This window comes from Dyella sp. M7H15-1, assembly GCF_004114615.1.
Taxonomy (GTDB): domain Bacteria; phylum Pseudomonadota; class Gammaproteobacteria; order Xanthomonadales; family Rhodanobacteraceae; genus Dyella_B.
Genome location: NZ_CP035300.1, coordinates 3,340,526 through 3,398,073 on the forward strand (window position 1 = coordinate 3,340,526; position 57,548 = coordinate 3,398,073).

A 57,548-nucleotide genomic window follows, 5' to 3' on the forward strand; every position below is an offset into this window, starting at 1 on the left:
TCAAGAAGCAAAAGGGCGGTGGTGCCCGTCATGGCGACTACCGTGCCCCGATTTTTGTGGGTGGCGGTGTGACGTTTGCAGCCAAGCCCCGCAGCTATGCGCAAAAAGTCAATCGTAAGGCTTATCGCGTGGCGATCCGCTCCATTCTTTCGGAGCTGAACCGCCAGGGTCGCCTGAAGGTGGTCGAGAGTTTCGACATCGACACCCCGAAGACGAAGTCGATGGTTGCCAAACTAGCTGAGTTGCAGGTTTCCGGTCGCGTGCTGCTTGTGTCAGAAGATGCCAGCGAAGCGCTGTTTCTGGCTTCGCGTAACATCCCGTATCTCCATGTAGTGGACGTGATGGCGCTGAATCCGGTTAGTCTGGTCGGCTCCGACTACGTAGTGATGACCGTCGAGGCAGTCAAGAAGATAGAGGAGTGGCTGGCATGAGCAACGAACGCATTCTGAATACGCTGCGCGCGCCACACATCTCAGAAAAGGCAGCTCGTCTTGCCGAGAGCAACCAGTACGTTTTCGTGGTGGCCCCTGAGGCAACCAAGGCCGATGTCCGTCAAGCAGTCGAGAAGATGTTCGACGTCAAGGTCGAACAGGTGAATCTCGTCAACGCCAAGGGCAAGGTCAAGTCCTTCCGTTTCCGCGCGGGCAACCGCCAGGGCAAACGCAAGGCTTACGTCCGTCTCGCCGAAGGTCAGACGATTGACGCATCGGCCAAGGCCTGAGCCAGGAGTTCTGACAGATGGCATTAATCAATCACAAGCCAACCTCGCCGGGTCGCCGCGACGCTGTTAGCGTCCGCACCGAGGGGCTGCACAAGGGTGTTCCTTACGCGCCGCTGACCGAAAGCCAGTCGAAGACGGGTGGTCGCAACCATTTTGGTCGCATCACTACACGTCATCGCGGCGGCGGTCACAAGCAGGCTTACCGCATCATTGATTTCAAGCGCGACAAAGAAGGCATCGCTGCCAAGGTTGAGCGTCTGGAATACGACCCGAACCGCACCGCACATATCGCGTTGCTGTGCTACGCCGACGGTGAGCGTCGCTACATCATCGCGCCGGCCGGCGTGGCGGTGGGAGACCGCGTGGTCTCGGGTCACGATGCGCCGATCAAGGTGGGCAACAGCCTGCCGTTGCGCAATATCCCGGTCGGTTCGACGGTGCATTGCGTGGAAATGAAGCCCGGCAAGGGTGCGCAGATCGCACGTTCGGCCGGCGCTTCGGTGCAGCTGATTGCTCGCGAATCCGGCTACGCCACGTTGCGTCTGCGCTCGGGCGAAATGCGCCGCGTGCCGGTCGATTGCCGCGCCACCATCGGTGAAGTGGGCAATTCCGAGCACAGTCTGCGCAAGCTCGGCAAGGCAGGGGCTACCCGCTGGAAGGGCATTCGCCCGACCGTTCGCGGTGTGGTGATGAACCCGGTTGATCACCCGCACGGTGGTGGTGAAGGCAAGACCTCCGGTGGCCGTCATCCGGTTAGCCCGTGGGGTACGCCGACCAAGGGCTACAAGACCCGTAACAACAAACGCACGCAGCAGTTCATTGTGCGTCGTCGCAAGTAATTAGGAAACCGTCATGCCGCGTTCATTGAAGAAAGGTCCGTTCGTAGACCTTCACCTCGTGAAGAAGGTGGAAGCTGCGGTTTCCACCAACTCCAAGCGCCCGATCAAGACCTGGTCGCGTCGCTCCATGATCCTGCCGGAAATGGTGGGATTGACCATCGCCATCCACAACGGTCGCCAGCACGTGCCGGTGCTCGTCAACGAAAACATGGTCGGGCACAAGCTCGGCGAGTTTGCCGTGACGCGCACTTTCAAGGGCCATGGCGGCGATAAGAAGGGCAAGTGATGAGCACCGAAGCCAAAGCGATCCTGCGTAGCGCTCGCATTTCCGCGCAGAAGGCACGCCTGGTAGCTGACCTGGTCCGTGGGATGCCCGTGGGCCGTGCCAGTGACGTGCTCCAATTCACCAACAAGAAGGCCGCGCACCTTGTTCGCAAAGTGCTGCTGTCAGCCGTGGCCAACGCCGAAAACAACCTCGGCGCTGATGTCGACGAGCTGAAGGTCTCGCGCATCTTCGTGGATGAAGGTCCGGCGATGAAGCGTATGTATGCCCGCGCCAAAGGCCGTGGTTCCCGCATCCTGAAGCGTACGAGCCATATTACTGTGGTCGTTGGTAACTAAGAGGACGAAAGACGATGGGTCATAAAGTTCATCCCACCGGTATCCGCCTCGGCATTGCCAAGGACTGGAACTCGAAGTGGTACGCCAATAAGGGCGAATACGCCCAGTACCTCGCTGCTGACCTGAAGGTCCGCGAGATGCTGCGCAAGAAATTGGCCGCCGCAGGAATCTCGAAGATTCAGATTGAACGCCCAGCCAAGACCGCTCGCGTGACGATCCACACTGCTCGTCCGGGCGTAGTGATCGGCAAGAAGGGTGAGGACATCGAAAAGCTGCGTAAGGAAGTTAGTGATATGATGGGCGTTCCCGCGCACATCAACGTTAACGAAGTGCGCAAGCCCGAGATTGATGCCCAGTTGGTGGCCGAATCGATCGCGCAGCAGCTCGAGCGTCGCATCATGTTCCGTCGAGCGATGAAGCGTGCCGTGGGCAATGCAATGCGGTTGGGAGCCCTGGGCATCAAGATCAACGTGTCTGGTCGTTTGAACGGCGCCGAGATCGCTCGCTCCGAGTGGAGCCGCGAAGGTCGCGTGCCGCTGCACACTCTGCGTGCGGACATCGACTACGGCACCGCCGAAGCGAAGACCACCTACGGCATCATCGGCATCAAGGTTTGGATCTACAAGGGCGAAATCTTCGACTTGTCCCAGGCTGGCCAGGAGCCGAAGGAAGAGCAGTCCGCGCAGCCGCGCCGTGAGCGTGAGGGTGGCGAGGGCCGTCGTGAAGGTCGTCGCGAGGGCGGTGAAGGCCGTCGCGAGCGGACGAAGTAAGGGAGAGTTGCCATGTTGCAACCCAAGCGAACCAAATACCGCAAGCAGTTCAAGGGCCGTAACGACGGCCTGGCGTTCAGCGCCAACCTCGTCAGCTTTGGCGAGTACGGCCTTAAGGCCACCACGCATGGTGCTCTCACCGCGCGTCAGATCGAAGCGGCTCGTCGTTGCATCACGCGTTTCGTGAAGCGCGGTGGCAAGCTGTGGATCCGCGTGTTCCCGGACAAGCCGATCACCAAGAAGCCGATCGAAGTCCGAATGGGCGCCGGTAAGGGTGGCGTGGAGTACTGGGTCGCACCGATCCAGCCGGGCCGCATGCTTTATGAAATCGAGGGTGTCGACGAGGCAACCGCGCGCGAGGCATTCCGCCTGGCCGCTGCCAAGTTGTCGGTGCAGACCCAGTTTGTATCCAGGGCGGTGATGTGATGGCCATCAAAGACCTAACAACCAAGTCGGCCGAAGAGTTGAAGCAGCACCTGCTGGACCTTCGCAAGGAGCAGTTCAACCTGCGCATGCAAAAGGGTACCGGCCAGCTCAACCAGCCGCACCAGCTGCGCCGCGTCCGGCGCGATATCGCCCGCACGAAGTTCGTGCTTGGCGGCAAGAAGTAAGAGGCGGCCGAGATGAGCGACAACAATAAACAGGTGCGTACCCTCGAGGGTCGCGTTATCAGTAACAAGATGGAAAAGACGGTTACCGTGTTGGTCGAACGCCAGGTGCAGCATCCGCTGCTGGGCAAGATCGTGCGCCGTTCCACCAAGCTCCACGCGCAGAATGATCTGGGCGCGAACGAGGGCGATGTGGTGCGCATCGCGGAATGCCGTCCGCTTTCCAAAACCAAACATCACCGCGTGGTCGAAATCGTCACGCGCGCCGAAGTCTAAGGGGAGGGTGCAGACATGATTCAGATGCAAAGCACGCTTTCTGCCGCGGACAACAGCGGCGCGAAGGAACTAATGTGCATCAAGGTGCTCGGCGGTTCCAAACGCCGTTACGCCGCGATCGGTGACGTCATCAAGGTCACCGTGAAAGATGCCATCCCGCGTGGCAAGGTGAAGAAGGGCGAGGTTTACAACGCCGTGGTGGTTCGTACCGCCAAGGGTGTGCGCCGCGCCGACGGTTCGCTGATCCGTTTCGACGGTAACGCGGCCGTACTCCTTAACAACAAGCTCGAGCCGATCGGCACCCGTATCTTCGGGCCCGTGACTCGTGAGCTGCGCGGCGAGAAGTTCATGAAGATCGTCTCGCTTGCACCCGAAGTGCTCTGAGGCGGAGAAGAACCATGAACCGTATCCGCAAGGGTGATCAGGTCATCGTGATCACCGGTAAAAACAAAGGTCAGCGCGGCGACGTGCTGCGCGTTGAGGGCGATCGCGTATTCGTCTCCAACGTCAACTTGGTCAAGCGCCACACCAAGCCGAATCCGCAGGCCAACCAGGCCGGTGGCATCGTCGAGCGTGAAGCTTCGATCCATATCTCCAATGTGCAGCTGTTCAACCCCGCCACGAACAAGGGTGAACGCGTTGGTGCCAAGACGCTCAATGATGGGCGCAAGGTCCGCGTGTACCGTTCGTCCGGCGAGGTCGTGGACGCGTAAGGAACACGATCATGACGCGCCTTGAAACCTTTTATAAAGACCAGGTCATCCAGAAGCTCACTGAGCGTTTCGGATACCAAAATGTGATGCAGGTTCCCCGCATCACCAAGATCACGCTGAACATGGGCGTGGGCGAAGCGGCGGGCAATAAGAAAGTGCTCGAAAATGCTGTGGCCGACATGACCAAGATCGCAGGTCAGAAGCCGATCACGACCAAAGCGCGCGTGTCCGTTGCCTCGTTCAAGATTCGTGACGGCTGGCCGATCGGCTGCAAGGTGACCTTGCGCCGTGCTCAGATGTGGGAATTTCTGGATCGTCTGATCAACATTTCGCTGCCTCGCGTCCGCGACTTCCGCGGCGCGTCAGGTCGCGCCTTCGATGGCCGTGGTAACTACAACTTCGGCATCAAGGAACAGATTATCTTCCCGGAAATCGACTTCGACGCCATTGACGCCATGCGTGGTATGGATATTTCCATCACCACTACCGCCAAGACCGACGAAGAAGCCAAGGCATTGCTGGAAGCCTTCAGCTTCCCGTTTCGTAATTAAGACGATCTTCCCTGATCGAGGAAAAGCCGGCCATTTGTGGCCGGACTCTTCAAAAAGAGACTAGAACCACTATGGCAAAGACCTCAATGGTTAACCGCGATATCAAGCGGACCAAGCTCGTCAAGAAGTACGCTGCTAAGCGTGCAGAACTTAAGGCTATTGTGTTGAATCCAAGATCCTCCTACGAGGAAAAGATGGACGCACAGGCCAAACTGCAGAAGCTGCCGCGTGATGCGAGCCCGAGCCGTCAGCGTAACCGTTGCGCACTGTCTGGCCGTGCTCGCGGCGTGTATCGCAAGTTCGGCCTAGGTCGCAACAAGCTCCGCGAAGCCACCATGCGTGGTGACGTGCCGGGCTTGCGCAAGGCTAGCTGGTAAATGGATTCAGCTCCCTCTCCCTATTGGGGCGAGGGAGCGACTAGGTGAACGCCACCGGTTCCTCGTTTAATTCTGACGGGTGGGGAAACTAGCAAATTTCACTCGCTATTCGCAAAAGCTGGAAAAGCCTGTTATAATTGGAGGTCTGCATTCCGCAGACCGGCGATTGGCCGGCTCACAATCTAGAATTGATTTCCGGTTTTATCGGATATCGGTGCACTCAGAAGGAAGTTTTCATGAGCATGACTGATCCCATCGCCGATCTGTTTACGCGCATTCGCAACGCCCAGGCTACGGGCAAGCAGGCTGTCAGCGTTCCATCGTCGAAGCTGAAGGTGGCGCTGGCCAACCTTCTCAAGAACGAGGGCTACATCCTCGACGCCAAGACCTCCAGTGTGGAGGGCAAGCCGGTGCTCGAGATTAGGCTCAAGTATTTCGAAGGCCGTCCGGCTATCGAGCGCATCGAGCGCGTTAGTCGCTCAGGTCTGCGTGTGTACCGTGGCAAGGGTGACCTGCCGAAGGTGCTCGGCGGTCTGGGTGTTTCGATCATCTCGACTTCCGCCGGTCTGCTGACCGACGCACAGGCCCGTGCCAAGGGCATGGGCGGCGAAGTCATCGGCCTGGTCGCGTAAGGAGTTTCCGATGTCCCGTGTAGCCAAGAAACCCATTTCCCTGCCCAAGGGCGTCGAGCTTAAGGTTGCAGATGACAACATCGCTGTGAAAGGCCCGAAGGGTAGCCTGTCCACCCATGCCCTGCCGGGTATTTTGGTGGCTAACGAGAACGGCGTGATCAATATCCAGGTCGCCGAAGGCGCGGATCACAAGTTCGGCGGCACGGCGCGTGCGCTGCTGGCGAACATGATCAAAGGCGTCTCCGATGGCTATGAGCGCAAGCTTGAGCTGGTTGGCGTGGGCTACCGTGCCTCCATGACTGGTAAGGCGCTGAATCTCAGCCTCGGCTTCTCGCATCCTGTCGTCTTCAACGCCCCGGAAGGCATCACCCTCGAAACCCCGACTCAGACCGAAATCCTTATCAAGGGTTCGGACAAACAGTTGGTAGGCGAGATCGCTGCTAAGATTCGCGGTTATCGTCCGCCTGAGCCCTACAAGGGCAAGGGCGTGCGCTATGCCGGTGAGAAGATCACCCTGAAGGAAGCCAAGAAGGCATAGGCGGGTCCCTCGCGAAGAGCCCGGCCATCCATGGCCGGACTTTTTAAAAGAGCCCCTGCTAAATCGCCGATCCGCTTGTTGGAGATACATGATGAACAAGAAAGAAGCCCGCCTGCGTCGCGCCAAGTCGACCCGTTCGCATATCCGCAAGCTCGCGGTGGCCCGACTGTCGGTGCACCGCACCGGCCAGCATCTTTATGCGCAGGTGTTCGACGCCTCCGGCGAAAAGGTGGTTGCCGCAGCCTCGACCGTGCAAAAGTCGGTGGCTGATGGCCTGAAAGGCACCAAGAACCTGACCGCTGCTGCGACGGTGGGTAAGGCGATTGCCGAGCGAGCGAGGGCGGCAGGTATCGAAGTCGTTGCGTTCGATCGCTCCGGTTTCCGCTATCACGGTCGTATCAAAGTCCTGGCTGACGCTGCTCGCGAAGCCGGCCTGAAGTTCTAAGTAGCAAACACAACAACTCCAAGCGGCTCCGCCGCAAGTAAAAGTCCCGGATGGTCTGGGCATACGGAAAAAGATATGTCTTCTACCGATCGTGAAAATTCAGACGGCCTGCTTGAGAAATTGATTGCTGTCAACCGCGTGGCCAAGACCGTCAAGGGGGGCCGTCAGATGAGCTTCACCGCGTTGACTGTCGTCGGTGATGGAGAGGGTAAGGTTGGCTTCGGTTATGGTAAGGCGCGCGAAGTGCCGGTAGCCATCTCCAAGGCGATGGACCGCGCTCGCCGCAACATGGTGAGCATCGATCTGAACAACGGCACTTTGTGGTATGCCATCAAAGCCAATCACGGTGCGGCTCGCGTATTCATGCAGCCGGCTTCTGAAGGTACTGGCGTGATCGCTGGCGGCGCTATGCGCGCTGTGCTGGAGGTGGTAGGTGTAAAGAACGTGCTTGCCAAGGCCGTTGGTTCGCGTAACCCGATCAATCTGGTTCGCGCCACCATCAAGGGTCTGCAGGCCGTTGCCTCGCCGAAGCAGATCGCGGCCAAGCGTGGTAAGACCGTGGAAGAGGTGCTGGGCAATGGCTAACAATGAAAAGATCGTCCGTGTTCGTCTAGTCAAGGGCCTGCGCGGTGTACAGAGCCGTCATCGCCTAAGCGTCAAGGCGCTCGGCCTGAACAAACTCAACGACATCCGTGAATTGAAAGACAGCCCGCAGGTGCGTGGACTGATCAACACGGTCTACTACTTGGTGCGGGTCGAGGAGTAAGCATCATGCGTCTGAATGACATCAAGCCGGCGGCTGGTTCGCGTAAGACGCGCCTGCGTGTCGGTCGCGGTATCGGCTCGGGCCTGGGCAAGACCGCTGGCCGTGGCCACAAGGGTCAGCATGCTCGTGCCGGCGGCACTCATAAGTTCGGTTTTGAAGGCGGTCAGATGCCACTGCAACGCCGTCTGCCGAAGGTTGGCTTTCGCTCCAAAAAGAAAGCCGAGAGCCAGGAAGTGTTCTTGTACCAACTCGCAACTATCAAGGCGGATGTGATCGATGCTGTCATGCTGCACCAAGCAGGCCTCATCGACAGTCGCGCCAAGAAGGTTAAGGTTGTTGCCAAAGGTGAAATTGGCCGCGCGGTGAAGTTGTCGGGTCTGCTGGCTACGGTTGGCGCTAAGGCTGCCATCGAGGCTGCCGGCGGCAGCGTGGAGTAATTACACGTGGCCGCAGCCAAAGGCACATCGGTCGGATCTCTCGGTAAATTAACCGAGTTGCGTCAACGCATCTTCTTCGTGATCGGTGCGCTGATTGTGTATCGCCTCGGCTCGTTTATTCCGGTACCGGGTGTGAATCCGGACGCGATGGCCAATCTGATTGGCCAGAGCGGCGGCCTACTGGACATGTTCAACATGTTCTCGGGTGGTTCGTTGGGGCGTTTCTCGGTGTTTGCGTTGGGTGTGGTGCCTTACATCTCCGCCTCAATCGTGGTGCAGATGATGGGCTCTGTCATTCCCAGTCTGCAGGCGCTACGCAAGGAAGGCCAGTCTGGTCAGCGTCAGTTGACGATGTATACCCGTTTCGGCACGGTTGGTCTCTCGGCTTTCCAGGCTTTCGGTATCGCCGTGGCCTTGATGAAACAGTCCAGTGACGGCATGCCCGTGGTTTACATGCCGGGCTTTGGTTTCATTCTGTCTTCGGTGGTGGGTTTGACCGCCGGCTCCATGTTCCTTATGTGGCTAGGTGAGCAGATGACCGAGCGCGGCATCGGCAACGGCATTTCGTTATTGATCTTCGCAGGTATCGTGGCGGGTCTTCCGGGTGCGGTGGCACATACGCTATCGATGTCCGGCAATGGCGAGTTGAGCACGATCAAGCTGATCATGGTCGTGGCACTGGTATTGGCGGTAACGGCGTTCGTAGTATTCATGGAGCGTGCACAGCGACGCATTACCGTGAACTACGCGCGGAGGTCTGGCGGTCAGCGTTCGTACATGAACCAGACTTCGCATTTGCCGCTCAAAATTAATATGGCGGGTGTGATTCCACCTATCTTTGCGAACAGTATTTTGATGTTCCCGGCGATGGCAGCGACGTGGGGCAACGCGAGTCATCAGTCTCGTTGGCTGCAGGACGTGGTTCAGGTGCTGACCCCGGGTGAGCCGCTGTACGACATTATCTATGCAGTATTAGTGATCACTTTTGCCTTCTTTTATACGGCGATCGTGTTCAACTCGCAGGACACCGCCGACAATCTCAAGCGGTCTGGTGCGCTGATTCCGGGTATTCGCCCGGGTCGCTCGACGGCTGAGTACATCGATTCCGTGATGACGCGTCTGACCGGTGTGGGTGCCCTCTACCTCGTGCTGGTCTGTTTGGTGCCAACATTCATGCAGAACGCCTGGCATGTCCCGTTTTACTTCGGCGGTACGTCGCTGTTGATTGTGGTGGTGGTAGTGATGGATTTTACGGCGCAAGTGCAGGCACATCTGGTCAGCCATCAGTACGAAGGGTTGCTCAAAAAGGCCAATCTGCGCCGCGGCTGAGGCAGCAGATAGGTTCCGGGTGGAAAGACGCGGTGGATGCCGCAGGACTTTCCTGACAGTTTGATTAGGGTTAGAATTGCGCGTTTACCGCGCGAGAAAGCATCGGAGAAAGTACATCATGGCGCGCATTGCGGGTGTCAATTTGCCGGTCCAGAAACACGTCTGGATTGGTCTGCAGAGCATCTATGGTATCGGCCGCAGCCGGGCCAAGAAGGTCTGTGAAATGGCGGGCGTGAACCCGAACACGCAGATCAAGTCGCTCAGCGAAGGTGAGGTGGAAAAGATCCGCCACGAAATCGCCAAATACGTCGTGGAAGGCGATCTGCGCCGTGAAGTCGGTATGGCCATCAAGCGTTTGATGGATTTGGGTTGCTACCGCGGTCTACGCCATCGCCGTGGTCTGCCGGTGCGCGGCCAGCGCACGCGTACCAACGCACGCACCCGCAAGGGCCCGCGTCGCGCGATCAAGAAGTAATTGATCGCTTACTGAGAGATTTGGATTCCGAACATGGCAAAGCCAGTTAAGACCAAGAAGAAAGTCAAACGTGTTGTTACCGATGCGGTGGCTCACGTACAGGCCTCCTTCAACAACACCATCGTCACCATCACCGATCGTCAGGGTAACGCGCTATCGTGGGCGACAGCCGGCGGCGCAGGTTTCCGTGGTTCACGCAAGTCCACGCCGTTTGCTGCTCAAGTCGCTGCCGAAAAGGCTGGCCGCGCTGCTGGCGACTACGGTGTGAAGACAGTGGAAGTGCGGATCAAGGGCCCGGGCCCGGGCCGCGAGTCGGCGGTGCGTTCGCTGAACGCCCTCGGCTACAAAGTTCTCAACATCATCGATGTCACGCCGATTCCACATAACGGCTGCCGTCCCCCCAAGAAGCGTCGCGTCTAAGACTTTATTTTTGCGATCATCCGTGACCGCAAAGATCAAAAACCGGCCGTCCATGGCCGGACATTTAAAGAGAGATATTCCATGGCACGTTATCGTGGAGCTACCTGCAAACTTGCGCGTCGTGAAGGTTCGGACCTGAGCCTGAAGAGCCCGGCGCGCGCTATCGACTCCAAATGCAAGCTGGAGAACAAGCCCGGTCAACACGGCGCCAACAAGCGTATGCGCATGTCCGACTATGCCGTCCAGTTGCGCGAGAAGCAGAAGGTCAAGCGCATCTACGGTGTGCTTGAGCGTCAGTTTAGTAACTACTACACCAAGGCGTCGACCCTCAAGGGCAACACCGGCGAGAATCTGCTGCGCCTGCTCGAAAGCCGTCTGGACAACGTTGTGTACCGTATGGGTTTTGCGGTTACCCGGGCCCAGGCACGTCAGCTTGTCTCGCACAAGGCCATCTTGGTCAACGGTAAGAAGGTTAACATCCCGTCCTACCAGGTTCGCCCGGGTGACGAGATCGCTGTTGCCGAGCGCGCGCGCAATCAGTTGCGCGTGCAGGAAGCCGGCACTGTATTCGACACCATGGATCTGCGCCCGCAGTGGGTGGAAGTGGATAGCAAGAAGTTCGCCGGCACGTTCAAGTCGGTGCCGGATCGTGCGGACCTGCCGACCGACATCAACGAAGCGCTGATCGTCGAGCTTTATTCGAAGTAATCAACCGGAGCCCTGCATGGCAGTTTCGTCAACTAGCGTGCTGCGACCTCGCGGCCTCAGCGTAGAGCAGCTCGGACCGAATCGCGCCAAGGTCGTGGTGGAGCCGCTCGAGCGTGGTTTTGGTCACACCTTAGGTAATGCGCTGCGTCGCGTCCTACTTTCTTCGATTCCTGGCAGTGCCATCGTCGAGGTGGAAATGGATGGCGTGCTGCACGAGTACACCACTCTGGAAGGTTTGCAGGAGGACGTGATCGAAGTCCTGTTGAACCTCAAGGAAGTGGCAATCCGTCAACACACGGGTGACGAAGTCACTCTGACCCTGGCCAAGAAGGGCAAGGGAGCGGTCACGGCTGGTGACATCGCTGTCGATCACTCGGTGGAGATCATCAATCCGGAACACGTGATCTGCCACCTGACGAAGGATATTGCGCTGAACATGCGCCTGAAGGTGCGGCGTGGCGTTGGCTATCAGCCGGCTAGCTTGCGCCAGCATCCGGATGACGAGGCGCGTCCGATCGGTCGTTTGCAGCTCGACGCTTCGTTTGCGCCAGTGCTGCGTGTGGCTTATGAGGTCGATGCGGCTCGCGTAGAGCAGCGCACGAATCTTGATAAGCTGGTCCTCGATATCGAGACGAATGGAACCATCGGTGCGGAGGACGCGGTACGCAAGGCCGCCGAGATCCTCAATGACCAACTCTCGGTATTCGGTGATTTCTCACGTCGCGAGAGCGCTACGGACAAGGCGGAGAAGAGTGGTTTCGATCCGCTGCTGCTTCGCCCGATCGACGATCTGGAACTCACCGTACGTTCGGCGAACTGCCTGAAGGCCGAGAGCATCTACTACATCGGCGATCTCGTGCAGAAGACCGAAGTGGAGTTGCTGAAGACGCCGAACCTTGGCAAGAAGTCGCTCACGGAAATCAAAGATGTCCTCGGCGTGCGTGGTCTCGCCTTGGGCATGAAGCTGGAAAACTGGCCGCCACCGGGCCTTTCGCACGGCATGCAGCTGGGGTGAGAAGAAGATGATGTTGGCGATCGTGATCGCCAACATTATTAAAATGGGCGGTGGGATTGTGCTTAGAGCTTCCGCTGTTATCTAGCACGATTGAAAGATCGTTGAAGATGAAAAGACGGCCTTCATGGCTGCAAATAAGATGATTTGGCGGTCCGTTTGATCGCTGTAATGATGGTGTTGGCGCTGTTCTTCGAGTCGTCAAACACTGGAAGCGGTCCTTCCTGACCGCACTCTTAAAGGCCCGTTTCATCAAGGGCCCAACAGCGGGTAACCGCGGAAAGTCGAATCAATGACCGGCTTTTCATAACAATAGACAAAGAGAGTCTCATCATGCGTCATATGAAATCCGGGCGTAAGCTCAATCGCACCAGCAGCCATCGCGAAGCGATGTTCAAGAACATGGCTTCGTCGTTGATCAAGCACGAGCTGATCCGCACCACGTTGCCGAAAGCCAAGGAACTGCGCCGTATCGCCGAGCCGCTGATCACCTTAGCCAAGGTTGATGGCGTAGCTAACCGCCGCCTTGCGTTTGCCAGGCTGCGCGACAAGCAGGCCGTGGGCAAGCTGTTCGTGGAACTAGGTCCGCGGTACCGCGAGCGTCCTGGCGGCTACCTGCGCATCCTCAAGTGTGGCTTCCGTCCTGGCGACAATGCACCGATGGCGTATGTCGAACTGGTGGATCGTCCGCGCACCGAGGCGGTCGACGCTGAGTAATTCGTTCAGCCGCATCTGGACGTCCAAACGCAAAACCCTGGCAGGGTAGCTTGCCGGGGTTTGTGCATCCTTAAGGCACGGCAAGCACCTGCTGACAGCGCTGCAGTGAACGGGTAATGTCAGCATCCCGACCCCAAGCCCTGTCTTGCTATGAATCTTCTCCGTTGGTCCTACCGCGTCAGCTTTCTTGTTGGCTTCCTGATCTGTATCGCCTTGCTTGGGTTCGCCCTGTATGCCGAATATCAATGGGGCTTGGAGCCGTGCCCACTGTGCATCTTCCAGCGTATCGGCTTCATGGTCATGGCAGTGTTTTTCCTAGTGGGGGCTATTCATGGCCCCAAGGCCGGCGGCCGCTGGTTTTATACTGGTTTGGTACTTGCTGGAGCGCTATTCGGTCTCGTCACGGCAGGGCGTCACCTATGGATCCAGTCGCTGCCACCGGATGAAATTCCGGCCTGTGGCCCCAACCTGGCCTATATGTTCGACGCCTTCCCGATAGCCAAGGTGCTGAAAATGGTGTTCACCGGGTCCGGCGAATGCGCCAAGATCCAACCGATCCTGGGCTTGCCGATACCGCTGTGGAGCTCGATCTGGTACATCCTGTTGTCGATTTTGGCTGTTCGCGCCGCCCTGCAACGCACTGCTCCGAGGTTACGTTTATGAGTCAGGCCATCAGTGCCATCCGACACCAGGGCTGGACGCCCATGTCCTGGCAGCAGTGCGTGGCGTTGCAGCAGCCCAAGTATGAAGACCCTGCAGAATTGTCCCGTGCCATTGCCGAACTGACGCAATTGCCGCCGCTTGTCACCTCTTGGGAGGTGCTGGCGTTGAAACAGGCGCTGGCGGAAGCGCAGGAGGGTAAGCGTTTCCTGCTTCAGGGTGGTGATTGCGCGGAAAGCTTTGCCGACTGCACAAGTCCAATCATTTCCAATCGTCTTAAAGTGTTGTTGCAGATGAGCTTGGTGCTGGTACACGGTCTCAAGCAGCCGGTGCTGCGCGTCGGGCGCTTTGCTGGGCAGTATGCCAAGCCGCGCTCGGCCGATACCGAAACGCGCGACGGAGTAACTTTGCCGAGTTTTCGCGGCGACGTGATCAACGCACCGGAATTTATGCCCGAGGCACGCCGTCCTGATCCGCAACGACTGATTCGCGCGCATGCGCACTCCGCATTGACGATGAACTTCGTGCGCGCATTGATTGACGGTGGTTTCGCCGACCTGCATCACCCCGAGTACTGGGATCTCGCATGGGTCGAGCATTCACCGCTGGCAGCCGAGTATCGCCGCATGGTGAAGGGTATCGGTGATTCATTGCGTTTCATGGAAACGCTGGCAGGTCCCATTGCTAGCTTCACGCGTGTGGATTTCTTCACGTCGCATGAAGCGCTGTTGCTGCATTACGAACAGGCGCTAACGCGCCAGGTACCGCGCCATCGAGGCTGGTTCAACCTGTCCACACATTTTCCGTGGATCGGCATGCGCACGGCAGCGCTGGACGGCGCGCACATTGAATATTTCCGTGGTATCCGCAATCCCATTGCGGTGAAGGTCGGGCCCTCGGTGACGCCGGAGCAATTGCTGCCTTTGATCGAAACACTGAACCCCGAAGACGAGTCGGGTCGCCTGACCTTGATTCATCGCATGGGCCATACACAAGTCGCCACGGCCTTGCCGCCGCTGCTTGATGCGGTAAAGCGTGAAGGCAGACGCGTACTGTGGGTGGCCGACCCCATGCACGGCAATACGGAAAGCACATCGATGGGTTACAAGACCCGCCGCTTCGACAACATTCGCAGCGAGCTCGACCAGGCGCTGGACATTCACGCCGCCGCCGGCACGCGCCTGGGCGGTGTGCATCTGGAACTCACCGGTGAGGATGTCACCGAGTGTACGGGCGGCGCGCGAGACCTCAGCGAAGCCGATCTGCAGCGGGCCTACAAATCCATCGTGGATCCGCGTCTGAATTACGAGCAATCACTGGAGCTGGCGATGTTGATCGTACGCAAGTCGGGCAGCATGGCGTGATGCAAAAAACTTGCTTCACCGAGCAGGGCCGTTTCCTGCGTCGAGTGTGATCATTCACGGGCAAGTTGCTGACGTGACGCGCATCCGCGGCGGCATGCCTAATGTGCATTCCCTTCAAGGTGTACTCGCCATCGGCGGTTTTCCTTCCACCGTGTTCAGAAACTTCGGTGTCTGCCATGCATGGGCATACGCCAGTCGATTGAGTTCACTTCGCTGCAGGCTGCGATATGTTGTTCTTGGTAATGTTGACTTGTTGTCCCTCGTAGATTGAATCGGATGGATTTAACACAACGTGATCCTGTTCGCTCAATCCGGCAGTCACTTCCACCGTGCTGCCAAAGTCGCGCCCTAGTGTTATCGGTTGCAGATGAATATGTTGGGTGTTATCTACCACGGCGACGCTCAGACCTTCACTGCGGAACAACAAGGTATTGGTTGGCACGATCAAATCGCGCGACGCGGTCGATACCGCCAGTTTCACATTGGCGTACACGCCCGGCATCAGTTCCTGTGCACCGTTGTCGACATCGATTTCCGTGCGTAGCGTACGTGTGTTCGGAGCGAGCGCATCCGCCGTGCGTGCCACCTCCCCGGCAATCGGTTTCGCGCCATAGGTGTTCAGGCTGACCTGCGCCGACATGCCAATTTTTACGCTCGCGGCGTAGATTTCCGGCACGTCGGTATACACGCGCAACTTGCTCGTGTCGGCAATCACAAACAGGTTGGCGCCGGTGGAGCCGGCATCGACCAGTGCCCCCACATCTAGGTTGCGCTGCGTGATCACGCCATCAAATGGTGCGGTGATGTATTTGAAGTCTTCGAGATTCTGCAGGTGTGCAACATTGGCTTTATCAGCCTCGACTGTGGCGACATCCGCTTTGTACTGCGCCTGATACTGATCGCCGGTTTGTGTCGCCACCAGACCTTGCGTGACCAGTTTCTGGTAGCGGTCGGCGGTGACTTTCGCGAAGTTCATGTTGGCAATATCGGTGCGCATCTGCGCCTTGCCTTGCAGCAACTGATTGTCGACGTCGGGTGTATCCAGGTCGGCCAGACGCTGGCCTTTCTTCACCTTGGCGCCGATATCCACGTACCATTTGGCGACGTAGCCTGTCGTGCGCGCGTAGATCTGTGCGTCCTGCCAGGAAGCCACGGTGCCGGGTAGCGTCAAAGCCTGATCCATGGGTGCGCTCTTGGGTGTCATGATGGCGACAGTGGCAATGGCATTGCGATCGGTTTCGTTGGTCAACGCGCGCCGCGCGTGCACACGCTTGACGATGCCGAATACGGCCAATCCGGCGAGTACGACACCCAGGCCGACAAGAACGAGTCGCGCGCCTTGCGAACGTTTGGCGGGTTGGCGTTGAACATTTGCGCTGGACATGCTTGTGATCTCACGCTGTTGCTGCATCGCCATCTGTCTTGTGGCTGCGATGCATCAGACTGAAAAAGGTTGGTACGAAGAACAAGGTGGCCGCGGTCGCCAGCAGCAGGCCACCGATCACGGCGCGGCCCAGCGGCGCGTTCTGTTCGCCGCCTTCACCCAGGCCAAGCGCCATCGGCACCATGCCGATGATCATGGCAAAGGCCGTCATCAACACCGGGCGGAAACGCTGGAAGCCCGCTTCGATCGCTGCCCTGACTGGATCGTCATGATGAGCCAGCCGTTCGCGAGCGAAACTGATCACCAGGATCGAGTTGGCCGTCGCCACGCCCATGCACATGATGGCGCCCATCAAGGCTGGCACGGACAAGGGCGTGCCGGTGAGGAACAGCATCCATACCAGCCCTGCCAGTGCCGCCGGCAGGGCTGCGATGATGATCAGCGGATCCAGCCAGCTCTGGAAGTTCACCACAATCAATAGATATACCAGCACGATGGCGAACAGCAGGCCGCCCAACAATCCTTTGTACGACGTCTGCATGGTTTGCACTTGGCCGCGAATATCGATGCTCACATCGCGCGGCAAGTGCTTGGAGTGTTCTTGCACGATCGTCTGTACATCACGCGCCACACTTCCCAGATCGATCTTGTCGATCGAGCCAAACAGATCCATGGTCGGACGGGTGCTGTAGTGGGTGACTACCGCGGGCCCACTGCTGCGCGAGAAGCTCGCAAGGTTTGCCAGGATCTGGCTTGCCGCACCGCCGCTTGAGCTGCTGCTGGCTGGCTGGGTGGCGCTGGTGCTGTTGATGGGCAGATTCTTCAGCTCCTGCAACGTATCGATGCGGTACTGCGGTGCCTGGGTGGCAATGCTATAGCTGATGCCTGTTCTGGGATCGACCCAAAATGTGGGATTGACCTGTGACGAGCCTGCCAGTGCGGTGAGCAGGTTGCTGGCCACATCATAGGTGGTCAGGCCGACCAGACTGGCGCGGGTACGATCCACATTCACATTGATCTGCGGTAGGTTGAGTGCTTGCTGGATGCGCAGGTCAACCAACCCCGGCACTTTCAGCAAGTCACCGTAAAGTTCCTTGGCGACTTTGGCGGAAGCGTTGGCATCATGACTGGACACCTGCACATCAATAGGTGCCGGTGCACCGAAATTGAGGATTTGGCCCACGATGTCCGCAGGCAAGAAGGAAAACACCACGCTAGGGTATTTCTGCCGTAGCTGTTCGCGGAGGCTTCGCACGTACTCGATAGTGGGGTGGTGATCCTCATCGAGCGTGACGAAGATATCACCATCCGACGTACCGACCACGCCGGTATTACTGTAGGACAGGTTGATGCCACTATAGGGCAGGCCCAGTGTGTCGACAATGCTGGCCAATTCCTGTTTGGGAATGGTTTGCCGGATCACCCCCTCTATACCATCGGCGAGTCGTGCCGTTTCCTCAATGCGCAAACCTGTCGGCGCGCGGAAATGGAGCTTGACCTGGCCACCATCGACATAGGGGAAGAAGTCGCGCCCAAGCCATGGAACCAGCAGGCTTACCGACAAGGCGCAGCTTGCGAAAAACAGGATCGCAAACAGGCCGCGATGCCGCTCCGTGGTTTCCAGTGCACCGCGGTAACCTTCGCGAACGCGCTCAAATCCGCGCTCGAAGACACGCTGGAAACGGCCCAGCGGTCCGTTTGGCTGAGCATGATGATCGTGCTTCTTCAGCCAGAACAGGGACAGCGTCGGCACCAATGTCCGGGATAGCACGTAGGATGCAAGCATCGCGAACACCACAGCTTCGGCCAATGGTGCAAACAGATACTTGGCGACACCGCCCAATGAAGAAGATCGGCACGAACACAATGCAGATCGACAAGGTTGAAACGAAGGCCGGTACGGCAATCTGGTGCGCACCCTCCATGATCGCGTCGTAAACTTCCTTGCCTTCTTCCAAGTGCGAATTGATGTTCTCGATGGTTACCGTGGCGTCGTCGACCAGAATGCCGACCGCCAGCGCCAGACCACCTAGTGTCATGATGTTGATCGTCTCACCTAGCGAAGACAGGGCGATGATCGAGGCAAGAATGGAAAGTGGAATCGAGATCGCAATGATCAGCGTCGAACGCCATGAACCCAGGAACAAAAGGATCATCAGGCCGGTCAGGCCGGCCGCGATCACGCCTTCGCGGATCACCCCGGAAATGGCTGCGCGTACGAACAATGACTGATCGGACAGCGAGTTGATCTGCAGGTTCGGCGGAATTGCCGCACGAATGGCCGGCAGCATGCCTTGCAGGCTGTCCACGATATCCAGCGTCGACGCGTCACTGATTTTGAGGATCGACATCAGCACTGCGCGCTGTCCGTTTACGCGCACCACGTTGGTCTGCGGCGGCGAGCCGTCGTGCACATGGGCCACATCGCGGATGTAGGTGGTAATCCCGTTGACGGTGCGCAGCGGGGCGTTGTTCAGTTCGTCGATCTGCTGCGGGCTGCCGTTCAATCGGACGCTATATTTCGGTGTCACCGATCTTCTCGGTGCCGGCTGGCAGGATCAGGTTTTGGTTAGCGATCGCCGTAACCACATCGTTCGGCGAAAGGCCGTGTGCCAGCAAGGCCTGTGGATTCAGGTCCACTTGCACCTGCCGCTGCTTGCCGCCGTAGGGGTAAGGTGTTGCCGCGCCACGTACCGAGGTGATGAACGTGCGCACGATCTGGTTGGCGTTGTCGAAGATGGTGGTTTCCGACAATTCCTTGGACGACATTGCGAATTGCAGGACGGGCACGGTCGATGCGTTGTAGACCAAAATCAGCGGCGGCGTGGTGCCCTGTGGCATCGAGCGCAGCACCGTCTGCGAGATCGCTGTGACCTGTGCCATCGCCATGTCGATCTTCACGTTCGGCTGGAAGAACACTTTCACCACGCCCACGCCGTTGAGCGATTGCGTTTCAGTGTGCTCGACGTTATTGACGGTAGTGGTAAGTGCACGCTCGAAGCCGCTGACGATGCGGTTATTCATGTCCTCGGCAGGCAGTCCGGTGTAGTTCCATACGACGGAGACCACCGGGATATCGATGTTCGGAAAAATATCGGTTGGCGTGCGAAGAATCGTCAGCGGCCCCAGGATCAATAGCAGCAGCGCCAGAACGATAAACGTGAGCGGACGCTCAAGCGCAATTTTGACGATCCACATAACCGATGTTTTCCATCAGCCGACGGACGAGCGGGCGTCACGGAAGGCTGACATAGAGGTTGCCAAGAAGATAGTAGCCTAGACAATTTTCGCGAAGACAACCATAGGCCAGAGGCACTGTGCTTTTTCACAGATCATTGCGGATGATGCCTAATCACAGCAGGAGCTGTGCGTTGCGCATCGACAGCTCTTGCGCGCAGCCGCTATAAAGAACGGCATTGGGGTACCTTGGCTGACGGCAGGGCACCCCCCAGAACTTCGGGGAAGTCAGTGAGCGAAGAAATCTTGATCAATATGACCCCGCGCGAGACTCGGGTCGGCGTGGTGGAGAACGGCATGCTGCAGGAATTGCATGTCGAGCGGACATCCCGCCAGGGCTACGTGGGCAATGTCTACAAGGGCCGGGTGCAGCGGGTCATGCCCGGCATGCAGGCCGTTTTCGTGGATATCGGCCTGGAGCGGGCGGCCTTCTTGCATGCTTCGGACATCATCCGGCCACCGCTACCGGAAGCTGCCGAAGAGCCTTCCGCGGGTGGCGGCAATGGTAATGGCAGTCACATGCTCTCGATCAGCGAGCTGGTGCATGAAGGTCAGGAAATCGTGGTGCAGGTGATGAAGGATCCGATCGGTACCAAGGGTGCGCGGCTCTCGACCCATCTTTCGATTCCTTCGCGCTACCTGGTGCTGCTGCCACATGCCCGTACGCTGGGTATTTCCACCCGTATCGAGGACGAGTCCGAGCGGCAGCGCCTGAAAGGCGTGCTGACCCTGCTGATCGGTGAAAACCCTCTCGGTTACATCGTGCGCACCAATGCTGAAGGGCAGTCGGCGGAATCGTTGGCCTTCGACGTCACCTATCTGGGCAAGGTGTGGCGCGTAGTACAGGAAAACATCGCCAAGGCGAAGGTCGGCGAACGTGTCTATGAGGAACTTTCCCTGCCTCTGCGCGCACTACGCGATCTGCTCAACGACGATATCGAGAAAGTGCGTGTCGACTCCCGCGAAACCTTCGAAAAGGTTACCAAATTCGTGCACAAGTTCATGCCGAATCTGGACGATCGCGTGGAACATTACGTCGGTGAACGTCCAATCTTCGACCTATACGGCGTGGAAGACGAAATCCAGCGCGCATTGCGTAAGGAAGTGCCGTTGAAATCGGGGGGCTACCTGATCGTCGACCAGACCGAAGCGATGACCACCATCGATGTCAACACCGGTGGCTACCTCGGCACACGCAATCTGGAGGAAACCGTTTATCGAACCAACCTGGAAGCGGCGCAGGCGGCCACTCGCCAACTGCGGCTGCGCAACCTGGGTGGCATCATCATCATCGACTTCATCGACATGACCGACGAGGAGCACAAACGCCAAGTCATCCGCATGCTGGAAAAGGGCCTAGCTCGTGACCACGCCAAGACTACCGTCTACCCGATGTCGCAGCTGGGCTTGGTGGAAATGACGCGCAAACGCACCACCGAGAGCCTGGAGCGGCAACTATGCGAACCGTGCCCGGCCTGCATGGGGCGCGGTACGGTGAAGACTGCCGAAACGGTTACCTACGAGATCTTCCGCGAGATCACCCGCGCCGTGCGTCAGTTCAATGCGCAGAAGCTGCTGGTGATGGCTAGCCCCAATGTGGTGGGTCGCATTCTCGAAGAAGAGTCTACCGCTGTGGCTGAATTGGAAGAGTTCATCTCCAAAAGTATACGCTTCCAAGCTGAGGAGCATTATTCGCAGGAGCAATTCGATGTTGTACTGCTTTAATACGAGAACGAGCGCTTGGTAAAGGTTCGTTGGAAATCATGGGCGCATCGCATCGCACGTGGGCTGGGTTGGGCTGCGGGCGTGTTGGTTATTATGCTTGCACTCAGTGCTGCCCTGGCACAGGTGCTGTTGCCGTTATTGGCGAATCATCCGCAATGGGTCGCCGCTGAGCTCAGCAACAGGTTCCATCGGCAGGTCAGCTTTGCTTCGCTAGAAGGTGGCTGGGAGCCGTCCGGCCCACGATTCATCATGCATGACTTCGTGGTAGCACAGGAAGAAGGCGTCGCTGGCAGCCCGTTGCATGTGCCAGAGGTCGACCTGAAGCTGGATTTCGGCGGCTGGCTGTTTCCCTCCAGGCACCTGCTGAATCTCCAGGCGCGTGGACTGGAACTGGACCTGAGCCGTGATCTTGAAGGCGGCTGGCATATCAACGGCCTTGGTGTGGCAGGCGGCTCACAGCGTCAGACTATTTCGTTCGGCCGTCTTTCCGTCGAACTGTGGTTGGATAATTTGCGTGTCAATATCAACGATGCGCGCTTCAACCAGCCATATACCTTGCTCGCCGATCCGTTGCGAATCACCCATCAGGGCAACCACATTCGCGTGGGCGCGCGCCTACATCGCGTGGGAGCCCATGGTGATCTGCAGGCGGCAGGGCGATTCCGCGATGACGGCGCCAGCGGCCAATTCTGGTTCGCTACGCAGAACGCCGATCTGCACGGCATGCTCGCCGGCGTCGATTTGGGTGGTTATACGGTCGACAGCGGCAACGGCAATCTTGCCGTGTGGATGGACTGGCGGCAGGGCAAGATCGTGCGCGACCTGTTGCAGTTCAACTTGCGCGATCTGGCTGTTACCTATTCCTCCGGCGTGAAAGTAAGCGTACCGGCATGGAGCGGCCTTGCCGAATTAGCGGGTCATGACAACAGCTACACCGTTCACTGGGCGGGTGCTGATGGAAGTGTCTTGCTGGCTGAAGCGGACGCCTTCGGCACGCCTCAGGCCAAACTCGATGTGATGGCGAGCAATCTGCAACTTGCGCCCATAGTGCCGTGGTTGGGATTGAAACCCGGACTGTCGCCGGGTATTGCTCAATGGCTTGCTTCCGGCCAGCCGCATGGCCATGTGCAACATGCGGTCGTGCATTGGGATGCGGTGGATGGCTTGCAACGGTTGGACGGCACGTTCGACAACCTCGGCATCACCTCCGTTGGCAAACTGCCGGGTGTGGATCAACTGCATGGCGAAGTACGCGGGGATGCGGAAGCCATTTCGCTGGAGTTGCCCGAGCAACCCGTGTCGATCACCATGCCGCATACCTTCCGCCAGCCATTCGTGATGAGTCACCTTGCAGGTGACTTCGCGTTTTGGCGTGACGACGACGCCACCCATATCGGCATCGCCCATCTCGATTTTGAAGGTCATGACTACAGTGGCAATGCACAGGGTGAGATCCAGTTGCCACATGATGGCGGACGTCCGTTTCTGGATATCTATGCCAGCATGCCGCACGCAAATGTCACCGCGGCCAAATGGTTCTGGCCGATCGACTCGATGCATCCGTCGGCCATTGCATGGCTGGATCAGGCGTTCGTCAGCGGTTCGATGGATAACGTCGCGATCCTGATTCGAGGCAGCCTTGCCAATTGGCCGTTCCATCACAACGAAGGTCGTTTCGAAGCACGTGCCGAGCTGAACGATCTCACCCTCAGTTATGGCAAGAATTGGCCGGTGGCCGAGCATATCCAGGCTGTTGCCAACTTTATCGACGCCGGCATGCTGGTACAGGCCAGCAGTGGTGATTCACTGGGTGTGAAAGTAAGCAATGCCATCGCGGTGATACCCGAGCTTGCGCATACCACGTTGGATCTCAATTTAAGCGGTAATGGCAATGCATCGGATCTGCTCAACTTCGTCAGCAAGAGTCCGATTGCGAGCAAGCAGGCGGATATACTCGCCAATCTTCAACTTGGCGGTACCGGCAGTTTCGATTTCCATCTTTCGCTGCCCACGCACGACACGAACGATTTCCTGCTAGATGGCACGGTGCAATTCAAAGACGTCGATCTCGCTGCGCCGCAGTGGAATCTGCAGTTGAGCAAGCTCAATGGCCCGGCGACGTTCGACGGACATGGCTTCCGCGCTGCGCCCCTGACGGGTGGATTCCGTGGTGAGCCGTCCCAGCTCGATCTTGCCATTGCACAGGCCACGGGTGATCCCAATACCGTTTTTTCAGCAACGCTTTCCGGCAACTACACCGTGCCGGAATTGCTGCAGGGTTACCCGGAACTGAAATGGCTTGGCAATATCGCCAGCGGTCGCAGTCTGTTCACCATCGGCTATCAGATTGCGCATGCTTCGGACGTTGGTGCCGATGTGCAGACACTCAGCATCGATTCGCCCCTGTCGGGTGTGGGTCTGAATTTTCCCGTGCCGCTCAACAAACCGGCGGACACCACCATGCCCTTGCATGCCACGATGGGTTTGCCGACCACTGGCAACACCTTGCAAGTGGCACTGGGATCGGTTGTGCGCGGGCGTTTGCGCCTGCCGGCGGGAGATCAGTCGCCTCTTGCGGCGACCTTCGCCTTTGGCGATCAGATGCCTGACACCTTGCCGGTGCAAGGTATACGCATTCGCGGTGACGCATCAGAACTTGATGTCACCGGCTGGGTCAAGCAATCCATCGGCGGCAGTACCGCGAACAATGGGTTGAGTCTGGAAACCATCGACGTCAGTACCGAGCACGCGGAAATGTTCGGTCGTGACTTCGATCACATGCACATCACCGCGGCGCCCAAGGTCGACACGCTCGAACTGGATGTGGATAGCAAATCCGTCGCAGGCCATTTCAGCGTGCCAACCAAGGGGCTGGGCAAGCAAGGTATCACCGCACGTCTGCAGCGCATGTATTGGCCCAAGGAACCGACCTCGCCGCCGAAGAAGCCGGGCGTTGCACCAGCGCGGGTGGCCGATCCGGCGAATACCGGCATGGATCCTGCTGGCATGCCACCTTTGCATATCTGGATACACGACCTGCGCCTGGATGAGGCAAAACTTGGGGAAGCGCGTCTTGAAACCTGGCCGACAGCGACCGGTATGCATCTTGATGAGCTGTCGACGCATTCCAAGAGCGTGCAGATCAACGCAAGCGGCGACTGGAACGGCACGCCAACCAAGAGCAGCACGCATCTGCGCGTGGATTTCAGTGCGGACAATATGGGCGACATGCTCAAGACTTTCGGTTACGAAGATCTATTCGAAGGCGGCAAGACGAATGCCGAGCTCAACGCCACGTGGCCAGGTGGTCCCTGGGCTTTTGAGCTAGGCAACATGGATGGCAATCTGAAAGTGGATGTCACCCACGGCCGCATTCCCAAAGCATCGCCGGGCATGACAGGACGCCTGTTCGGTTTGGCTTCCATCGTGGAATTTCCGCGTCGCCTGTCGCTGGACTTCGGCGACGTGTTCGGCAAGGGTTTCGGCTTCGATTCGATCACCGGCGATTTCGGGTTAAAGGATGGCAACGCGATCACCCACAACCTGAAAATCCAGGGGCCAGCGGCGGAGATCCGTATTACCGGGCGCACCGGTTTGCGCGCCAAGGACTACGATCAGGAGGTTGTCGTATTGCCTCACGTAGGCAGCGGCTTGCCAGTGGTGGGCGCGGTGATCGCAGGTCCCATCGGCGTGGCGGCAGGTCTGGCGGTGCAGGGCGTGTTGGGCAAAGGGCTCAGTCACGTTGCCACGCAGCGCTATCACGTGGGCGGCACCTGGGATAAGCCGGTGATGACATCGGGTGGTGCATCCGCCGAAGCGGCACCGACTTCCGCCGCATCGTCGGAAAAGCCGGCTGCCGCTGCTTCCGCACCTGCACCGGCTGGGTTGTGACTTGCATCCGGCGTAACCGGATACGCGCCTGCCATCGACGTCACACCTAGCCCGGTTTTAAACTGATTAAATAACCCCCAAATCCGGGGCGTGTTCCCTGATCAAATTGGCTACATCCCATGAATTCCCTTATTGCCCAGGCGCAAAGCCGCTTACTCACCCCTGGCGGTCTGGCGACCAGTGACCTTGAACGCGTGTTTTCGCAGTTAATGGGGCCGTCCATCGATGCTGCCGATCTTTATTTTCAGCATTCGCGCAGCGAGGCTTGGGTGCTGGAGGAGGGCATCGTCAAGGACGGCAGTCATTCCATCGAACAGGGCGTGGGTGTGCGGGCGATCAGTGGGGAGAAAACCGGCTTCGCCTATTCCGACGAAATCGTCTTGCCGCAGTTGCTGGAAGCCTCCAAGGCTGCGCGCGCGATTGCACAAGGCGGCAACGGTGCTGGCAAGCCGCTGGCGCTGCATGGTGCCAAGTCGCTCTATCCGGCCATTGATCCGGTCGACAGCCTGCCCAACCCCGACAAGATTGCCGTATTGCGCGAGGTGGATGCCTATGCGCGTGCACGCGATCCGCGCGTCAAGCAGGTGATCGTCAGTCTGAACGCCACTCTCGATATCGTGCTGGTGGCCGCTTCCGATGGCACGCTCGCCGCCGACGTGCGCCCGCTGGTGCGCCTGAGCGTGCAGGTGATTGCCGAGCAGAACGGTCGCCGCGAACAGGGCTATGCCGGTGGCGGCGGTCGCTATGGGTATCGCGAGCTGCTGGAAAACGGTCGCGCCATGGCTTTCGCGGATGAGGCTGTGCGTCAGGCTTTGGTGAACCTCGATGCGGTGGATGCCCCAGCGGGGACCATGACCGTGGTGCTTGGCCCGGGTTGGCCGGGTGTGCTGCTGCATGAGGCCATCGGTCATGGCTTGGAAGGGGATTTCAATCGCAAGGGCAGTTCCGCGTTTGCCGGCCGCATCGGCCAGCGGGTTGCCGCGCCGGGCGTCACGGTCGTGGATGACGGCACCTTGCCGGGACGCCGCGGATCGCTCAGCGTGGACGACGAGGGCACGCTCACCGAATGCACCACACTCATTGAGAACGGCATTCTAAAGGGCTACATGCAGGACAAGCTCAACGCACGGCTGATGGGCATGGCGCCGACCGGCAACGGCCGCCGTGAGTCCTTCGCACAATTGCCGATGCCGCGCATGACCAATACCTACATGCTGGCCGGTCAGCATGATCCGCAGGACATCATCCGTTCGGTCAAGAAGGGCCTGTATGCGGTGAACTTTGGTGGCGGTCAGGTCGACATCACCAACGGCAAGTTCGTGTTCTCCGCCAGCGAGGCGTATCTGATCGAAGACGGCAAGATCACCGCTCCGGTGAAGGGCGCCACGCTGGTTGGCAGTGGCCCGGATGTACTCACACGCGTGTCGATGATCGGCAACGATCTGGCGCTTGATGAAGGTATTGGCGTGTGCGGCAAGGATGGCCAGAGCGTGCCGGTGGGCGTGGGTCAACCCACGCTCCGCGTGGAGAGCATGACAGTAGGTGGTACTGCGTCCTGAATACCCGGTTTGAGTGAGTCTTCGACCCTTGCTGGGTGCGCCGACCTGTATCAATGGGCCTGCGTGTCGTCTTCGGCCAAGCTTTTCAACAACTGAAAAACTTCCCGATACGCACGTGGCGGTTTGTTCGCTTCACGTTCGGTACGCGCCTGGCGAATCAGCGAACGCAGATGCTGGCGATCGATAGTGGGATGTTGATCGATCAATTCCTGCAGTGCGTCCTCGCTTTCCAGCAATTTTTCGCGCAACGCTTCCAGCCGATGCATGGCTGCGGTTTCCTTGCGTTGCTGGTCGCGGTTTTCACCGAGCAGCGCTTTGGCTGCTTCGAAGGCTTCGTCGTCGTGCCGACGCATCACCTTCGCCAGAAAGCCTAACTGGCGTTTGCGCGCGATGTGCGAGGTGATCCGGCGCAGGTTGTCGATTTCGCGCAGTACATCTTCCGGCAGATCGATGCGGGCGAGTTTGCTCGGCGGCAATTCCGACAGTTGCGTGGCGAGCGCCAGTACCGCCAGTGCATCGCGCCGCTGCTGGGTACGGGTCGGGCCGTAGTCGTTGTCGAGGTCGTTGGTGTAAGTGGTGCGATTCACAATCATGACTCGGGACGGATGGCGCCAGGTTGAGCTTCAATCAGGGCAAAACGGGGGATGGGCTCGCCATCCAGTTCCACGCTTTCGGTAAACATGCTGGCGGGCCTTACCCATAGTCCAAAATCGCCGTAAAGCGCCTGGTAGACGACGAGCTTTTCCATCGTTTCGCTATGCCGGGCGGTGCCCAGCACGCGATAGTTCTGGCCTTTGTAGTGACGGTAGATACCCGTGGCTATGGACATCGGCCGCTCCTATGGCAACCTTGTGGATTCAAGCATTGGCAATGGGTCTGGGCGGCCCCATGTCCGCGTATTGTACCCGTTTGTCATCGACAGTCCTTCAGGAAACCTACGTGAGCGAAGTTGCGATCAACCAGGACGCCAGCCGGCGTGAACTCGACCGATTGGCCGGCCTGGCCGAAGACGTGATCCATCGCGCCCGCGCGGCCGGTGCCAGCCAGGCGGAGGTATCGGCCAGCATCGACACGGGCCTCAGCGTCAACGTGCGCCTGGGTGAGGTGGAGACAGTCGAGCATACCCGCGACCGCGGCTTCGGGCTTACCGTGTACTTCGGTCAGCGTAAAGGCTCGGCCAGCACCGCTGACCTGAACGCCGATTCGATTCAGGCCACGCTCGACCAGGCCTGCGCGATTGCCCGCTACACCGAAGAAGACCCAGCAGCCGGCCTGGCGGATGCTTCGCGTATGGCCACACAGTTTCCTGAGCTTGACCTGTGGCATCCCTGGGCCATCGATACCAGCGAGGCGATCGCGCTGGGACAGCAGATCGAAGCGGCCGGACGTGCCCATGCGGGCATCACCAACTCCGACGGCGCCAGCGTGCAGGCCGGCGAGAGCGTGTCGGTCTACGCCAACTCGCATGGCTTTGTCGGGCGCGAGCGCGGCACGCGGCATTCCCTATCGTTGGCGCTGATCACGGGCGATGAGGCTGGCATGCAGCGCGATGGCTGGTACGACAGCGTGCGCAGCGCCCATGACTTCATCAGTGCCAAGGTACTCGGTGACAAGGCGGCAGAACGCACGCTCGCACGTGTCGGTGCACGCCGCTTGTCCACGCGGCAGAGTCCGGTGCTGTTCGCTCCGGAGGTTGCTCGTGGCCTGATTGGCCATCTGATCGGCGCGGTGAGTGGTGGCGCGCTGTACCGTCGCGCCAGCTTCCTGCTCGATCATGCGGGCAAGCAGATCATGCCGGGCTGGTTGAATATCACGGAGCGTCCGCATTTGCTGCGTGGCCAGGGTTCCGGTGCATTCGATGCGGAGGGCGTGGCCACGCGCGATAACGTTCTGGTCGAAAACGGCGTGCTGGCGCGTTACGTCTTGGGTAGCTATTCCGCCCGCAAGCTGGGCCTGGTGTCGACCGGCAATGCCGGCGGCATCCACAATCTGGTGGTCGAATCTGGTCATGCGGATGGCGGTGTGCCCGATGATTTCTTTGGGATGCTCAGGCGCCTGGGCACTGGCTTGCTGGTGACCGAGGTGATGGGGCAGGGCGTGAACACGATCACCGGCGACTATTCGCGTGGCGCCGCCGGTTTCTGGGTGGAAAACGGGGTAATCGCCTATCCCGTGGAAGAGATCACCATTGCCGCCAACCTGCGCGACATGCTGGCGGGTATCCAGGCAGTGGGTAGCGATGTGGACAAGCGTTCGCATCTGCTTACCGGCTCGATTCTGCTGGGTAACATGACGATTGCCGGGGAGTAACAGGGCTACGACGCGTTCACGCCGGGAACTACACAGCCTGCTAGGATGCTTTCAACCGGCACAATACCGACGTTTGCGTGACTTGAAAGGAGGAGATGCATATGAGCGTTCCGCCCGAGTCCGTGGTACCGCCGCCGAGCGATACCAACGATGTCCCGGCCCAGGAGCGCACCTGGGCGATGATGGCCCATCTTTCCGCCTTGCTTGGTGCCTTGGTCAGTTCATCGCATGGTGGGGGCTTTGCGTGCTTCGTGGGTCCGCTGATCATCTGGTTGATCAAGAAGGACAGCATGCCCTTCGTCAACGATCAGGCGAAGGAAGCCCTCAACTTCAATCTCAGTGTGGCCATTGCCACGTTAGTTCTGGTGGTGTTATCGGCCATTACCTTCGGTATCGGCCTGGTCATCGCGATTCCAATGTGGGTGGTGATTGGCGTGGGTTGGCTGGTGTTGACCATCATGGCCGCAGTAAAGGCGAATGATGGTGTGCGCTACCGTTATCCCTTCACGTTGAGGTTGATCAAGTAGCCATGTCTCGGGGCACTTGACGTGCTTGATGGGTGAGTTGAGCATCTGTTGTACTGTCTGCTATTCGCCATTTCCCTATGGCAATGAGCGTTTCGGTATTCCGTACCGCGACGCGTTGCGCTTTGAATGGATGATCAAGGAATTTTCGGAAACAGCGTCATGAGTGAAACGTGGGTGGAAGTGGGAGCGCGCTCGGAGCTGCTGCCTGGCGAATTCAAAGTGGTCTGGGATGGTGATACCGCTATTGCCATATTCAATGTCGACGGTGATCTGTATGCAGTGGAAGACATCTGCACCCATGACGGTGGCGAACTGGCGGGTGGCGACTTGATCGGTTTCGAAGTGGAGTGCCCGCGTCACGGTGCACGTTTCGACCTGCGCACGGGGCAACCAACCTGCCCTCCGGCTTACGAGCCGATCCATCGCTTTCCCGTGCGTGAAAGCGATGGCTTGATCTGGACGCGCGACGATCGTTACTAAAAAATGTTGACGAAGATTTCATCGTTGAATTGATACATCGCAGCATATGATTTCGATGTGCGAAGAGAGTGTGATGTTGCCCACATGGTGGGGTGCCATGTGATTTTTTACACGAAGGGAAGCGTCGGTCACTGACGTGCACGGAGGACGTGCTGACGCTGTGGCTGCGAGTATGTCGCGAGTCGGAAGTAATAAATCAGTTCGAATGTGCTGGTCGCAGGCATTAACGCGGCTGGTGAAATTGCGTAATTCATAAAGCAAGCCGCGTTTATTCATGGCGTATCAGGCCGTGACAGATGAGCTTTGCCATCGCAAGGAGATAGCGCAATGAACCTCGAGCCAGAGATATCGCTGCTATTGACCACCGCCCAACGTGGATTGTGGGTGGGCCAAAAAATCGGTGCAGCGGATGCCACCTTGAACATTGCCGAGATGCTGGAGATCTGCGGCCCGGTACAGCCGGCTATTTTCATGCAGGCGTTACGGCAGGTCACGCGTGAGGCGGAGACCTTGCGCGTAGGTGTCGTGGAGCATCGCGGCCAGCCGAGGCAGTTCGTGCGGGCCGTTTACAACGGCGATTTTCCCTATCTGGATGTGAGCCAAGAGGCCGATCCCCGCGCTGCGGCCGAGGTGTGGATGCTGGAAGAATTGAGCCGTCCCGTCGACCTGGCCAACGATCCCTTGTTTGTCAGTGCGTTGTTCAAGGCCGCAGACAATCGTTATTACTGGTATCAACGCGCACACCACATCGTCTACGACGGCTACAGCGGTGGCCTGATCGCGCGCCGGCTGGCTGAGCTTTACACGGCGTACATGGAAGGACGCGAGCCTGAACCCTGTGAGTTTGGTCCGCTGAAGGCGTTGCTAGAAGCCGAGGCGAACTATCGCGATTCGAGCCGCTTTCATCGGGATCGTGAATTCTGGCAGGAAAAACTTGCGGGTCTGCCCGAGGCAGTGTCGCTCGCACGAGGAACCCACCGAGGCAGCATGGGTGGCTTGCGGCGAAGCACGGGGTACTTCTCTATCGCCACCGTGGAACGTCTGCGTGAGTTGGGTAAGCAGACAGCCACCAGTCTTCCGCAAATGCTGATCGCGCTGGTGGCGGCATATTATCATCGCGCCACAGGTGCTCATGACCTTGTCATGGGTATGCCGGTATCGGCACGCATGAGTGCGCGGTTACGTAGTTGCCCCGGCATGGTCGCAAATGCCGTAGCAATCCGCCTCAGCTTTACGCCGGGCATGACGGCGGTCGATCTGTTTGCGCAGGTCGCGCAGGCAGTAAGGCAGACATTGCGGCATCAGCAATACCGTTACGAAGATGTTCGGAAGGATGTTGGTCTGGTTACTAAAGGCCAGCATCTTGCCTGGTTGGGCGTGAATATCGAACCCTTCGACTATCAACTAAGTTTCGCAGGTTCTCCCGCCATTTCACACAATGTGTCGAATGGATCAGCCGAGGACTTGACGGTATTTGTTTACGATCGGGGTGATGGCAGCGAATTGCGCTTCGACTTTGACGCCAATCCTGCCCTCTACAGCATGTCGGAGTTGGATGAGCACCGCCGCAGACTCGTGCTGCTCGTCGAAGCGGTGCTGGCTGATCCGTCCCAAGCACTACAGGAGATCGATGTGCTTGGCGCTGACGAGCGCCACCGGCTGCTGCACGAATGGAATGCAACGGAAGCGCCACTTTCGTTGAACAGCCTTCCTGCTCTGGTTGCAGCTCAGGCAGCCTTGAATCCGAATGCCTTGGCGCTGATTTTTGAGGGTACTGTCGTAACCTACCAGGAGCTGCACGAGCGAAGCGTAAAGCAAGCCAAGCAGTTTATCGCCGATGGGGTTCTCCCTGGTGACATCGTTGCCGTCATGCTTCCACGTAACGAACAGTGGATCGTTGTACTTCTGGCCATCATGCGCGCAGGCGCGGCTTATCTTCCCATCGACCCGAACGGACCGCGGGAACGCATCGCCATGATGTTGAGAGACGCATCGCCCATTGCCTTGGTCGCTACGTGCGAATTTTGCGAGCAATTTGCGCTTGGTGGAATGATGGCTTTACATCCCGAGAAACTGGATGTGTCATCGGAGGCGGTGCCAGACGAGCCCGATTTCGTCGGCGCCGATGCGACCGCTTATGTGCTTTACACCTCCGGCTCGACGGGCAAGCCAAAAGGTGTTGAGGTGACACATCGCAATCTTGCTAATTTCCTGCAAGGCATGCGGGCGCCCTTAGGGTTGCAGGCCAGCGACCGTTTCCTGGCCGTGACGACCATGACGTTTGATATCGCTGTGTTGGAGGTTCTCTTTCCTTTGACGGTTGGCGCTTGCGTAATCATGGCGGGAAGCGAAGCGGTTCGTACGCCTCCTGCATTGGCTCGAATGATCCGTCAGCATCGCGTAACGTACATGCAAGCCACCCCTTCGTTCTGGCAGGTGCTGCTGGCAAGTTCGGACCTGGATTTGAGTCAGGTGAACGTGCTGGTGGGTGGTGAAGCACTTAATGCCGAGTTGGCCAGGCAGCTCAAGCATCGCGCTGCGCGTGTCATTCAATGCTATGGGCCGACCGAAACGACGGTATGGTCCACGGTATTTGAACTTGATGCTGAGGACGGTGTTGATGCTCCATCGATTGGCCGTCCCATCCTCAATACCCGGCTCTATGTTCTCGACGCCAACCAGCAACCCGTGCTGACCGGCGCGATAGGTGAGCTGTATATCGCCGGTGCGGGTGTGGCGAAGGGTTATTTGCATCATCACAAGCTCACCGAGGCGCGTTTCCTTGCTGATCCTTTCACGGGCGATGGCACTCGCATGTATCGCACCGGCGATCGGGTGTACTGGAACGATCAGGGACTGCTTCACTTCGTCGGCCGTGCCGATGGCCAGGTGAAAATCCGGGGCCATCGCGTCGAATTGGGTGAAATCGAATATCAGCTCGCGCGACATGCCGCGATTGCTGAATCAGCAGTAGCCGTGCATGGTGAGGAAGGTGGCGCCTGCGCACTCGCTGGCTACGTGGTGATGCGGCCGGGTATGCATGCCGACGCACACGTGCTGCGCCAGCATTTGGCGAAGTTCCTGCCCGACTACATGATTCCCGCACAGCTCATCGTGCTCGATACCATGCCATTGACATCCAGTGGCAAGCTCGATCGCAGGGCGTTGCCAGTGCCTGTGCGTTCCAGCGAAAAGGTGTATGCCGACCCGGTGACCGAGATTGAAATCAAACTTGTCGCGCTATGGCAGCGGGTGTTGGGTGTGGAGCGTATCGGGCGGCATGACAATTTCTTCCAGCTCGGCGGCGATTCGCTCAAGGCAGCAGAAATGGTTGCGCTCTTTCCCGAACATTTTGGCAAAGAATTACCGCTGGCAACGCTGTTTGAGGCTTCTACCCTTGGCGACCTGGCCGCTAATCTGCAGCGGGTGGAAATCGGCAGCGATCCACTCGGCATGCTGCTGCCGCTGCGGATGGCGCGACGCGAACGTCCGCTGTTCTGCATTCATCCGGCAGTGGGTTTGAGCTGGGGCTATGCAGGTCTGCTACGTTATCTGGACGACGAACTGCCGGTGTACGGACTGCAAGTGCGTGGCTTGCGCGGTGAGGCGCCGCTACCTGAAAGCATCGGGGAGATGGCGGCGGATTATCTGGCACAGATGCGGCGAATCCAGCCGGAAGGCCCCTATCGCATACTGGGATGGTCCCTGGGAGGCTTGATCGCGCACGAAGCGGCGGCGCAATTGCAGTATGCGGGCGAGCAGGTGGAATTCCTTGCTTTGCTGGATGCATATCCGTTCGTCATCGATAGTGCACAGGCAGAAGCCAACCCGCCGCATGAGATCCGGTCGATCCTTCGCTTCCTCGGTTTCCATCATCACGCCATGGAAAATCCACCCGCGGACTTCGTCGCGCTCACCGATCTGCTGTGCAAGGAATACAAGGTATTCGATATGCCCCTGGTGCAGGAAATCGCCCGCAAGGATCCACGTCTGATTGAGCACGTCTCCGCTGTCACACTCAACAACCTGATGTTGGCGCGCAAGCACGTGCCGCGGCGGATCGACGCTGACGTGATGTTCCTTAACGCGACGATCAAAGAGGAGGTCGACCTGAGCAGTCAGCTTCATGACAAGCCCGAAGCTTGGCGTCCCTATGTCGATGGCTGGCTGGATGTGCACGACGTGGCTTGTCATCACCAGGCGATGCTGGACCCCGAACATGCCGTGCATATCGGCAAACGGGTGATGCAGCGGCTGCATGCGCTGCAATCCATTCGCGTTCCCGCTGCTGATGGCGAGCCAACGATGGATGCTGGCACGCCACTTGGGGGGAGCTTGGCCTATGCGTGACAGCATCGCCCAAGGTGCTCCCATCGTCATTTTCACCATCGGTACACAGGGTGATATCCGGCCTTGTGTGGCGTTGGGTGTTGGCCTGCGGCGTGTAGGTTATCCGGTGCGCATTGTCACCAGCGACAATTTTGAAAGCATGGTGCGCTCCACAGGGCTAGACTTTTCGCCGCTGACCGCCAATTTCCAGAGCTTGCTCGATTCCAACCGCGAGATCACTGAGCAAGGCTTGAACATGGTGGCCATGGCGCGCATCTCGCGAGGCTTCTACAGCGAGTGGGCTACGCACTGGGCGCGTGAAGGAATGGCCGCGGCAGAGGGTGCTGGCTTGCTGATTGGCGTGGCCAACAGCACGCTGCTGGCCAAGGCGGTGGCGGAGGCGCGCGGCATTCCCTTTGTCGCCGCGCAGTTGCAACCGCTGACGCCATCGCGCCTCATGCCGCCGTTGGTGTTGTCGGGCGCAGGTAGGTTGCCGCAGGCTTTTAACATGCCCCTGTACAACGTGCTGCGTCTGCTGGTGTGGCATGTGATGAAGCCAGCCATTAACGACATCGTGCGTCCGCAGCTTGGCTTGCCACGTTATCCGTGGTACGGGCCTTATTTTCGCAACGGGCATCACCGCGTGGTGTACGGTTTCAGCCGGCATGTGGTGCCGCGCCCCGCGGATTGGCCGGCTACCGCGCAAATCGCTGGTTACTGGTTTCTGGACCAACCCGATTGGCAGCCCTCTGCGGCTTTGCGGCATTTTCTCGACGATGGCCCCAAGCCGATTTATGTCGGCTTCGGCAGCATGGTCAGTGCGCAAACCAAACATTTTACCACAACTGTTCTCGATGGTATTCGCAAGAGTGGTCAGCGTGCCGTGCTTGCCACAGGTTGGGGCGCCCTCGCGGGCGGGGAAGGGGAGCAGGACGGCCATATCTTTTTTACCCGCGATGCTCCACATGATTGGCTGTTTCCACGCATGTCCGCGACCATCCATCATGGCGGAGCAGGCACTACCGCTGCGGCCGTGCGCGCAGGCATTCCCTCAGTGATCGTGCCTTTCTATGGCGACCAACCGTTCTGGGCGCGCTGTTTGCAGCGCCAGGGTGTTGCACCGCCTACCGTTGACCGGCGTAGCATGGATGCCGAAACATTCGCTGCTGCCATCACCATGGCGATGCAAGAGCCCATGCGGGATTCGGCTGCGGCGTTGGGTCAAAAGGTGCGTGCGGAGAATGGTGTGGCACGGGCGATTGCTTGTTTACAAGGATGGGGATTGGTGACGCCGGACGTAGGTTGGGGTGCAAACCCCAACATGGCCGTGTCAATGTGAACTAAACAGGTTGGGGTTTACACCCCAACCTACACCCGAACATGGTGAGTTTTCATCGATGGAAACCTTTGGCCTTATCTTTGTGCTCTATTACCCCACTGAAGCATTCGTGGGCAATCTTCATAAGGCAATGGCGCTATGTCGGCACGTTATAGCCGTCGATAATTCGTCCGAGAAAAATCACGATCTTCACGAGTCACTGCGACAATCCGGCGCCACCGTCATCTTCAATCACAACCAAGGTGGCCTTGCTGGTGCCTACAACCGAGGTGCCGAGTTGCTGCTGGAGCAGGGTTGCGAAGTGATTTTTCTGCTCGATCAGGATTCGCTTATCGAAGAGCAGTTTTTCCTGAAAATGATGCAAGCATGCGCGGGGCTTGCCGCCGACAAATTCATCGTGGGACCGAAAGTCTATGAGATCAATTTGCAGCGATGCATGCCGGTAACGCCGCCGGGGAAAAAATTCCCCAAACCGTTCCGCATTGACAACGAAACGGATGGCCTGTTTCCCACGCTCTTCGTGATCTCATCTGGATCGGCCATATCCGCACAGGTGTACCGTACGCTGGGCGCCTTCAGGGAGGATTATTTCATTGAATGTATCGACGTCGAATACGGTCTGCGTGCGACGAGTTCGGGCATACCGGTTTATATGAATGCTGCGGTGACTATGCGTCAAACCACGGGGCGCATTGAGCGGCACGGCAAGTTGTTTACCACCAACCACGCCGCATGGCGACGCTATTACGGTACACGCAATGCTGTTCATTCATTAAGGCTGTACCGGTCGAAATGGTCGTTGCATTGGCTGAGTGGCCTATTGGCTATCCATTGGGCATTTTGCGTCGTGCTGTTCGAGCCGCAGAAGTTGCGCAAGCTTGTCGCGATGGTTGCCGGTTACGTGGATGGACGGTTCGGCATGTTAGGTACCTTCGAGAGCAGACACCCAAGGATCGCTGCATTCTGCAAACGGCCCGCGCGTGAACCGATCATCATCCGCAACCATTCGTCAGCAACCGTTGAATAGAAAGCATGAAGCAGAAGCTTTCCACCGTGGAGCATCTGATCGATGGCAATATCACCTGCCTGGTCAGTGTGGATGGTTGCCTTTCCTTGGGTCGACTTCGCTGCGCACTCGATCGGGTGCAGCGCAAACATCCCGCATTGCGGGCGCTGATCCGCCAAGAGAACGGTGAACTCTACTACGAGGCGGATACGGCAGGGCCCATTCCTTTGCGCCTTGTCGAAATAAGGTCGGACGATGATGGCGCCAGAGAACGCGAGGCCGAGCTGACGGTGCCTATTCCACATTATCAGCCGCAGTTGCGTGTTGTCTGGATGAGATCGGGGCCGGTCAACGAATTGCTTGTCACGACCTCGCATCGCATCTGCGATGGCATGAGTGTGCTTATCTTGGTCAGGGAGATATTGAAGTCGGTCTATAGCGATGAGACCCTGGTTCCTTATCCGCCCTTGACCCTTCACAACATCATTGGCGATTTGCGTGATGAGGGTCTACTCAAGCGGCAACGTGCGGCGCGCTTCATCAATACGGCGGTCTCGCTGGTTCCAGGCTCCCGGAAGCGGGTGGAAAACAAAGAAATTTACCGGGAATGGAGTGCCAGCCAAGGCTTGTCGGCGACGTTAAAGCAGCGCTGCAAGCTGGAGGGCGTATCCATGCATACGGCCTTGCTGGCAGTGCTGGACAAAGCATTGCATGCGACGTTTGGCAGGCAGGCCCCGGCTTGGATAGATAGCCCTTTCGATGGGCGGCGAGGGCGACTGTCCATGATCAAGAGCGATATGCTGTTTTTCAGCGGGGGCAGTTTCAAGATCAAGACGGGGCAGAATGATACGACGGATTTCTGGACCAGGGCGCGCGAGATCCACGAAGAAGTTCAGCTGAAGATAGAGCAGGAGCTGGTCAATATCCCCAGGAAACATCAGCTCTTTGAAATGATCAAAGTGCCTTCCGCGCGCAAGATGCGATCGATCGTCCGGTTGCAGAATGTCTTGCGCGGCCGCGGCAACCGAAGGGTATTTTCATTTTCCAATCTCGGCAATATTCACGTGCTGGACGAAGATGCGCCCTTTGCGTTGAAGGATTTTCGCCTGTTTGTGCATTCATTCGTGGTGAGGCTTTTGGGCATCATGGCTTATTCGCTGCATGGCCAGCTGCGTTTCATTTATCTGGGTGACGAAAAATGTTTGAGCCATGCCGATATCGACGCGCTGCAACGGCAATTCATGACGTTGCTTGAAACGCATGCAGGGCAGCATGCGTTAGTTTCAGAGCCACATCATCGAAACTGGCAACGATAGCTACCAGTTCCGACACCATGCTGCCGACTATTACGTGTAACCGGGAGGTGGATCCTTTCTTTGCCTACGTGCTGGATCATAAATATCAATTCCATGTTGGTCATGCTTGCTTGTGCGCGCAATCCGCTCCTCGCTAACTACCGCTCGATCAGTGCCTTCTCTCTTTCCATCGAAAAACTTTACTCCGCTAATAGGGGAAAAACGTGGTTGCACATTGTTCCTTTCACGGTTCGGCTCTTCCCTGTCAGGTCCATGGCTACTAGTGAAGGGATGGGCTACGTAGCTTGCATTTTCGTCATCAGGGCGAGGCTGTTCGGGGCGGTTTTCTATAGCTGATGCATCATTAAAAAACTCGTACGAACTAGATTCATCTAGTTCCTCAAAACTACACTTACCATCAATTTTGCTACTGCCATTCGATACGAATGCCACGTTCTTGAGAAGGGATTTATCAAACGGCACATTGGATATATGGCACCCATCGTATGTGGTATCGTGTTGACATGTATTCGTCATGTTAGAGTCAAATAAGTCGCAGCCTGTCAGAGTGGTATTGTGAAGTTCGCTCCCCGAAAAGGTTGATTCAGATATCGATACACCGTGAAATTTACAATTCTCTAGCTTTGCGTTTCCAAAATCCGCTTCTTCCAGGCAGACATTCGAAAGTTCAAGGCCATTTAAGTGCGAGCCGTTGAAATTAGCTCCTTTGAAAGACACATCATTGAAATCAAGGGCGCTCACAAAATCAACCATCTTTGCGCTTTCTTCAGGACCTTTCGAGGCCATGGATCTAATAAACGCAGGAATTGGTAGAGCTTCCCTTTCTTTAGGGGTTAGCTCCGTATTGATCTTTCGTATATACATTTCCTTCAAGATCGGATCTTGGATCGAAGCAAGGGTGGTTAATCCCTCCAGTTTCGATGCTTGGTTAGCCAAAGATGTGCTAACCCTATCATATGCATTTCTTGCGTCTTGACGCGAAACTGATTGATGATTCTGATCATGCCCATATCGCGGAGTGTTATATTTGCAGGCGAGTGATGTTTCCATGTTTGCATACCTTATCTATAGTTTTTTCTTTACAGTCGGGTTGAATGGGTATTATTCATCATGCGGTATGTAAGGATGCCCTATGTAAGAATGCCCATTGACATTATTTAGAATAGGCTAGGCGATCTAACATCGGGTAATCACCTGAACTGATTCCGTGATCTCTTTCGGCCAGCCTCCCTCGAATGGGTCACGGCGATCCTCATGGTGCTGCTGATGCCGCATCGACCGATCGACGGCAAGCGTGAAACACGCTGCGGCAAGGCAGGCGGCGTTCGTCGCCAACCTGAAGGTTGCTGTTAGTTGGCATTTAACGCTCGCGCACCATCGCCTTCCTCGCAAGCGTCTGCAAAGGCGATGGTGGGATCATGGGGTACTCGTGGTTACGCTATGCGCTGAGTCTAAGGACGTGTCAGCCCGAACTTCACCACCACGCGCTGCCCGATGCGTAACGGAGTCGCGGGCTGCTGATCGAACGCCAGCACGCATTCCACCGTGCGGGTATTGGCACGCACCTGAGGGTCGTCTTCAAGCGTGCTGGCGCCGAATACATTGCCGACGCGCAGCACGTGGGCTTTCAGTGGCGCTATGCCGCTGCCGCTGTCGTCATCCACTTCCGCGTTCATGCCATCGTGCACGAGGCCGACGAAGGATTCGTTGAGTTCGGCGCGTACGATGCGCGGTGCGTCGGGCAGCACTAAGAAAATGGGCCCCGCGTCGGGCGCAACGGATGCACCCGGTTGCACCATGCGCTGCACGATTTGTCCGTCGATCGGGGCATGCAGGCTGCGCAGCCCAAGTTGATAGCGCGTCACGGCCACTTTCTGCGCGGCCAACGCTGCGTTGGCGTGTGCATTGTCCAGTTCAGCCTGCACTCGTTGTGCTGCTTCGCGCGCATCGTCTGCGCTCTGCACATCCCCTGCGCCAGCTTTTGCGGCCTGGTCGATGCGAGAGGCGCGCAGGTCGGCGGTTTTTACGCGCTCTTCAAGCGCGGCGACCTGGGTGGTTGCCTGTTGTTGTTCGGCTAGTGCGGAATCCACGGCCAGCTTGGCTGGCGCTAGATCAAGCTGGGCCAGCAATTGGCCTTTTTGCACGTGCTCACCTTCGTGTGCATCGACACTCTGCATGATGCCGTCGGCAGGCATGGTGAGTTTGAGCAGGCCGCCCTCGATATCGATGCGTCCGCGTGCGATAGCTGCATAAGCTGGGGGTACCGCGCTGCTGGTCGCCGGTGCGTCGTCATGCGAACAGGCGACCAGCAGTGCAGCCGCGAGCAAGGCGAGCGGGAGGCGAGGGTAACGCGGGTTCATGCAGAAGGCTCCTTGGCCTCGGATGTGTTGGTAGGCGAGGTGCCCGGAACATGGTCGCTCAGAATCCGGCCGTCTTCCATCGTCAGTACGCGGTCGGCATGACCGGCCAGGCGTGGGTCGTGACTGACGCACAGCACGGTGGTGCCATGATGGCGGGCAATGCGATGCAGGATGTCGATCACGATCTGCCCGTTTGCGGCATCCAGCGCGCTGGTCGGTTCGTCGGCAAACAGCAGTTGGGGTTGCTTGGCCAAGGCGCGCGCGATAGCTACGCGCTGTTTTTCGCCGCCGGAGAGTTCGGTTGGTCGCAGGGTCATGCGCGGGCCCAGCCCCACTTCTTCCAGCGAATCGATCGCTCGGTTGCGCGCCATGCTTTTACCCAGGCCCATGTAAGTCAGTGGTAGTTCCACCTGTTCCAGCGCGGAAAGCGCGGGGAACAGGTTGAATCCCTGAAACACAAAACCGGTGTGTTGCAGGCGGAAATACTCCAGCGCATGGATGCTCAATCCGCTCAGTTCGTGCCCCAGCGCACGCACGCTTCCGCTATCGGCAGGCTGCAAGCCACTCAGGATGGCTAGCAGAGTGCTTTTGCCGCAGCCGGAAGGGCCGGAAATCAGGGTCAGTTCGCTGGCGCGGACCTCCAGGGTCAGGTCATGCAGCACCGTGCTTTCAATGCGGCCGGACATGAATGTCTTGCGCACATGGCGGGCTTGCAACGTCGGCGTTGCATCGGTCGAGGTTTGGATTGCCGCTGACATGTTCACCTCAGCAGGCTTGCTGGATCGGCGCGGCGCAGACTGCGCATGGCGGCCAGGCCGGACACGATGGCCAGCGCCATGCTCAGCGCCAAGCATGCGGCGGCGGTCAACGGATGCAGCTCCATGGGCACACTGCGGTTGCGCGCAATGACCAGTAGCACGATGCAGATCAAGACACTGCACACAATACCCAGCAAGCCGACCCAGAAGGCCTGTTCCATGATCACTTTGCGCAATGCACCGCGGCCGACGCCGAGTGCGTTCAAGGTGGCGTATTCGCGGATGGAGCCGATCACTGCGGCAATCAGGGTTTGGCTGGTAATCACCGCGCCAACCAGGAACACGATGCCTGCGAGGAACAGCACGCCGGCACCCGCACCGGTATCGAGCATCCAATAGAGCTGCGAGCGACGCGCGAAATTTTTGGCCGTCCAAACGGTGTAAGGCCCGAATTGATCCGAGCCGTTCAGGCGTTTGGCAACCCTTTTCGCTTTGGACGGATCATGCAGTTTGGCAACGAAGTACGTCATCATGCCGGCGTCTTCGGGCGCGATGTCGAGCACGCGTGCCGTATCCAGCGATGAAACGATATTCACGCCGCCCAGGGCACGCAGGCCGCTGCTTACGCCGACCACGCGCACACGCTGTCCGTTGATGGCTGCCGTATCACCGATGGTTACTCCGAGACTGTCCAAATCTGCCTTGTCGACAATCACCGCGCCGGGTTCGTTCAGCCTGGCGCGCAAAGCCGGGGGCAAGGCTTTGGAAAACATCATGGCGTCCGGGCTGGGATCGATACCGGAAACGAACACCGACACGCCGCCGGTGTCGCGCGGGCCGCGCCAGTCCGCATCCACCCAACGAAACGGTTCCACCCGGGTGACGTCAGGGTCCATGCGAAGGCGCATCGCTACGTCTTCACTGATCGGCCGGCCGAGGTTCACGCTTTGCGTGCCCGGATAACCGGCCCACAAATCGGCAGACGAACCGGTGATGTAGACACTGGCGCTGCCGAAAATGCCCAACACCAGGGCAGCCTGCAGCAACTGCAAGAGACTGGCGAAACCGACTGCCAGAATGGCCGGCAGAAAGCGGCGCCATTCGTGCACGAGGGTTTTGCGTGCGAGGGCGACCATTAGTGCGAAGTGCCTGAATGCGACTCCTGCCCTTGTGGGCAGGGTCGAGAGTCAATGTGGATGACGTCATGCATCAGCGAACGTCCTTGCGTTCGTAATCGGCCGTCACATCGACAGGCGGCAGTGGTGCACCACCCAGTGCTTTGTACAGCGAGACATAGGCCAGATCGCGTTGGGCGCGCGCCGATACCAGTTCAATCCGTGCATTCTGTTGGGCGATCAGCGCATCCTGCAGTTCCAGTGCGCTGCTTAGGCCAAGGCTGTGGCGCTTGTCGAGCGCCGTGGTGTTGCCGTCGAGCGCCTGCACGACTTGCTGTGCCGCCGTTTCGCGCAGATGCAATTGTTGCAGGTCACCCATCGCGGTCTCGGTTTCAGCCACACCTTGCAGCACGGCCTGCCGGTAGGCGTAAACAGATGCTTGCAGTTCGTGATTCTTGGCGTGCGCCTGGGCGATGCGCATGCCCCAGTCGAACAGGGGCATATCCACCACTGGGCCAGCGGAGAAAATGCCTTCGCCGGAACGGATGGCATGGTGGTGGTGCAGAAGGGTCAGCGACCAATCGAGCGAGCTGCCCAGACCAATGTGCGGATAGATATCCGCGTGGCTGATGCCGGCTTCGCCCGCCGCGCGCAGCACGTCGGCTTCAGCGCGGGCGATCTCCGGGCGCGTACGCAGCAGGTCGGCTGGCGTACGGGTCATCTGCCAGTCGCCCAGTTGCGGCTGGGCACCGCTTTCCAGCCAGCCGGGATCCGGCTCGGGTTGGCCCAGCAGTACGGCAAGCTGCTGGGCGTTAGCGTTGATGGCACGTTGTGGATCGCTGAGTGCCATTTCTGAACGCGCCAGTTCTGCTTGCGACTGGGCTACTTCGATGGGCGACACCAGCTTCAGGTTTTCCCGCACCTGCAGTAGCTGCAGTTTTTCGCTATGGGTGTCGCGTATGGTGGTCAGCAGTCGCGCCTGTTCTTGCGCTGTGCGCAGTTCCACCCAGCACCGCACCACCTCGGCCACCAGCGTTACGTAGGTGCTTTGCAGTTGGACGTGTGCCGCATCCAGCGTGCCGTTGGCGGTGCGATGGGTACTTTTCAAGGCGCCAAAGAGGGGCAATTCCCACAGTGCATCGAAGCCGACAATGAAGTAGGAGGCGCTCGCATTGGGGTCGATCACCTGGTTCGTATCGGCCTTCAGGCTGGGTAGGTACTTGTCGGTAGCGTGCTTATACAGCGTGCGCGCCGCAATCACATGTTCGGTGGCTGCGGCCACATCCAGGTTGTTTTCCAGCGCCCGCTGCACCAGCGCGTTCAAGCCAGGGTCGTTGAACGCCAGCCACCAATGTTGCAGGTCAGGCTGCGCCAGGTTCGGTGCTGAAACGGCCATATTGCGCCAGGTCCGCGGTACCGGAGGCTTGAGCTCTGGCAAGGGGGCGGCGCTGCAGCCTGCCAGCATGGTCAGCACCAGCGCAGGGAGCAAGCGGGGCAGGCCCCTCATAGGAAGGAATTTGCGCAAGGTGAGATTGGGCACGGGCTGGGACCGTTACAAGGGCGTGCAAGCAACTGTAAGCATAGCCGGTCGAGCCAAAGATTTGGCTTACTTACAGCAGGCTTGCATCCCTAGAGCCTGTCGTCATGAGGTGTTGAAATATGGTTAACTACCCGCCATGGAATCTTGCTGGATGGAATCCTCTGTGACTGCGGCCTATCGACGCCATGACATCTCCGATGAAAAATGGGGTTTGCTTGAACCCCATTTGCCGGGTCAAGCGGGCCGATGGGGGCGTGTAGCCAAAGATAATCGGCAATTCATCAACGCAGTGTTCTGGATACTTCGCACCGGAGCGCTGTGGCGAGATTTACCACCCGAGTACGGCGATTGGAAGAATACCCATCGGCGCTTTTGTCGCTGGCGCGATAACGGCACATGGGAAGGTCTGTTGGAACGTGTGATGGATGAGCCGGACTTTGAGTGGCTGATGATCGATGCCAGTCACTGCAAGGTTCATCCTCATGCAGCGGGAGCTCGTGGCGGCAATCAGGGCATAGGTCTCACAAAAGGGGGCGCAACACCAAGATACATTTGGCCGTGGATGCGCATGGTATGCCAGTCCGAATTCTTGTTACAGAGGGTACCCGGGCAGATTGTTCGCAGGCCGCGGAACTGATCAAAGACATTCCTGCTGAGCATCTCATGGCCGACAAAGGTTATGACAGTGATGCCATTGTTGAGCAGGCTCATGAGCAAGGCATGCAGGCGCATATTCCGCCACGTAAAAACCGAAAAGAGCCGCGCGACTACGACACGTACCTGTATCGTCATCGCCACCTGGTTGAGAATGCGTTTTTGTACCTGAAACAGTGGCGTGGTGTGGCGACACGCTACGCGAAGAATCTGTCCTCTTTCCTTGCCGCTGTGCAAATTCGCTGCCTCGTCATGTGGCTCAGAATCTTATGACGACATGCTCTAGTGTGGTGTCTCACAAGTAACGCGAACAAATTCCGGCGTCTTTCGCCACGATCCTGCGTTGCTCGTCGTCGCCATAGTGCCCAGGATGACTCCTCCTCGCGCCTTGGCTCGCAACGACATCCACTCGGAATTCATTCACGTTACTTGCGAGACACCACACTAGAAAGGGGACCGAAAGGGGCGGGCCGCAAAGATGTCGCACACCTGATGCTGTATCTGATGCTGGAGTGGTTTGCGCGTGACTGCCTGGAACATTCTCTGCGATTTCGACGGCACCATTTCCGTTGAGGACGTGATCGACTCGTTGCTGGACCGTTTCGGGCGCTCCGGATGGGAAGCACTGGAGCAAGATTGGCGTGCTGGCCGCATCGGTTCGCGCGAATGCATGAGTGGGCAGGTAGCCTTGCTCGACATGCGCAAGGAAGCGTTGGATTCGCATCTGGATGGCCTGTGGATCGACCATGCCTTCCCTGCCTTCGTGGCCCGCTGCGCAGAGCTGCGGACGCCAATCCGGGTGGTCAGCGATGGCCTGGATTACGCCATTCATCGCATCCTTGGCCGCTACGGCCTGGGCAATCTTCCGGTGGCTGCCAATCACCTGACGCCGGCCACGCCACCGCGCCAGTGGCAGCTCACCTCACCATTCCAGGCGGACGGTTGTCGCAGTGGCACCTGCAAGTGCGCGTGTGTGGCGCAGGCACGCAACGGCGGCGGTAAGACATTGTTGATCGGCGATGGCGCTTCCGACTTTTGCGCGGCTGATCGTGTTGATTTCGTGTTCGCCAAGCATCGCCTGATCGAGCATTGTCGTGCCGCGGGTATTCCGTATGTGCCGATCACCGGTTTTGAAGATGCGCTGGAACTGCTGCCGCGTCTGCTCGATGGCAGCTTGCTGGCCGAGCATGAGCAGCCGGTGTTGCCGGCGGTTTCCAATTTCTGATTTTCGACTACGCGATACGACTCGCAGTTCCGTAATGTTGCCCGTCATCCTGGCGAAGGCCGGGACGACGGTGGGGAGCAAGGAAATGCTTCACATCAACAAGGTTTCTCTTTCCACTTCTTTTCTTCTTGGTATCTCTCCGATGAATGCCTACGATCCCAACGCCCTGGTGGGCGTGATCCCCGACGAGCAACTGCTCGCTGACGAAGCCCAATGGAGTTCCTTCGGCGACACCGTGCATTACGTCGATCCGCCGAAGATCTTCCGCCATGGCGAAGGCAGCTACATGTACGACACGGCCGGCGTTCCGTTCCTCGATCTGCAGATGTGGTACTCGGCGGTCAATTTCGGTTACGGCAACAAGCGTCTCAACGATACGCTGAAGCGCCAGATCGACGTGCTGCCGCAGGTCGCGAGCCAGTACCTGCACCAGACGCGCATCGAGTTGGCCAAGACCATCGCCGTCGACGCGCAGCAGAAGTTCGGCTTGAAGGGCCGCGTGCACTTCAACGTCGGCGGTGCGCAGGCGGTGGAAGATTCACTGAAGCTGGTGCGTAACTACAAGAATGGCAAGAGCCTGATGTTCGCCTTTGAAGGCGGTTATCACGGCCGGACGTTGGGTGCTTCCTCGATCACGTCCAGCTACCGCTACCGCCGTCGCTTCGGCCATTTCGGCGAGCGTGCGATGTTTATCCCGTTCCCATACCCGTTCCGCCGCCCGAAGGGCATGACGCCGGAAGAATATTCCGATGCCTGCGTACGTCAGTTCGAGCGCCTGTTCGAAACCGAATACAACGGCGTGTGGGACCCCAAGGTCAACCAGGCCGAATACGCCGCTTTCTATGTGGAGCCGATCCAGGGCACCGGAGGTTACGTCGTGCCTCCGCGCAATTTCTTCAAAGACCTCAAGAAAGTGCTCGACAAGTACGGCATCCTGATGGTGGTCGACGAAATCCAGATGGGTTTCTGGCGCACCGGCAAGCTGTGGTCGATCGAACACTTCGGCGTGACGCCCGACATCATCGTGTTCGGCAAAGCCCTTACCAACGGCCTCAATCCGCTCTCAGGCTTGTGGGCGCGCGAGGAGATGATCAATCCGACCATCTTCCCGCCAGGCTCCACCCATTCCACCTTCAACTCCAACCCGCTCGGCACCTCGCTGGGTTTGGAAGTGATCAAGATGGGTTACGAGCTGGATTACGAGACCAGCGTCGCCAAGAAGGGAGCGCATTTCCTCGAAGCGCTGAAAGATCTGCAGAAGCGCCACAAGGAAATCGGTGACGTAGATGGTTTGGGCCTGGCCCTGCGCGCCGAAATCTGCACTGACGACGGGTTCACGCCGAACAAGGCACTGTTGGACAAGATGGTCGACATCGGCCTGGCTGGGGATCTGGAACACAACGGCAAGAAGATCGGCCTCGTGCTCGATGTGGGTGGTTGGTACAAGAACGTGATCACGTTTGCGCCGTCGCTGGACATCACGCACGAAGAGATCGATCTGGCCATTGCCTTGCTTGATCAGTTGATCACCAAGGCGAAGAAGGCGATGTGATGTGGCGGTCGCTCCCTCTGCCCGTTGGGCAGAGGGAGCGATGCTTGCGGTGTGCTCTATCAACGATACAAACCAACGCTTTTTGTCGATATTCCCATGCAGGGGACCTGGCAAAGCCGGCGGCGCGCAAGCGCCGCCGTTTTTTTGTGCGCCAGGCATGGCGCGTAGCGCCGTGACTGGTGCTGTTTGTCTCGCTGTGGTGGCGAGAGGAACGACTAACCTGGTGAAAGTCCGGAACCTGTCCGGCAAGGGGAAGGGGCTAGCCGAACAGCAAGGGAATCCTCCGCGAGGGGCGCCTGAAGGAAGCGGCAGGCAACATGCGGGTCTGACGAACAGGAAGCGGATAGAGGCGGCGTAGCGGGGTGATGCGGTCCAAAAGGCCAAAGTCCCAAACTTGCACGGAACGCTACAACGTAGATCCGACAGACATATAGTTCATGTCCTACGGAATGTTCTCCTTATATCCAATCTTAAGCCTACAAAGATATGGATGTTTGACTTCATTAAGAATGGAATAAGCCTTCACTACTTTATCGATTTGATTTCGTAACGTGTCTGCATTGACGGGCGCGGCGTTTTGCCTTGTTCCGACGGGGCGCTTGTCGCATCACCACCTCGCCTCATTCACCTGTTTGCACGATCACCCGAGCGTGCAGCAGAGGAGTGTGTCCGAAAAATAAATCCAGCCTGACAGGAGATGCATGATGAAAACGATCCAAAGCAAGCTTGACGTTGACAGTAGTCTGGGCACCGCTTGCGGACAAATCCGGGGAGGCAGGAAAGCCACGGAACGCTTGAGGGTGCTGGCCATCGCTACCCTCATGATGGGTGGCGGTACATCTGGTGCATTGTCGGCCACTGAATCGTGCACGATCGCCGATGGAAAGGAAGGTGTGGCGGATGTATCCGGTTTTTGCGCTGCAGCCGGTGCAGACACCGAAGGTAAGGCCAACAAACGGTCGGCTGATTCGGTTTCGATAACCGCCTTGCTACCTACCGATCCCGTGAATCTTGGTCAATTGACTTCGCTGGTGACCGCATTGGGTGGAGGAGCCACCATCAATACGACCACTGGCGCCGTGACCGGCCCGACTTACACCCTTGCCAACGGCGGCAAGCAGGTAACGGTGGGTGGTGCACTGGTCGCGCTGGACGATGCGTTGACGAGCGCCAACACTCAGCTTGCTTCCAAGTTGGATGGCGTCTACCTGAAGATCAATGGCACCACTGCCTCCACGGCCACCGGCAGCAACGCGATCGCGATGGGCGACGGTGCGTTGTCGAACAGTAGCGGCACGGGCGAAGGCAATATCGCTATCGGTGCCAGTGCAAAGTTCAATAACAGCGGCGATGGCGCGATAGTTTTGGGGCGTAACGCCACCGTGCAAGGACCGATAGGCAATCTCAGTGTCACCGGCGCGGGCTCCATGGCCTTGGGCGATGGCGCGAATGTCTACGGCAATCAGGCGCTAGCCATCGGTGCCGGCGCATCGGTGGCGCATTCGGGGAACATTGCCATCGGCAGCGGCGCGTCGTCGGCAGGCGTCGATTCGTCGATGGCTCTCGGCGCGAATGCTTCATCCTTGCAAAACTACGCGGTCGCATTGGGTTCCAGCACCGTGGCGGATCGGCAATACACCGTCTCCGTTGGCAGTGCGGCGACCGATGGCACGGGCTTCACGCGTCAGATCGTGAATGTCCGCGCCGGCACGCAGGCCAACGATGCGGTGAATCTCAGCCAGTTGTCGCCGATCGTCGCTACCTTGGGTGGTGGCGCTTCGGTCGACGCAACCACCGGTGTGGTGACCGGTCCCACCTATACGCTGGCCAATGGCGGCAAGCAGACATCGATCGGTGGTGCGCTGTCGGCTATCGATGGTGCGTTATCGGCCACCAATACCAATGTGACGGGTCTGGGCGGCCGTGTGACAATCAACGAAAACAGCATGAATGCGCTCAACATCGATGTGACGAATCTCGACAGTCGCGTGGCCGTCAATGAGGGCAATCTTGTTACGCTCAACGCCGACCTGACCAACCTGGATGGTCGCGTGACGGTCAACGAAGGCGATATTGCTTTGCTTCAGCAGCAACTTGGCGATGGATCAGTGGGCCTGGTCCAGCAGGACATCGCGACCGGCCGGATCACAGTGGCTGCCTCGAATCACGGCGGCGCCGTCGATTTCACCGGCGCAGACGGGGCACGCACGCTGACCGGTATTGCCGCAGGTGAGATATCCGATAGCAGTGTCGATGCCGTGAATGGCTCGCAATTGAGCGCCACCGCTCAGCAGGTGCAGAAAAACAGCACGGATATCGACGCCGTCAACACAAGTGTCAACAGCCTCGACGGCCGCGTGACGGCCAGCGAAAACAACATCCATACGCTCAACACCAGCGTGACCAACCTGGATGGCCGCGTCACCACCAATGAAGGCAGCATCACCTGGCTGCAGCAACAGGTCAACAGTGGCAGCATTGGCCTGGTACAGCAGGATGCCAGCACTGGCAACGTGACGCTTGCCGCGGCAAGTGGCGGTCCATCGATCAATGTCGCAGGCACGGATGGTCTGCGCGTGCTGACGGGTGTCGCCAACGGCGCCAACGATAGCGATGTCGTCACCCTTTCCCAGCTTAAATCGGTAGGGTTGGTCGATCCGAGCGGCCAGTCGATCGCTGCATTGGTCTACGACGACATGAGGCAAGCGACAGCCACGCTAGGCGGCGACAGCGGTACCTTGATTCGCCAACTCGCCGCGGGTGACGTGGCTGCAGGCAGCATGGATGCCATCAACGGTAGCCAGTTGTTCGAGACGCAGCAGCAAGTGCAAAGCCAGTTTGATTCGCTCAATGGCCAGTTCAGTGACATCAGCACCCAGGTCGCCAACTTGAACCAGCGCGTGGGTGGCATCGAGCAAGGCAGTGCCGATGGCAATGTTGGCGATCCGGCCGCCGGCGGTGTCTCGTCGGGCTCCGGCAGCAATAGCCTCGTTGCGGGTAACAATGCGAACGCTTCTGGCAGCAACAGTACGGCGGTAGGCAACGATGCCAGCGCCGCAGGTGATAACAGCACGGCCATCGGCAACGCAGCCCTGGCAGCGGGTAGCAACAGCACCGCCAATGGCAGTAACGCACAAGCCATCGGGGACAACAGCACTGCCCACGGTGCCAACGCGGTGGCGTCCGGCAATGGCAGCATCGCCGTGGGCGAAGGCGCGTTGGCATCGGGTGAAACCAGCACCGCGCTGGGCGCCAGCGCCAACGCTTCCGGCAACAACGCGGTAGCGCTTGGCGCAGGTTCGGTGGCTGACCGCGACAACACGGTATCCGTCGGTTCGGTGGGCAATGAACGACAGGTCACCAACGTGGCGGCAGGCACCGAGCGCACCGACGCCGCCAACTGGGGGCAGGTGCAGGATGCCGTGAGCGGCGTGCAGGATTGGGCCAACCAACGCTTCAACCAATTGGACCGCCGGGTGAACCGTATCGGTGCAATGAGTGCGGCGTATGGGCAGATGGCTTTTAGTGCGCAAGGTCTGCAAACAGCAAACAAGGTGGGCGTGGGCGTCGGTGCACAAGGTGGTCAGTCCGCTATCGCGGTGGGCTATTCACGCCAGCTCAAGCCGAATCTGAATGTCTCTTTTGGCGGTTCGGCGACGGGGAGCGACGTATCGGTGGGCGCGGGTATGTCGCTGGGCTGGTGATCGCGCAAGCGAGATGTTTTTTCTGGCCGGCGTCTTCGGATGCTGGCTTTTTATGTGGCGCCTCTTATGGAGCATCCGATTGGGGCACAATAGACGGATTGTGCACCGCGAGTGCAAGGCCCACTGGGCTTCTCTCCTCAGTCGAAGCAGCCGCCATGACCACCATCAAGCAAGACGATCTGATCCAGTCCGTCGCCGACGCCCTCCAGTACATCAGCTACTACCACCCGGTCGACTACATCACCAACCTGGCCAAGGCGTACGAGCGCGAGGAATCGCCCGCCGCCAAGGACGCGATGGCGCAGATCCTGATCAACTCGCGCATGGCCGCCGAAGGCCACCGTCCGCTGTGCCAGGACACGGGTATCGTCACTGTGTTCCTGAAGGTGGGCATGAACGTGCGCTGGGACGCGACGATGTCGCTGGAAGATATGGTCAACGAAGGCGTGCGCCGTGCCTATAACGATCCGGACAACAAGCTGCGTGCCAGCGTGCTGGCCGATCCGGCCGGCAATCGCAGCAACACGAGGGACAACACCCCGGCGGTGATCCATATCTCCATCGTGCCGGGCGATACCGTCGACGTGATCGTGGCGGCCAAGGGCGGCGGCTCCGAGGCCAAGTCCAAGTTCGTGATGCTCAATCCGTCCGACTCCATCGTCGACTGGGTGCTCAAGACCGTGCCGACCATGGGCGCTGGTTGGTGCCCGCCCGGCATGCTGGGCATCGGTATGGGTGGCACCGCCGAGAAGGCGATGCTGCTGGCGAAAGAAGCGCTGATGGAACCGATCGACATCCAGGACCTGATCACCCGCGGACCGAGCAATCGCGCCGAGGAATTACGTCTGGAGCTGTACGACAAGGTCAACGCGCTGGGTATCGGTGCACAGGGTTTGGGTGGCCTTACCACCGTGCTGGACGTGAAGATCAAGGATTACCCGACCCACGCTGCGAACCTGCCAGTGGCGATGATCCCGAACTGCGCCGCCACGCGCCACGCGCACTTCACGCTGGATGGCTCCGGCCCGGTCGCGCTGGACCCGCCATCGTTGGAAGACTGGCCGACACTCACCTACGATGCCTCCAAGGGCCGCCGCGTGAATCTCGACACCGTCACGCGTGAAGACGTCGCAAGCTGGAAGCCCGGCGAAGTGCTGCTGCTCAACGGCAAGCTTCTCACCGGCCGCGACGCCGCGCACAAACGCATGGTCGACATGCTCAACAAGGGCGAGAAACTACCGGTCGATTTCAACGGTCGCTTCATCTACTACGTCGGCCCGGTCGACCCGGTGCGCGACGAAGTGGTTGGCCCGGCCGGCCCCACCACCGCCACCCGCATGGACAAGTTCACCGAACAAGTGCTGGCGCAGACCGGCCTGCTGGGCATGGTCGGCAAGGCCGAGCGCGGCCCGGCCGCGATCGAGGCCATCAAGAAGCACCAGTCGGTCTATCTGATGGCGGTGGGCGGCGCGGCGTACCTGGTGTCCAAGGCCATCAAGGCCAGCCGTGTGCTGGCGTTCGAGGATCTGGGTATGGAGGCGATCTACGAATTCGAAGTCAAGGACATGCCGGTGACCGTGGCGGTGGATTCGGCGGGCACGTCGGTGCACAAGACCGGGCCGCGGGAGTGGCAGGCCAAAATTGGCAAGATTCCCGTTTCAATTGAGTGACGTAGCGCGCATGGCGCGCCACGTTCGCCTCCTCTCCCCTCCGGGGAGAGGATTGAGGTGAGGGGCCAACCTCGCGCAACGCATGGACCGGGCAAGATTCGCGTTCGCCTCCTCTCCCCTCTGGGGAGAGGATTGAGGTGAGGGGCCAATTTCGCGCAACGCATGGGCCAGGCAAGATTTGAAGAGCAAGGCTGGTACGTATTGTTTGGGGTCTTCCGCAAGCCCCACCCCTCACCCCAGCCCTCTCCCCAGAGGGGAGAGGGGGGTACGCAGCCGCCATCATTCCGCCACCCCGATATCCCAATTCGTCAATTGCATTCCTCCTGACGCAGCGCAACACTCAAAGCTTTCATTCCCCATCAACCCTGACAGAGAAACCGTGACCTCCCATGCCCCCGCGCCGCTTACCTCCGGTGCACCCTGGATCGTGATGAAGTTTGGCGGCACCAGTGTCGCCACTCTGCCGCGCTGGCAGAACATCCGTGAGCTCGTTGCCAGCCGTCGCGCCGAAGGCGCACGCGTGCTGGTTGTTGTGTCCGCGCTCACCGGCATCACCGACGCACTCAAACAAATGTGCGCGCAGGAAGACAAAGGCAAACGTATCGAGGCTGCAAAAGCGATCGCGCAGCGTCACTACGACCTGCTCGATCACATGCAGATCACCGTGCCGGAAACGCTGGCCGAGCGCTTGCGTGAGTTGGGCAAGCTGGCCGAAGAGGGTCCGGCCGTGTTGGGCGAACTGGCGTGGTCTGCGCTAGTGCAGGCGCACGGCGAACTGATGTCCAGCGCGCTCGGTGCGGCTTTCCTCAGTCACAGTGGGTTGCTCACGCAGTGGGTGGATGCGCGCGACTGCCTTGGCGCGGTGGCATTACCTAATCAGAACGAGCGCACCAAGCTGCTTTCCGCGATGGTCGAAGCCAAGCCCGATCCGGCCTTGAATGCGCGTCTGGCAAAACTCGGCGAGGTATTCATCACGCAAGGCTTCATTGCACGTGAATCGCAGGGTCGTACCGTGCTGCTTGGCCGTGGCGGCTCCGATACGTCCGCCTCGTATTTCGGTGCTCTTCTGAAAGCGCAGCGCGTGGAAATCTGGACCGACGTGGCCGGCATGTTCACCGCCAATCCGCGCCAGGTTCAGGGTGCGCGTCTGTTGCAGAAACTGGATTACGAGGAAGCACAGGAAATCGCTTCCACCGGCGCGAAAGTGTTGCATCCGCGCTGCCTATCGTCGCTGCGCGAACCACGCGTACCGATGCTGATCAAGGACACCAACCGGCCCGAGCTAGAAGGCACGGTGATTGGTCCGGAAGTGCGCGAACACGCACCCAGCGTCAAAGCCATCAGCGCGCGTAAGGGCCTGACGCTAGTATCGATGGAATCGGTGGGGATGTGGCAACAGGTTGGCTTTCTGGCCGACGTATTTGCGCACTTCAAGCAGCATGGCCTGTCGGTGGATTTGATCGGTTCGGCCGAAACCAACGTGACGGTGTCGCTCGATCCTACCGAAAATCTGCTCGATTCCGATGCCGTCGCTGCCTTGGCCAGCGATCTGTCCAAGGTATGCCGGGTAAAGGTGATCGCGCCGTGTGCGGCCATCACGCTGGTCGGCCGTGGCATGCGTTCCATGCTGCATACCTTGTCCGGCGTGTTGGCGGAGTTCGGCCAGTTGCGCGTGCACCTGATCTCGCAGTCGTCCAACAACCTCAATCTCACCTTCGTGGTGGATGAGAGTGTCGTCGACGAACTGATACCGCGCCTGCATGAAATGCTGATCGCCGCCGGTGCTTTGCGTACCGACGACAGCGCCTTGTTCGGCCCGAGCTGGCAAACGCTGTACGGCAGTGGTGAAACCTTGACCGTTGGCGATGCTTGGTGGCGTACGCAGTGTCGCGATCAGTTGCTCGCGCTAGGTGCGCAAGCCACGCCACGCTATGTCTACCATCTGCCGACTGTGCGCGAACAGGCACGTGAGCTGAAATCGATTACGGCAGTGGATCGGATGCATTACGCGGTCAAGGCGAATACGCATCCGGCCATCCTGCAAGCGTTGGCCGAAGAAGGTTTCGGCTTCGAATGCGTGTCGCCAGGTGAATTGAAAGCGGTGATGGCCGTCGTGCCGACATCGGCGCCGTTGTTGTTCACGCCGAACTTCGCACCGCGCGAGGATTACGCCTGGGCGTTAAGCACGCGTGCGATGGTGTCGCTTGATTCGCTTTATCCGCTGGAACACTGGGGCGATGTTTTTCGCGGATGCGAGATCGTGCTGCGTGTCGATCTGGGCCGTGGTCTGGGTCATCACGAAAAGGTGCGCACGGGTGGCAGCGGCAGCAAATTCGGGTTGCCCGTCGACCAGATCGATGCGTTCCTGCGGCTTGCCGATGCACATGGCGTAATGGTGCGAGGCCTGCACGCGCATCTCGGCTCCGGCATTCTCGATGCCAAGCATTGGGGCGAGGTCTATAACCAGCTCGCCAGCCTGGCCGAGCGCATCGGCAGCGTGGCTTTCCTTGATATCGGCGGCGGTCTTGGCGTGCCCTCGCATCCTGGCGAGGCGCGGCTGGATATCGATGCGCTGGACGAGGTGCTGCGCAAGGTCAAATCGGCCTATCCGCACTACCCGTTGTGGATGGAGCCAGGTCGTTACCTAGTCGCCGATGCTGGCGTGCTGATCACCCGCGTCACCCAGCAGAAGGGCAAGGGTTCCTGGCGCTACCTTGGTGTGGATACCGGTATGAACAGTCTGATCCGCCCCGCGCTCTACGATGCCTGGCACGAGATCGTGAATCTCACTCGCCTCGACGAGCCTGCCACCACGTTGTACCAGGTGGTTGGCCCCATCTGCGAAAGCGGTGACGTCATCGGTTCCGACCGTCGCCTGCCGGAAGCGAAGGAGGGCGACGTGATGCTGATCGCCCAGGCAGGTGCCTACGGCAAGGTGATGTCCTCGCCGTACAATCTGCGGGATGAGGCGGAAGAGATCATCCTTGAGTAAGGCCCGCTTTTACTCCCTCTCCCCTCCGGGGAGCGGGTTGGGGTGAGGGGCCAACCTCGCGCGACGTAGAAAGGAACTCAGACATGAAACGCATGAACGTCATCCGCGCACAGGCGTTGCGGCAAAACATGACGGATGCGGAGCGGCTGCTTTGGCGTCACTTGCGCAATCGGCTGTTCTCAGAACAGAAATTTCGCAGGCAGCATGAAATCGACCGCTATATCGTCGATTTCGTCTGTGCAGATGCGCAGCTGGTTGTGGAGTTGGACGGCGGGCAGCATGCCGAGCAAGTAGAGAAGGATCAGGAGCGAACGCGCAGGCTGAAAGCGATGGGCTATCGTGTATTGCGCTTTTGGAATGATGATGTCTTGAAAAATACAGAAGCAGTGCTTGAGGTGATTCTTGGCGCTCTCGCAAGTGCAGCCCCTCACCCCAACCCTCTCCCCGGAGGGGAGAGGGAGCCAAGCACGTAGCGAGACTTGACAACCTCGCCACACACTCACCCACCCTCCTCTCTCCTCTGGGGAAGGGTCGGGGTGAGGGGCAGGCCTCGCGAGCAGTCAGTTATACAACCGGAGTAATTGCGTGACTCACCCGATCCAACCCCGCCTCACCCAGCTCTTCCGCTTCGTGCGTTGCAGCTACGCCAACGGTGTGGCCGAACTGGTGTATGCGTTCGACCAGGGTGAGGAGCTGATCGAACGCATAAGCTTCCCCAACGCGCCGGACATGCCTGCCGCGCGCAAACACGCCTTCGACGCAGCATTGAAACTGCTGCACTTGTTCGCTGGCGTCAGCTACTACAAAGCCGGCGTGCCGCCGAAAATCGAAGTGGCCGAAGGTCCGCTCGACGACGCCACCGCCAACCTGCTCGATGATCTGTATCTACACGGTCTGGCCGAGTTCGCCTATCGCAATGGCCTGGACTTGCGTGGGCGCCTTGTATTTCCGCGTTCCGGGGAACCCTCCGGAAAAGTGGAAGCTGCGACACTGCATCTACCCAGGCGCACCCTGGTGCCGATCGGTGGCGGCAAGGATTCGCTGGTTGCGGCGGAAGCCATCAAGCAGACGGGTGGCGAAGCCACTGCGGTATGGGTAGGTAATTCCCCGCTGATTGCCGCTTGCGCGGAACGCACCGGCTTGCCCACGCTCAACATCCAGCGCGAACTCGCGCCGGGTTTGTTCGAACTCAACCGGCTTGGCGCATGGAACGGCCATATCCCGGTCACTGCCGTGAACTCGGCCATTCTTGCCGTTGCCGCCATTCTCTATGGCTATGACAGCATCGCTTTCGCCAACGAGCGCTCCGCCTCGGCCGCCACGCTCGAATACGATGGCCAACAGGTGAATCACCAATGGAGCAAGGGTTACGCTTTCGAGCAGATGTTCAGCGATTGGCTGCATACGCACGTCGCGGCTGATCTGGATTATTGCTCGCTGCTGCGTTCCCATTCGGAGTTGGCGATCACGCGCGCCTTTGCCAGGCTTGCACCGTATTTCGACGTGTTTTCGAGTTGCAACCGCAACTTCAAGATTCTCGGACCGAAGCCGGCGGATCGCTGGTGCGGCCAGTGTCCGAAGTGTCATTTCGTATTTCTCGCGCTGGCGCCGTTCCTGCCCAAGCCGCGATTGCTCGGCATCTTCGGCCGCAATCTGCTGGATGACGAAACGCAGGCCGCAGGTTTCGATGCATTGCTGGAATACCACGATCACAAGCCGTTCGAATGCGTTGGCGAAGGCGCTGAAGCACGTGCCGCGATGTATGCGTTGAGCCAGCGGCCAGAATGGCAGGAAGATGCCCTGGTGGCACGCTTTCGCCATGAAATCCTACCGCAGCTCGATGCGGCCCAGCTCGCACTAGAGCCGTGGATGCAAGCATTCGGTGAACATCGTGTA

54 protein-coding genes and 2 pseudogenes (2 of these 56 running past the window's edge) are annotated in these 57,548 nt (G+C 58.8%); 45 read left to right on the forward strand and 11 right to left on the reverse strand.

Features of this window, described 5'->3' with window-relative positions:
• The 27 genes from rplD to EO087_RS15455 form a co-directional block, all read left to right on the forward strand.
• Window positions 1-431: the 3' portion of a 50S ribosomal protein L4 gene (rplD, locus tag EO087_RS15325; RefSeq protein ID WP_128899621.1), read on the forward strand. 187 nt of this gene lie to the left of the window's left edge; only the last 431 of its 618 coding nucleotides appear in the window; the start codon falls outside the window, past its left edge; it ends in the stop codon at window positions 429-431.
• Window positions 428-721, forward strand: a complete 294-nt coding sequence (gene rplW / locus EO087_RS15330; RefSeq protein WP_128899622.1) for a 50S ribosomal protein L23 — start codon at window positions 428-430, stop codon at window positions 719-721. Before rplD ends, rplW begins: the two co-directional genes overlap by 4 nt.
• A gap of 17 nt (window positions 722-738) precedes the next feature.
• The gene (rplB, locus tag EO087_RS15335; RefSeq protein ID WP_128899623.1) at window positions 739-1,560 is read left to right on the forward strand and encodes a 50S ribosomal protein L2; all 822 of its coding nucleotides are present in this window, start codon (window positions 739-741) and stop codon (window positions 1,558-1,560) included.
• 13 nt (window positions 1,561-1,573) lie between these two features.
• On the forward strand, window positions 1,574-1,846 hold the full coding sequence (gene rpsS, locus EO087_RS15340; protein ID WP_115477112.1) for a 30S ribosomal protein S19: 273 nt from the start codon (window positions 1,574-1,576) through the stop codon (window positions 1,844-1,846).
• On the forward strand, window positions 1,846-2,181 hold the full coding sequence (gene rplV, locus EO087_RS15345; RefSeq protein ID WP_128899624.1) for a 50S ribosomal protein L22: 336 nt from the start codon (window positions 1,846-1,848) through the stop codon (window positions 2,179-2,181). Before rpsS ends, rplV begins: the two co-directional genes overlap by 1 nt.
• 14 nt (window positions 2,182-2,195) lie before the next feature.
• Window positions 2,196-2,951, forward strand: a complete 756-nt coding sequence (gene rpsC / locus EO087_RS15350; protein WP_128899625.1) for a 30S ribosomal protein S3 — start codon at window positions 2,196-2,198, stop codon at window positions 2,949-2,951.
• A 12-nt stretch (window positions 2,952-2,963) separates the two neighbouring features.
• Complete coding sequence (rplP, locus tag EO087_RS15355; RefSeq protein WP_115477109.1) at window positions 2,964-3,377, forward strand: 50S ribosomal protein L16; 414 nt, start codon at window positions 2,964-2,966, stop codon at window positions 3,375-3,377.
• Complete coding sequence (gene rpmC, locus EO087_RS15360; protein WP_128899626.1) at window positions 3,377-3,562, forward strand: 50S ribosomal protein L29; 186 nt, start codon at window positions 3,377-3,379, stop codon at window positions 3,560-3,562. Before rplP ends, rpmC begins: the two co-directional genes overlap by 1 nt.
• Before the next feature lie 12 nt (window positions 3,563-3,574).
• Window positions 3,575-3,835, forward strand: a complete 261-nt coding sequence (gene rpsQ, locus EO087_RS15365; protein ID WP_128899627.1) for a 30S ribosomal protein S17 — start codon at window positions 3,575-3,577, stop codon at window positions 3,833-3,835.
• 15 nt (window positions 3,836-3,850) lie between these two features.
• Window positions 3,851-4,219, forward strand: a complete 369-nt coding sequence (gene rplN / locus EO087_RS15370) for a 50S ribosomal protein L14 (RefSeq protein ID WP_115477106.1) — start codon at window positions 3,851-3,853, stop codon at window positions 4,217-4,219.
• A 14-nt stretch (window positions 4,220-4,233) separates the two neighbouring features.
• On the forward strand, window positions 4,234-4,548 hold the full coding sequence (gene rplX / locus EO087_RS15375; protein WP_128899628.1) for a 50S ribosomal protein L24: 315 nt from the start codon (window positions 4,234-4,236) through the stop codon (window positions 4,546-4,548).
• Between the two features lie 8 nt (window positions 4,549-4,556).
• On the forward strand, window positions 4,557-5,099 hold the full coding sequence (gene rplE, locus EO087_RS15380; protein WP_205744496.1) for a 50S ribosomal protein L5: 543 nt from the start codon (window positions 4,557-4,559) through the stop codon (window positions 5,097-5,099).
• Between the two features lie 71 nt (window positions 5,100-5,170).
• Entirely contained in the window at window positions 5,171-5,476 is a 306-nt protein-coding gene (gene rpsN / locus EO087_RS15385) for a 30S ribosomal protein S14 (protein WP_128899630.1), read from the forward strand.
• Window positions 5,477-5,712: 236 nt separating this feature from the next.
• The gene (gene rpsH / locus EO087_RS15390) at window positions 5,713-6,108 is read left to right on the forward strand and encodes a 30S ribosomal protein S8 (protein ID WP_128899631.1); all 396 of its coding nucleotides are present in this window, start codon (window positions 5,713-5,715) and stop codon (window positions 6,106-6,108) included.
• A gap of 10 nt (window positions 6,109-6,118) precedes the next feature.
• Window positions 6,119-6,646, forward strand: a complete 528-nt coding sequence (gene rplF / locus EO087_RS15395; protein WP_128899632.1) for a 50S ribosomal protein L6 — start codon at window positions 6,119-6,121, stop codon at window positions 6,644-6,646.
• Between the two features lie 91 nt (window positions 6,647-6,737).
• Window positions 6,738-7,091, forward strand: a complete 354-nt coding sequence (gene rplR, locus EO087_RS15400) for a 50S ribosomal protein L18 (RefSeq protein ID WP_128899986.1) — start codon at window positions 6,738-6,740, stop codon at window positions 7,089-7,091.
• A gap of 75 nt (window positions 7,092-7,166) precedes the next feature.
• A complete protein-coding gene (rpsE, locus tag EO087_RS15405; RefSeq protein WP_128899633.1) occupies window positions 7,167-7,676 on the forward strand; it encodes a 30S ribosomal protein S5 in 510 nt (169 codons plus the stop codon).
• Window positions 7,669-7,857: a 50S ribosomal protein L30 gene (rpmD, locus tag EO087_RS15410; RefSeq protein WP_128899634.1), complete on the forward strand. Its 189-nt coding sequence runs from the start codon at window positions 7,669-7,671 to the stop codon at window positions 7,855-7,857. Before rpsE ends, rpmD begins: the two co-directional genes overlap by 8 nt.
• 5 nt (window positions 7,858-7,862) lie before the next feature.
• Window positions 7,863-8,294 carry a 50S ribosomal protein L15 gene (gene rplO, locus EO087_RS15415; RefSeq protein ID WP_128899635.1) on the forward strand — a complete coding sequence of 144 codons (432 nt, stop codon included), beginning with the start codon at window positions 7,863-7,865 and terminating at the stop codon, window positions 8,292-8,294.
• Between the two features lie 6 nt (window positions 8,295-8,300).
• Complete coding sequence (secY, locus tag EO087_RS15420) at window positions 8,301-9,623, forward strand: preprotein translocase subunit SecY (protein WP_128899636.1); 1,323 nt, start codon at window positions 8,301-8,303, stop codon at window positions 9,621-9,623.
• Window positions 9,624-9,741: 118 nt separating this feature from the next.
• Window positions 9,742-10,098, forward strand: coding sequence for a 30S ribosomal protein S13 (rpsM, locus tag EO087_RS15425; protein WP_128899637.1), 357 nt, complete (start codon window positions 9,742-9,744; stop codon window positions 10,096-10,098).
• 33 nt (window positions 10,099-10,131) lie between these two features.
• Window positions 10,132-10,518, forward strand: coding sequence for a 30S ribosomal protein S11 (gene rpsK / locus EO087_RS15430; protein ID WP_115477094.1), 387 nt, complete (start codon window positions 10,132-10,134; stop codon window positions 10,516-10,518).
• A gap of 81 nt (window positions 10,519-10,599) precedes the next feature.
• Complete coding sequence (rpsD, locus tag EO087_RS15435) at window positions 10,600-11,226, forward strand: 30S ribosomal protein S4 (protein WP_128899638.1); 627 nt, start codon at window positions 10,600-10,602, stop codon at window positions 11,224-11,226.
• Window positions 11,227-11,242: 16 nt separating this feature from the next.
• Window positions 11,243-12,241: a DNA-directed RNA polymerase subunit alpha gene (rpoA, locus tag EO087_RS15440; RefSeq protein ID WP_128899639.1), complete on the forward strand. Its 999-nt coding sequence runs from the start codon at window positions 11,243-11,245 to the stop codon at window positions 12,239-12,241.
• A 330-nt stretch (window positions 12,242-12,571) separates the two neighbouring features.
• Complete coding sequence (rplQ, locus tag EO087_RS15445) at window positions 12,572-12,955, forward strand: 50S ribosomal protein L17 (RefSeq protein ID WP_128899640.1); 384 nt, start codon at window positions 12,572-12,574, stop codon at window positions 12,953-12,955.
• 150 nt (window positions 12,956-13,105) lie between these two features.
• A complete protein-coding gene (locus EO087_RS15450; protein ID WP_128899641.1) occupies window positions 13,106-13,618 on the forward strand; it encodes a disulfide bond formation protein B in 513 nt (170 codons plus the stop codon).
• Window positions 13,615-14,979, forward strand: coding sequence for a 3-deoxy-7-phosphoheptulonate synthase class II (locus EO087_RS15455; RefSeq protein ID WP_128899642.1), 1,365 nt, complete (start codon window positions 13,615-13,617; stop codon window positions 14,977-14,979). The genes EO087_RS15450 and EO087_RS15455 overlap by 4 nt, the downstream gene beginning before the upstream one ends.
• A gap of 205 nt (window positions 14,980-15,184) precedes the next feature.
• On the opposite strand, the gene EO087_RS15460 is transcribed toward EO087_RS15455, so the two are convergent.
• The 4 genes and pseudogenes from EO087_RS15460 to EO087_RS16975 form a co-directional block, all read right to left on the reverse strand.
• Window positions 15,185-16,363: an efflux RND transporter periplasmic adaptor subunit gene (locus EO087_RS15460; protein WP_164931868.1), complete on the reverse strand. Its 1,179-nt coding sequence runs from the start codon at window positions 16,361-16,363 to the stop codon at window positions 15,185-15,187.
• Window positions 16,364-16,373: 10 nt separating this feature from the next.
• Window positions 16,374-18,149, reverse strand: a complete 1,776-nt coding sequence (locus EO087_RS16965) for an efflux RND transporter permease subunit (protein ID WP_343133120.1) — start codon at window positions 18,147-18,149, stop codon at window positions 16,374-16,376.
• Window positions 18,150-18,261: 112 nt separating this feature from the next.
• Window positions 18,262-18,894 (reverse strand): annotated as a pseudogene (locus EO087_RS16970) (efflux RND transporter permease subunit); the annotation flags it as partial.
• The gene (locus EO087_RS16975; RefSeq protein WP_343133123.1) at window positions 18,878-19,561 is read right to left on the reverse strand and encodes an efflux RND transporter permease subunit; all 684 of its coding nucleotides are present in this window, start codon (window positions 19,559-19,561) and stop codon (window positions 18,878-18,880) included. The pseudogene EO087_RS16970 and the gene EO087_RS16975, both read right to left, overlap by 17 nt.
• A gap of 270 nt (window positions 19,562-19,831) precedes the next feature.
• On the opposite strand from EO087_RS16975, the gene rng reads away from it, so the two are divergent.
• From rng to tldD, 3 genes are all read left to right on the forward strand, one after another.
• Window positions 19,832-21,325: a ribonuclease G gene (gene rng / locus EO087_RS15470; RefSeq protein ID WP_128899644.1), complete on the forward strand. Its 1,494-nt coding sequence runs from the start codon at window positions 19,832-19,834 to the stop codon at window positions 21,323-21,325.
• Between the two features lie 93 nt (window positions 21,326-21,418).
• Entirely contained in the window at window positions 21,419-25,216 is a 3,798-nt protein-coding gene (locus EO087_RS15475; RefSeq protein ID WP_128899645.1) for a YhdP family protein, read from the forward strand.
• Window positions 25,217-25,335: 119 nt separating this feature from the next.
• On the forward strand, window positions 25,336-26,775 hold the full coding sequence (gene tldD, locus EO087_RS15480; protein WP_128899646.1) for a metalloprotease TldD: 1,440 nt from the start codon (window positions 25,336-25,338) through the stop codon (window positions 26,773-26,775).
• A 50-nt stretch (window positions 26,776-26,825) separates the two neighbouring features.
• Here the strand turns inward: tldD and yjgA are convergent, their stop codons facing one another.
• A complete protein-coding gene (gene yjgA, locus EO087_RS15485; RefSeq protein WP_128899647.1) occupies window positions 26,826-27,368 on the reverse strand; it encodes a ribosome biogenesis factor YjgA in 543 nt (180 codons plus the stop codon).
• Window positions 27,365-27,604: a DUF1653 domain-containing protein gene (locus tag EO087_RS15490; protein WP_128899648.1), complete on the reverse strand. Its 240-nt coding sequence runs from the start codon at window positions 27,602-27,604 to the stop codon at window positions 27,365-27,367. The genes yjgA and EO087_RS15490 overlap by 4 nt, the downstream gene beginning before the upstream one ends.
• 110 nt (window positions 27,605-27,714) lie before the next feature.
• Between EO087_RS15490 and pmbA the strand changes: the two genes are divergently transcribed.
• The 7 genes from pmbA (at window position 27,715) to EO087_RS15530 (ending at window position 38,082) form a co-directional block, all read left to right on the forward strand.
• Complete coding sequence (gene pmbA / locus EO087_RS15495; protein WP_128899649.1) at window positions 27,715-29,085, forward strand: metalloprotease PmbA; 1,371 nt, start codon at window positions 27,715-27,717, stop codon at window positions 29,083-29,085.
• Window positions 29,086-29,186: 101 nt separating this feature from the next.
• Window positions 29,187-29,612 (forward strand): DUF4870 domain-containing protein, encoded by a 426-nt coding sequence (locus tag EO087_RS15500; RefSeq protein WP_128899650.1) that lies wholly within the window; start codon window positions 29,187-29,189, stop codon window positions 29,610-29,612.
• 159 nt (window positions 29,613-29,771) lie between these two features.
• A complete protein-coding gene (locus EO087_RS15510; RefSeq protein ID WP_128899651.1) occupies window positions 29,772-30,092 on the forward strand; it encodes a non-heme iron oxygenase ferredoxin subunit in 321 nt (106 codons plus the stop codon).
• 327 nt (window positions 30,093-30,419) lie between these two features.
• On the forward strand, window positions 30,420-34,442 hold the full coding sequence (locus EO087_RS15515; protein WP_128899652.1) for a non-ribosomal peptide synthetase: 4,023 nt from the start codon (window positions 30,420-30,422) through the stop codon (window positions 34,440-34,442).
• Entirely contained in the window at window positions 34,435-35,760 is a 1,326-nt protein-coding gene (locus EO087_RS15520) for a glycosyltransferase (protein ID WP_240669077.1), read from the forward strand. Before EO087_RS15515 ends, EO087_RS15520 begins: the two co-directional genes overlap by 8 nt.
• 58 nt (window positions 35,761-35,818) lie before the next feature.
• The gene (locus EO087_RS15525; protein ID WP_128899653.1) at window positions 35,819-36,787 is read left to right on the forward strand and encodes a glycosyltransferase; all 969 of its coding nucleotides are present in this window, start codon (window positions 35,819-35,821) and stop codon (window positions 36,785-36,787) included.
• Between the two features lie 5 nt (window positions 36,788-36,792).
• Entirely contained in the window at window positions 36,793-38,082 is a 1,290-nt protein-coding gene (locus tag EO087_RS15530; RefSeq protein WP_128899654.1) for a condensation domain-containing protein, read from the forward strand.
• A 30-nt stretch (window positions 38,083-38,112) separates the two neighbouring features.
• On the opposite strand, the gene EO087_RS15535 is transcribed toward EO087_RS15530, so the two are convergent.
• From EO087_RS15535 to EO087_RS15555, 5 genes are all read right to left on the reverse strand, one after another.
• A complete protein-coding gene (locus EO087_RS15535) occupies window positions 38,113-39,132 on the reverse strand; it encodes a pentapeptide repeat-containing protein (RefSeq protein WP_128899655.1) in 1,020 nt (339 codons plus the stop codon).
• Between the two features lie 401 nt (window positions 39,133-39,533).
• Entirely contained in the window at window positions 39,534-40,442 is a 909-nt protein-coding gene (locus tag EO087_RS15540) for an HlyD family efflux transporter periplasmic adaptor subunit (protein WP_128899656.1), read from the reverse strand.
• Window positions 40,439-41,200 (reverse strand): ABC transporter ATP-binding protein, encoded by a 762-nt coding sequence (locus tag EO087_RS15545; protein WP_128899657.1) that lies wholly within the window; start codon window positions 41,198-41,200, stop codon window positions 40,439-40,441. Before EO087_RS15545 ends, EO087_RS15540 begins: the two co-directional genes overlap by 4 nt.
• 2 nt (window positions 41,201-41,202) lie before the next feature.
• Window positions 41,203-42,336: an ABC transporter permease gene (locus tag EO087_RS15550; RefSeq protein WP_128899658.1), complete on the reverse strand. Its 1,134-nt coding sequence runs from the start codon at window positions 42,334-42,336 to the stop codon at window positions 41,203-41,205.
• A 73-nt stretch (window positions 42,337-42,409) separates the two neighbouring features.
• Complete coding sequence (locus EO087_RS15555; protein WP_128899659.1) at window positions 42,410-43,822, reverse strand: TolC family protein; 1,413 nt, start codon at window positions 43,820-43,822, stop codon at window positions 42,410-42,412.
• 184 nt (window positions 43,823-44,006) lie between these two features.
• On the opposite strand from EO087_RS15555, the pseudogene EO087_RS15560 reads away from it, so the two are divergent.
• The 8 genes and pseudogenes from EO087_RS15560 to murL all read left to right on the forward strand — a co-directional run.
• Window positions 44,007-44,782 (forward strand): annotated as a pseudogene (locus EO087_RS15560) (IS5 family transposase).
• 244 nt (window positions 44,783-45,026) lie between these two features.
• Complete coding sequence (locus tag EO087_RS15565; protein ID WP_128899660.1) at window positions 45,027-45,734, forward strand: HAD-IB family phosphatase; 708 nt, start codon at window positions 45,027-45,029, stop codon at window positions 45,732-45,734.
• Between the two features lie 142 nt (window positions 45,735-45,876).
• Complete coding sequence (locus tag EO087_RS15570) at window positions 45,877-47,286, forward strand: aminotransferase class III-fold pyridoxal phosphate-dependent enzyme (RefSeq protein ID WP_128899988.1); 1,410 nt, start codon at window positions 45,877-45,879, stop codon at window positions 47,284-47,286.
• A gap of 701 nt (window positions 47,287-47,987) precedes the next feature.
• Window positions 47,988-50,990, forward strand: a complete 3,003-nt coding sequence (locus EO087_RS15575) for a YadA-like family protein (RefSeq protein ID WP_128899661.1) — start codon at window positions 47,988-47,990, stop codon at window positions 50,988-50,990.
• 155 nt (window positions 50,991-51,145) lie between these two features.
• Window positions 51,146-52,660, forward strand: a complete 1,515-nt coding sequence (locus tag EO087_RS15580; protein WP_128899662.1) for a fumarate hydratase — start codon at window positions 51,146-51,148, stop codon at window positions 52,658-52,660.
• 430 nt (window positions 52,661-53,090) lie between these two features.
• Entirely contained in the window at window positions 53,091-55,652 is a 2,562-nt protein-coding gene (locus EO087_RS15585; protein WP_240669217.1) for a bifunctional aspartate kinase/diaminopimelate decarboxylase, read from the forward strand.
• Window positions 55,653-55,735: 83 nt separating this feature from the next.
• The gene (locus EO087_RS15590; RefSeq protein ID WP_128899664.1) at window positions 55,736-56,125 is read left to right on the forward strand and encodes an endonuclease domain-containing protein; all 390 of its coding nucleotides are present in this window, start codon (window positions 55,736-55,738) and stop codon (window positions 56,123-56,125) included.
• A gap of 112 nt (window positions 56,126-56,237) precedes the next feature.
• Window positions 56,238-57,548, forward strand: the 5' portion of a protein-coding gene (murL, locus tag EO087_RS15595; protein ID WP_128899665.1) for a UDP-N-acetyl-alpha-D-muramoyl-L-alanyl-L-glutamate epimerase. 39 nt of this gene lie beyond the right edge of the window; the window shows 1,311 of its 1,350 coding nt (coding positions 1-1,311); its start codon is at window positions 56,238-56,240; its stop codon lies off the right edge, out of view.

Bases quoted from the DNA above. Each gene is read 5' to 3' on its own strand.
- EO087_RS15590 (WP_128899664.1), top strand. From the start codon at position 55,736: ATGAAACGCATGAACGTCATCCGCGCACAGGCGTTGCGGCAAAACATG.
- yjgA (WP_128899647.1), bottom strand. From the start codon at position 27,368: ATGATTGTGAATCGCACCACTTACACCAACGACCTCGACAACGACTAC.
- tldD (WP_128899646.1), top strand. From the start codon at position 25,336: ATGAATTCCCTTATTGCCCAGGCGCAAAGCCGCTTACTCACCCCTGGC.
- EO087_RS15475 (WP_128899645.1), top strand. From the start codon at position 21,419: ATGCTTGCACTCAGTGCTGCCCTGGCACAGGTGCTGTTGCCGTTATTG.
- EO087_RS15555 (WP_128899659.1), bottom strand. From the start codon at position 43,822: ATGAGGGGCCTGCCCCGCTTGCTCCCTGCGCTGGTGCTGACCATGCTG.
- EO087_RS15500 (WP_128899650.1), top strand. From the start codon at position 29,187: ATGAGCGTTCCGCCCGAGTCCGTGGTACCGCCGCCGAGCGATACCAAC.
- rplB (WP_128899623.1), top strand. From the start codon at position 739: ATGGCATTAATCAATCACAAGCCAACCTCGCCGGGTCGCCGCGACGCT.
- rplF (WP_128899632.1), top strand. From the start codon at position 6,119: ATGTCCCGTGTAGCCAAGAAACCCATTTCCCTGCCCAAGGGCGTCGAG.
- rpsS (WP_115477112.1), top strand. From the start codon at position 1,574: ATGCCGCGTTCATTGAAGAAAGGTCCGTTCGTAGACCTTCACCTCGTG.
- rplQ (WP_128899640.1), top strand. From the start codon at position 12,572: ATGCGTCATATGAAATCCGGGCGTAAGCTCAATCGCACCAGCAGCCAT.
- EO087_RS16965 (WP_343133120.1), bottom strand. From the start codon at position 18,149: ATGCTTGCATCCTACGTGCTATCCCGGACATTGGTGCCGACGCTGTCC.
- EO087_RS15570 (WP_128899988.1), top strand. From the start codon at position 45,877: ATGAATGCCTACGATCCCAACGCCCTGGTGGGCGTGATCCCCGACGAG.
- rpsK (WP_115477094.1), top strand. From the start codon at position 10,132: ATGGCAAAGCCAGTTAAGACCAAGAAGAAAGTCAAACGTGTTGTTACC.
- EO087_RS15585 (WP_240669217.1), top strand. From the start codon at position 53,091: ATGAAGTTTGGCGGCACCAGTGTCGCCACTCTGCCGCGCTGGCAGAAC.
- EO087_RS15580 (WP_128899662.1), top strand. From the start codon at position 51,146: ATGACCACCATCAAGCAAGACGATCTGATCCAGTCCGTCGCCGACGCC.
- rpoA (WP_128899639.1), top strand. From the start codon at position 11,243: ATGGCAGTTTCGTCAACTAGCGTGCTGCGACCTCGCGGCCTCAGCGTA.
- rplV (WP_128899624.1), top strand. From the start codon at position 1,846: ATGAGCACCGAAGCCAAAGCGATCCTGCGTAGCGCTCGCATTTCCGCG.
- EO087_RS15575 (WP_128899661.1), top strand. From the start codon at position 47,988: ATGATGAAAACGATCCAAAGCAAGCTTGACGTTGACAGTAGTCTGGGC.
- rpmC (WP_128899626.1), top strand. From the start codon at position 3,377: ATGGCCATCAAAGACCTAACAACCAAGTCGGCCGAAGAGTTGAAGCAG.
- EO087_RS15535 (WP_128899655.1), bottom strand. From the start codon at position 39,132: ATGGAAACATCACTCGCCTGCAAATATAACACTCCGCGATATGGGCAT.
- rpsC (WP_128899625.1), top strand. From the start codon at position 2,196: ATGGGTCATAAAGTTCATCCCACCGGTATCCGCCTCGGCATTGCCAAG.
- rpmD (WP_128899634.1), top strand. From the start codon at position 7,669: ATGGCTAACAATGAAAAGATCGTCCGTGTTCGTCTAGTCAAGGGCCTG.
- rplP (WP_115477109.1), top strand. From the start codon at position 2,964: ATGTTGCAACCCAAGCGAACCAAATACCGCAAGCAGTTCAAGGGCCGT.
- EO087_RS15530 (WP_128899654.1), top strand. From the start codon at position 36,793: ATGAAGCAGAAGCTTTCCACCGTGGAGCATCTGATCGATGGCAATATC.
- EO087_RS15450 (WP_128899641.1), top strand. From the start codon at position 13,106: ATGAATCTTCTCCGTTGGTCCTACCGCGTCAGCTTTCTTGTTGGCTTC.
- EO087_RS15520 (WP_240669077.1), top strand. From the start codon at position 34,435: ATGCGTGACAGCATCGCCCAAGGTGCTCCCATCGTCATTTTCACCATC.
- rplR (WP_128899986.1), top strand. From the start codon at position 6,738: ATGAACAAGAAAGAAGCCCGCCTGCGTCGCGCCAAGTCGACCCGTTCG.
- EO087_RS15455 (WP_128899642.1), top strand. From the start codon at position 13,615: ATGAGTCAGGCCATCAGTGCCATCCGACACCAGGGCTGGACGCCCATG.
- EO087_RS15545 (WP_128899657.1), bottom strand. From the start codon at position 41,200: ATGTCAGCGGCAATCCAAACCTCGACCGATGCAACGCCGACGTTGCAA.
- EO087_RS15490 (WP_128899648.1), bottom strand. From the start codon at position 27,604: ATGTCCATAGCCACGGGTATCTACCGTCACTACAAAGGCCAGAACTAT.
- rpsN (WP_128899630.1), top strand. From the start codon at position 5,171: ATGGCAAAGACCTCAATGGTTAACCGCGATATCAAGCGGACCAAGCTC.
- rplO (WP_128899635.1), top strand. From the start codon at position 7,863: ATGCGTCTGAATGACATCAAGCCGGCGGCTGGTTCGCGTAAGACGCGC.
- rpsD (WP_128899638.1), top strand. From the start codon at position 10,600: ATGGCACGTTATCGTGGAGCTACCTGCAAACTTGCGCGTCGTGAAGGT.
- EO087_RS15540 (WP_128899656.1), bottom strand. From the start codon at position 40,442: ATGAACCCGCGTTACCCTCGCCTCCCGCTCGCCTTGCTCGCGGCTGCA.
- EO087_RS15510 (WP_128899651.1), top strand. From the start codon at position 29,772: ATGAGTGAAACGTGGGTGGAAGTGGGAGCGCGCTCGGAGCTGCTGCCT.
- EO087_RS15460 (WP_164931868.1), bottom strand. From the start codon at position 16,363: ATGTCCAGCGCAAATGTTCAACGCCAACCCGCCAAACGTTCGCAAGGC.
- EO087_RS15550 (WP_128899658.1), bottom strand. From the start codon at position 42,336: ATGGTCGCCCTCGCACGCAAAACCCTCGTGCACGAATGGCGCCGCTTT.
- EO087_RS16975 (WP_343133123.1), bottom strand. From the start codon at position 19,561: ATGTGGATCGTCAAAATTGCGCTTGAGCGTCCGCTCACGTTTATCGTT.
- rpsH (WP_128899631.1), top strand. From the start codon at position 5,713: ATGAGCATGACTGATCCCATCGCCGATCTGTTTACGCGCATTCGCAAC.
- rpsM (WP_128899637.1), top strand. From the start codon at position 9,742: ATGGCGCGCATTGCGGGTGTCAATTTGCCGGTCCAGAAACACGTCTGG.
- EO087_RS15515 (WP_128899652.1), top strand. From the start codon at position 30,420: ATGAACCTCGAGCCAGAGATATCGCTGCTATTGACCACCGCCCAACGT.
- rpsE (WP_128899633.1), top strand. From the start codon at position 7,167: ATGTCTTCTACCGATCGTGAAAATTCAGACGGCCTGCTTGAGAAATTG.
- rplX (WP_128899628.1), top strand. From the start codon at position 4,234: ATGAACCGTATCCGCAAGGGTGATCAGGTCATCGTGATCACCGGTAAA.
- rplN (WP_115477106.1), top strand. From the start codon at position 3,851: ATGATTCAGATGCAAAGCACGCTTTCTGCCGCGGACAACAGCGGCGCG.
- EO087_RS15525 (WP_128899653.1), top strand. From the start codon at position 35,819: ATGGAAACCTTTGGCCTTATCTTTGTGCTCTATTACCCCACTGAAGCA.
- rplW (WP_128899622.1), top strand. From the start codon at position 428: ATGAGCAACGAACGCATTCTGAATACGCTGCGCGCGCCACACATCTCA.
- rpsQ (WP_128899627.1), top strand. From the start codon at position 3,575: ATGAGCGACAACAATAAACAGGTGCGTACCCTCGAGGGTCGCGTTATC.